This is a genomic window from Azospirillum humicireducens (genome assembly GCF_001639105.2).
GTDB lineage: Bacteria > Pseudomonadota > Alphaproteobacteria > Azospirillales > Azospirillaceae > Azospirillum > Azospirillum humicireducens.
The window spans coordinates 2,774,731-2,832,401 of the sequence record NZ_CP015285.1 but is presented as its reverse complement, the minus strand read 5'-3'; the positions used below and the strand labels follow the sequence as shown (position 1 = coordinate 2,832,401).

The window sequence follows — 57,671 nt, the reverse complement described above, 5'->3', positions numbered from 1 at the left end:
GGCCTCGCCGGCCCGCGCCGCCTCGATGGTGGCGTTGAGCGCCAACAGGTTGGTCTGACCGGCGATGTCGGAAATCAGATCCAGCACGGCGCCGATCCGGCTGGCCGCGTCGTTCAGTTCGCGCATCGTGCCGTCGGTGCGCTCCGCCTCGTTGGCGGCCTTGGCGGCGATGGTTGCCGATTCGGTCACCTGCCGGGCGATCTCGCTGATCGACTGCGACAGTTCATGAGCGGCGGATGCCGCACCGTCGACGTTGACCGAGGCGGTTTCCGCCGCTTCGGCGGCGTTGCCGGCCTGGCGCGAGGTGTCGTCGGCGGTCGCCACCATGCCGGCGGCGGTCTGGTGCATCTGCGTCGCTGCGGCGGACACCGTTTCCACCACCACCTTGACGCCATTCTCGAACTGGTCGGCCAGCGACAGCATGGCGTCGCGGCGCTCGCCGGCTGCCCGTTGGCGTTCGGCCTCCGCGGCGGCGCGGGTCGTTTCCACCTCGCGCGCGGTATCGCGGAAAACGAGCAGCGCCGTCCCCATCTCCGCGATCTCATCATGGCCGTCGAGCGCGATCTCGGCATCCAGATCGCCGGCGGCGATGCGGTCCATTCCGGCCTTCAGCGACAGCATCCGGCGGATGATGATGCGGCCGACATAGAGCCAGACGACCAGAATCGACACCAGGATGCTGGCAGCCGAGACCGCGATCTGGGTCAGGCGGCTGTTGTCCAGCATGCTGGAAGTTGCAGCGTTGGCCTCGGCGATCCCCTGCTTCTGGGCGTCGACCAGGGTGGCGATCCCCTTGGACAGGGTACCGGCGAGCGCGTGGTTGCTCTCCAGCAGCTGGGCGAAATAGCCCTCGATCGCCAGTTCCTTCTGGCGCAGGGTGACCATCGACTGCTCGCCGACGGAATAGCCGGTCAGAAGCTCCGCCTGCTTGGACGCAACGGCGGCCAGACGGTCCGGCAGAGCCTGCGCTGCGCTGGAGAGCCCGGCCAGCGCCACGCCGACACGGGTCTCGATGATCGCAAGCCGCTGGTCGTCACGGGTGGTCGCCGCCTCCATCAGCATGTTGCGGACATTGGCCGCTTCGGCGGTGACAGTCGCCAACGGCTTCCTCTGCGTCAGGATCCGGTTCAGGTTGGCTGCGGCCTCACGCAGAGTGGCGGGCTCGGCGTCAGGGTCGGCAAGGACCGAGCGCGCCTGCTGCTCGTCGTTGTTGAGGACGGAAGTCCAGGGGGCCGCGAATTTCTGGATTTCGGCTTCCGCGGCCATCACTTTGGGCAGCATCGACTGCCGTGCCGCGGCAAGCGCGACCCGATCCGCCGCCGCCTGATCGAGCTGCACGAGGTTGCCGAGCAGCCCCTTCGAGGAGTCTTCGATGGCGGTCAGAACAGCACCGGCGGAACCGATGGCCCGCAGCCGGCCGAGACGCGCGTTGAATTCCTCCTTCGCCGCGGCGATGCGGGCGGACACCGCCTCGCGTTCGGCGGCCTCGTCGGCGGAGGTCAGTTCGGGGGCAAGTGCCACCAGCCGTTCGGCCTGCTGGGCCACACCCATGCCTTCGGTCATCGCCGGCACCGCCTCGCCCACGATGGCGTCGATGGTGGTGCGCACGTTGGCATAACCGATCAGCGCCACGGCTGCAGCCACCAGCGTGCCGGACAGCACGACGCCGATGGCGATCATCAACTTCGCGCGCAGACCGGAATACCATGCGGTGCCCATCGCGGTCGGTTTCCGATGACTAACGTTCGACATCCCGTCCTCCCCCCTGGCGCCAGTGCGCCAGCACAATCAGGTCTCTCTGCGGTCGGCCGTTCCGGCTCTCGCCGCATTGGTCGTTGCGTCCGTCCCCTTCGCCGGACAGGTGATGGCGATGTCAGGAGAAGGGAACAATTGTATATAATTCGGTGTCCGGACGACTAGGGAAGCGCCAAAATCACTAAGAAATATATAAGGAGAATCCCCGATCTTTCCGTTGGGTGGGATGGAGGTGGCCGCAGCGCGATGACCCTTTGCCATTGTCCTAGAGCCATTTCAGCGAATAGACGCGCGGCACCCTCATTTCACCCGCGGCATGGCTCTGGGCAGCTCGATAGTCGCATTTTCGTACTGATATAATAGTTTTCTTTTCAATCTTCGAGAGAGTTTTTCGGGATCGACCGGGCAGAAACACGAACGGGCCGGCCCAGGATCGAAGGGCCGGCCCGCCGACAAGGAGGCAGCGATAGGAGATCGCCGGTCAGGCAAGCGCCTCCCGCGGACCGAAGAACTCATGGACGATGGCCGACTCCGGAAGGCCAAGCGCAGTGAGCGCTTTCACCACCGCGGCCATGAAGGGCTTCGGACCGACGACATAGGCGGCGACGCCCGCCTCCTTCGGCAGCAGGTCAGCCAAACGGTCCTGGTCGAGCAGGCCCACCATGTGCGGGCGGTCGCCCGGCTGCGGGTCGGCATAGCAATAGACCGGCTTCAGCCCGTCGTGCAGTTGGGCAAGCCGGTCGATCTGCTGGCGGAAGGCGTGGACGGAGCCGTTCAGCGCCGCATGCACGTAGATCACCTTGCGGCCGGCGGCCAGCGCCTGCTCGGCCAGCGGGAGCGCGGGGGTCTGGCCGACGCCGCCGGTGATCAGCATCAGCGGACCGTGCCCCTCGCGCAGCACGAATTCGCCGGCCGGGGGGTAGACGTCGATCTCGTCGCCGACCTGCGCGCGGTCATGCAGGAAGCCGGAGACCACACCTTGCGGCTCACGCTTCACCGAGATGCGGTAGTCACTGCCGTTGGGCGAGGCCGACAGGCTGTAATTGCGGTGGACCGTCTCGCCCTCGACGGTCAGCCGCAGGCCGAGATACTGGCCGGGCAGGAAACCCATCACCCGCCCGCCATCCACCGGCGCCAGCCGGAAGGAGGTGATGACCGCGCTTTCCTGCGTCTTCTCCGCGATCCGGAAACGCCGCGCCCCGCGCCAGCCGCCGGTCAGCTCCGCCTTGCGTGCATACTCCTTCTCCTCCGCCGCGATCAGCAGGTCGGCGAGTTGCCAGTAGGCCGCGCCCCAGGCATCGGCGACCTCCGCCGTCACCGCATCGCCCAGGACCTTGCCGATGGCCTCCATCAGGCAGGTGCCGACGATCTTGTACTGGTCGGGGGTTATGTTCAGCGAGACGTGCTTCTGCACGATGCCTTCGACCGCCGGCCCCAGAACCTCCAGACGGTCGATGTTGGAGGCATAGGCGATGATGGCGTTCGCCAGCGCTTCCGGCTGGGCGCTGCTGCGCTGGTGGCTCTGGTTGAAGACGGCACGCACCTCGGGGAAGCGCTCGAACATCAGGGGATAGAAGGTGCCGGTGATCCGGTTGGCATTGGCGGCGACGACGGGGGCGGTGGCCTTGATGACGGCGATCTGGGCAGGCGTCAGCATGGAGGGGGCAATCCTTTTGCGCGTCACGATGTCGCAATCTGGTGGCAATCCCTGTGCCAAAGCGACGCAGCGCGGGAACCGGCGTCGTGCGTGGGGGCCGTTGTCAAAGCGACCACGCGGGTTATGATGTCGTATGGACAACACTGCGGTCACCATGACAACAACTCTTCCACTGGATGAGACGGGCGCGCTGCTGCGCCTGCTGGACGACCCTGCTCGGTTGTGGCCGCGGCTGCTGGATTCGATGACGCGGCACCTGCCATGCGATGCCTGTGCGCTGTTGCGCCATGACGGTCGCTCAAGCGATGCGTTGCTGGTCCCGCTCGCCACGCGCGGGCTCAGCCCGGACACGCTCGGGCGGCGCTTTGCGCTGAACGACCACCCCCGTTTGCGGGCGATCGCCGGGGCGGAGGGCGGGCTGTTGCGGTTTCCCCCCAAATGCGAGCTTCCCGATCCCTATGACGGGCTGATCCCCGACCTGAACCAGCGGCTGCATGTCCATGACTGTATCGGTGCGCCGCTGAACGTGGATGGCCGTCCCTGGGGCATGCTGACCCTGGATGCGCTGAACGAAGGACGCTTCGACGGCTGGGAGGAGGCGATTGCCGCCTGGGCGCGGTTGACCGCCGACCTCGCCACTGCGGTGGAACGGCGCGCCGCCCTTGCGGCCGATGTCGAGCGGGGCGGCAGGGTGGTCAGGGAACTGGACGAGACGACGACGGGTCGCGAGACCGGCATGGTCGGGTCCAGCCCGGCGATGGCCGCCATGCTGACGGAGATCGATACGGTCGCGGCGAGCGACCTCGTCGTTCTGGTGCTGGGCGAGACCGGCGTCGGGAAGGAACTGGTGGCCCGCCGGCTGCACGCCCGCTCCTCCCGCGCGGCCGGTCCGCTGGTGCATGTGAATTGCGCGGCGTTGCCGGACGCGCTGGTGGAGAGCGAACTGTTCGGCCATGTGCGCGGCGCCTTCTCCGGTGCGGTGAGCGACCGGCGCGGCAAGTTCGAACTGGCCGACGGCGGCACCCTGTTCCTCGACGAGGTCGGCGAACTGCCGCTTGCGGCCCAGGCGAAGATGCTGCGGGCGCTGCAGAACGGCGAGGTCCAGCGTGTCGGTTCGGATCGCCACATCACCGTCGACGTGCGCGTGGTCGCCGCGACCAACCGCGACCTCGCGACGGAGGTGCGGGAGGGCCGCTTCCGTGCCGACGTCTATCACCGGCTCAGCGTCTACCCGCTGCGGGTGCCGCCGTTGCGCGACCGCGGCACCGACATCCTGAGGCTGGCCGGGCTTTTCCTGGAGCGCAACCGGGCGCGGCTGGGCCTGCGCAATCTTCGCCTGTCGTCGTCGTCGGAACGGCACATGCTGTCCTATCCATGGCCGGGGAATGTACGCGAGTTGGAACACGCCATCGGCCGCGGCGCCATCCGCGCCCGCGTCGCCCGTCCGCCGGACGGCGGCGTGCTGACCCTGACCCCCATCGATCTCGGGCTTGAGGAGGCGGGGGAGGGGAGCCCGGCACCGGTCATAGACGCGCTACCGACCCGGCTACCGAACCCGTCGGAGGACCTTCCCCTGAGGGATGCGGTGGAGGAGCTTCAGCGCCGCCTGATCCAGGACCGGCTGGGCCGTCACGGCGGAAACTGGGCGAAGGCAGCCCGATCGCTCGGGCTCGACCGCAGCAACCTGTTCCGGCTCGCCAAGCGGCTGGGACTGCGCGAATGACCGCGGACGGACTGTCCTGGCGGGACGACATCGACGCGCTGGTCTTCCGTCCGGCGGGACATGGCGGCTGGTGCGCCGTCCACCGGCTGGCCTTCCGCGCCCTGCTCGGCCTGCGGGAACCGACGCCGGAGGACTGCCTCGCCCATGCCGCCGCCCATCGCCCGGCGTTCGAGGCCGCGGCGGCCGGAAAGATCGCAAGGCGCGGCTACGGTGCCGCGGCCAGCCTGCATCTGACCAGCCGCGACATCGAACGCGCCCTTTAGAACCCCATCTGCCGCGGCATCCACAGCGCCAGATCGGGCCAGACGATCACCGCGACCACCACCAGCAGCAGGGTGACGAGCGGCCACAGCACCCAGCGCACCGTGCTTTCCATGGAACAGCCGGTCATCCGGCAGGCGACCATCAGATTGACCGCCATCGGCGGGGTGAACTGGCCGACCGCGATCATCAGGGTCAGGATCACGCCGAACCAGGTCAGATCCCAGTTGTAGGCCTGGGCGATGGGAATCAGCAGCGGCAGCAGGATGATGAAGATCGAGATGCCGTCCAGGAAGGTGCCGACGACGGTCAGCATCACCACCAGCAGGGCCAGCACGCCATATTCGCCGAGGCCGGAATGGATGATGGCGTCGGCGATGGGGTCGATCACCGACAGGGTGCTGAGCGCCCAGCCGAACACGCTGGCCAGCGCGATCACCGTCAGGATGATGGCGGAGATCTCCGCCGCCTCCACCAGCATGGAATAGAGGTCGCGGAAGCGGATCGTGCGGTAGACCACCATGCCCAGCAGCAGGCCGTAAGCCACCGCGATCACCGCCGCCTCGGTCGGGGTGAAGATGCCGAAGCGCAGGCCGCCCAGGATGATGACCTTGGCGAACAGGCCGAGCGCCGCGTCCCACAGGCTGCGCCAGAAGGGCGGGCGCGGCTCGTGCGACAGCTTGGCGCCCAGATTGTGCTTCCGCGCCAGCCAATAGACCGGAACGATCAGCGCGAGGCCGGCCAGCGTTCCGGGGATGATGCCGGCGGCGAACATCGAGGTGGTCGGGGCGGCGGGCACCAGCACGCTGTAGATGATCAGCGCCACCGACGGCGGGATCAGGATGTCGGTGGCCGCCGCCGCCGCGATGACGCTGGCGATGTAGGGGCGCGGGTAGCCGGCGCGGATCATGCTGGGCGCCATCACGCCGCAGACCGCCGCGGCGATGGCGGGACCCGAACCGGAGATGCCGCCCATCATCATCGCCACCACCACGGCGATGACCGCCAGTGCGCCCTTGCCCTGTCCGACGATGGCGGTGGCGAAGCGCACCAGCTTCTGCGCCACGCCCGACCGGTCGAAGATGGTGCCGGCCAGCACGAACATCGGGATGGTCAGCAACGGATACTTGGCGATGCCGGTATAGACGCTGGTCGGCACCGAGATGACGCCGAGATGGGCGAAGGCAATGGCGGCGGTGCCGGCCAGCCCCAGGGCGGCGGCGATCGGCACGCCCAGCACCATCATGACCAGGAAGGAGCCGAAGAGCAGGGTGGTGATCACGGTTCCCCCTCCGGGATATGGCCGGTCTCCAGCGGTTCCGTGCCCTTGTGGATGCGGATCATGCGGCCGACCGTGCGGGCCAGCACCACCAGCGACAGCAGCGGCAGCCAGATCGTGTAGATCCACTGCGGCAGCCCCAGCGCCGGCGACGTCACCTCGAACCGGTAATCGTCCCAGGTCGTCCAGGCGCCGTAGACCAGCAGCAGCCCGTACATCAGCGCCACGCAGGCCATGGCGAATTGCTCCGCCCGGCGGCGGTTGGCGGGAGACATCTTGTCGACGATGAAGGTGATGCGGATGTGGCGGTCCTTCACCACCGCGGCCGAGGCGCCGAGGAAGGTCAGGATCACCATCAGGGCAATCGAATATTCCTCGGTGAAGGCGAAGGACACGTCGGTCAGGTAGCGCACCACGACATTGGCGAAGGTGATCAGCGCCACCACCGCCATGGTGACGGCGACCAGCACCTCTTCGATGCCCAGGGGGACGCGGGGTTTCGGCACCGGCCGGACGACGGTGGGGTCGTGATCGCTCATATTGCCAGGGTCCAGATGGAGGGAGCGGGATTATTCCCTTCACTGGGCAATCAATGCAAGAAACGATCACCCCGGCGGATTACTCCGCCGACATGCCCGCCATCCCCTCTTCGCAAAGCGCCTCCTGGCGGAGCGGGAGACTGAGCGTGAAGACGCTGCCCACGCCCAGTCGGCTGTCCACCGTCACCGTTCCGCCATGCAGGGCGGCGATGCGGCGGACCATGTTCAGCCCGACGCCGCTTCCCGCCGCCGTCCCGGTGTTGGTGGCACGGAAGAAGCGGTCGAACACACGCTCCACCTCCGCCGCCGGAATGCCGATGCCCTGGTCGGCCACCGACAGCGCCAGATGCGACTGTCCGCCCAGCCCTTCCTCGATCCACGCGCGGAGCCGCACCGGCGAGCCGGCGGAGGAGTATTTCAGCGCATTGTTCAGCAGATTGTGGACGCACAGCTCCAGCATCGGACCGTCCCCGGTCATGCCGGCCGGGCAAGCCGTCAGGTCGAGTTCGATCCGCCGGCCGGGAGCGGCGTCGGCCTGCGCAGCGGCGGCGGCGCGCAGCAGGGCCGGCAACTCCAGCGGATCGCGGCGCAGGGCGAAGGCCGGGTCGCTCAGCCGGTCGTCGGCCAGACAGGTGTCCAGGATGTTGACCTGCCGGCGCACCGCACGGCGGATCTTGTCCAGCCGCGGCACCATGCCGGGGGCCTTTGCCTCGGCATCCAGCAGCAGGATCTGGGCCGCCCCGTCGATGATGGCGAGCGGGGTCTTGAACTCGTGCGCGGTCATCGACAGGAATCCCTTGAGCGCCCGCTTGGCCTCCTGCTCCGCGGTCAGCCGCTCTTCCGCCTCCAGCCGGGCGAGGTCGAGGCGGCGGATGGTGTCCTCCAGCCGCGCCTCCGCCCGGCGGCGGTGGGTGACGTCGCGCAGCATCAGCAGGCAGCCGACCTCGCGCTGTCCCGACCGGCCGCCGCGGTTGCCGATGCGGTTGCCGGAGGTCAGCGGCACCCGCGTCGCCTCGAAGCTGCGCAGGTCTCCGTCGCAATCCCTGGTCAACGGAACCGGCGCAGCGGTACAGCCACCGGACGAGAGGACGGACAAGCCGGGCAGTTCGGCCAGCCGGCGGCCGAGCGGCTGGAGGCCGGGCACCAGTGCGCGCGCGGCAGGATTCGCCTCCACCACCGTGCCGTCGGCATCCAGGACCAGCACAGGGTCGGGCACCGCGTCCAGCAGCACATCGCGGGCGACCGGCAGCAGGTCGAACAGGCGCCGCCGGGTGATCAGCCAATAGAAGACCGCGCCCATGAGAAGGAAACTGAAGGGGGTGGGGTCGAAGTCGAACAGGGTCAGGTTGCCGGTGACATAGCCGACATTCGCCACCCAGGGCACCGCCATCGCCACCAGGAAGCCCAGATAGTGGGTGCGGTAGGCCGGCGTCGCCCGGTGGACACCGTTGGCGGTGACGACGATGCTCATCACCATGAAGACATAGAGATAGATGGTGACAGCAAAGAAGAGCAGCCCGTGGTCGTAGAACAGCGGCGCTCCCGGTGCGTCACTGATCGGGTGGACCGCGGTGTAGATCAGCCGGTGGCCGTCGTTGGTCAGGGCCGCCGCCCAGGTCGCCGTCCCCACCGCGGCCGGCACCAGCCGCCAGCGCACCGCCACCTCCTCCCGTGTGTAGGACCAGAGGAAGAGCGCCCAGAAGCTGGGCGTGCAGACGATGCCGAGCCAGGCCATCTCCGCCCAGAACAGCTTGTCCGCCGGTGCCGGGACGATGATCTCGATGGCGGCAGCCGTCGCCCACCAGGAGGCGGACAACTGCATCGCGATGAAATCGAACCGGCCGGGAAAGGGTGGCAGGAGCCAGCTGCGCGACGCCGTCCACAGGGTCGCCAGCACCGCAGCGAGAAGAAGAATGGCAGGCAGGCTCAGCATGGCGGGACGGGCGGCAGGGACAAGACGGCTCCGGTGGACAGCGGCTGCATGCCCGTGACGGGGCCGGGCCATGGCGCGGGCGCAGCATGGACCGGCCCGCCGCGACTCCGCAAGGGGGTGCGGCACCATGGTCAGGGAAGGCCGGCGGCCCGTTCCGCCATTGCGGATTCGGCGCGCGATCCCGATAACACGGGGGTTGGCACGGACGGGCACAGGGGGGCGGGGTGACGAACGGAACGGACAGCGGCCGCTTTCCAGGCGATGGGCTGGACGCCCGTCCCTTCGACGCGGACGCCTTCGAAGGCGGCGCCGCCCTGCTGCACCGTCGCGCCATCCCGTCGCTGTTCGAAGCGCTGGAAACCCAGTCCGAAGGCACGGTGGCGGTCGACCGCGATGCCCGTGTGGTGTGGATCAACGCCAAATACGCCCGCATGCTCGGCATCGCCGACCCTGCCGAGGCCATCGGCCGCGAGGTGGAGGAGATCATCCCCCATTCGCAGATGCGCCAGGTCCTGGCGACCGGCCAGCCGATCCTGCTCGACCTGATGCTGTTCGGCACCCAGCGGCTGGTGGTGACCCGCTTCCCGCTGACCGACGACGACGGCGCGGTGATCGGTGCCGTGGGCTTCGTCCTGTATGACAGCCTGCACCGGCTGAAACCCCTGCTGGCCGAGCTGTCGCGGCTGGAGGCGGAGCTGGCGGCGACCAAGCGGCGGCTCGACGAGGGGCGGCAGCCGCGCTACACGCTGCAGAGCTATGTCGGCGACAGTCCGGTGTGCCTGGAGGTCAAGCGCAAGGCGCGTGTCGCCGCCCGCACCGATGCGCCGATCCTGCTGCTGGGCGAGACAGGCACCGGCAAGGAACTGATCGCCCAGGCCATCCACGGCCTGTCGGCGCGCAGCGGCCGGTCCTTCGTCGGCGTCAATGTGGCGGCGATCCCGGAAACCCTGTTGGAGGCTGAATTCTTCGGTGCGGTGCCTGGCGCCTACACCGGGATGGACCGACGGGGGCGGGAGGGCCGCTTCAAGACCGCCAATGGCGGCACCCTGTTCCTCGACGAGATCGGCGACATGCCGCTCGGCCTCCAGGCCAAGCTCCTGCGCGCCCTGCAGGAGCAGGAGATCGAGCCGCTCGGCTCCGACCGGCCGGTGAAGGTCGATGTGCGGGTTATCGCGGCGACGAACGTCGATCTGGAGCAGCGGATCCGCGACGGCCGTTTCCGCTCCGATCTCTATTACCGGCTGAACGTGCTGCCGATCCGCCTGCCGGCCCTGGCGGAAATGGCCGGCGGGCTGGAGGCCATCGCCGAGTCCATCCTGCAGGAAATCGCTGCCCGCACCGGGCTGCCCCTGCGCGGCCTGACGCCGGAAGCGGTCGAGGTGCTGGGCCGCCACCGCTGGCCCGGCAATGTGCGGGAGCTGCGCAACGTGCTGGAGCGCGCCTGTCTGCTGACCGACAACCGCCGCCTGACCGCCGCCGACCTCGCGGAGGCGCTGCCGGATCTGGCTTCGTCCGATTTGGCTGCAGCGGCGCCGGCGCAGACCGCACGTCCGGCGCCGGTCCGGCAGCAGGCCCAGGGGGAACCGCAGCCCCTGCCGGGCTATGACGCGGCGTTCGACGAGTTCGAGCGCGGGCTGCTCGGCCGCGCACTCGCCGCCCATGGCGGCAAGGCGGAGGCGGCGGCACGGGCGCTCGGCATTTCCCGCGCCGCCTTCTATAAGAAGCTCGCCCGGCTTGGGATGCGCGCCGGCGGGTGAAGCAGGCGCTCCCCACTCACACCGGCAACTGCTTCATCGCCGCGACCGCGGTCATCACGCCGCGAATCTCGGCCAGACCGCGCAGGCGGCCGATCATCGGATAGCCGGGGTGGGTCGGCTTGCCGATGTCGTCCAGCAGCTCGTGCCCATGGTCGGGACGGAAGGGCAGGCGCCAGTTGTCGTTGCCGGCGTCCTGGCGGCGCTTCTGCTCCTCCAGCAGGGTGGTGACGACCGACACCATGTCGACGTCGCCGCCGAGATGGTCGGCTTCCTCGAAGGAGCCGTCCGGCTCCTTGGCGACGTTGCGCAGATGGACGAAGTGGATGTCCTCGACGAAGCGCTTGGCCATCGCCGGCACGTCGTTGGTCTGCCCCGCCCCCAGCGAGCCGGTGCAGAAGGTCAGGCCGTTGTTGGGCGACTGCACCGCGTTGATGAGGTGGGCGAGGTCGTCCTCGGTGCTGACCACGCGGGGCAGGCCGAACAGCGGACGCGGCGGGTCGTCGGGGTGGATCGCCATGCGGATGCCGACCTCCTCCGCCGTCGGGATGACCTCTCGCAGGAAGCGGGCCAGCGTCTCGCGCAGGCCGTCTGCGGTCATGCCGTTGAAGCGCGCGATCATCTTGCGCAGGCCGGGAATGTCGTAGCGGTCATAGGCGCCGGGAAGGCCTGCCATGATGTTCGACAGCAGCTTGTCCCGGTCGCTTTCCGACGAGCGGTCGAACCACTCCTTGGCCTTGGCAAGAACCTCCGGCGCATGGTCCTCCTCGGCGCCCGGACGCTCCAGCATGTAGACATCGAAGGCCGCATGCTCATGGGCGTTGAAGCGCAGCGAGGTGCCGCCGCCCGGCAGCGCCGCCGCCAGCTCCGTCCGCGTCCAGTCCAGCACCGGCATGAAGTTGTAGCAGATGGTGGTCACGCCGCAGGCGGCGAGATTGCGCATCGACTGGCGGTAGTTGTCGAACAGCTCCGTCAGGTCGCCTTCACCGATCTTGATCGCCTCGTGCACCGGCAGGCTTTCGGTGACGGTCCAGCTGAGGCCGAGTTCCTCGTCGGACTCGATCATCGCCTTGCGCTTCTGGATTTCCTCGACCGACCAGACGACGCCGTAGGGGATGTGGTGCAGGGCGGTGACCACGCCGGTGGCGCCGGCTTGGCGGATGTGGTTCAGCTTGATGGCGTCTTCGGGGCCGAACCAGCGCCAGGACTGTTCCATGGCTGCGAACTCCTTGGAAAGAGAGGGGGGCTTTGGAATCTGGGAAATCAGCGGAAGAGCAGGTTGGGCAGCCACAGCGACAGGGCCGGGATGTAGGAGACCAGGAACAGGATCAGGATGTTGCAGAGCAGGAAGGGCCAGATCGCCTTGGTGATCGCGCCAAGCGAGATCTTCGCGATGTTGGCGGCGACGAACAGGCAGACGCCGACCGGCGGGGTGGTCAGACCGATCATCAGGTTCAGCACGGCGAAGGTGGCGAAATGGATCGGGTCGATCCCGACCTGGGTCGCCACCGCCAGCAGCGGCGGAAACAGGATGATCAGCGCCGCGATCGTCTCCATGAAGGTGCCGACGATCAGCAGCAGGATGTTGATCAGCAGGATGATCAGATACTTGTTGGTGGTCAGCGCCAGCATCGAGGCGGCGATGGCCTGCGGAATCTGCTCGCTGGTCAGGATCCAGCCGAAGACGTTGGCGAGGCCAACCAGCAGGATCAGCCCGCCCGATCCGATGGCGCTTTCCAGCAGGATGGCCGGCAGCTGGCGCAGCGTGAAGCCTTTGTAGACGAACAGTCCGATGACGAAGGCGTAGATCGCCGAGACGATGGAGGCCTCGGTCGGGGTGAAATAGCCGCCGACGATGCCGAACAGGATGATCGCCGTCATCAGCAGCGCCCAGAAGGCGCCGCGGCTGGCGCGGACCAGCGCGCCGAAGCCCTGCCAGGGCTCGCGCGGATAGTTGCGGACCCGCGCCAGAATCCAGACCGTCAGCATCATGCCGAGGCCGAGCAGCAGGCCGGGCACGGCGCCGGCCATGAACATCTTGCCGACCGACAGGCCGGTCAGGGTGCCGACGATGATCATCGGCACGCTGGGCGGGATGATCGGCCCGACGGTGGAGGCGGCGGCGGTGACGGCGGCGGCGAAGGGGGCGTCGTAGCCCGACTTGCGCATCGCCGGGATCATGACGGCGCCGATGGAGGCGGTCTCGGCCACCGCAGTGCCGGAGATGCCGGCGAACACCATCGATCCGGTGACGTTGGCGAGGCCGAGGCCGCCGCGGATGTGGCCGACCAGCCGGTTGCTGAACAGCACGATCTGGTCGGTGATGCCGCCGCCGTTCATCAGGTTGCCGGCCAGCACGAAGCCGGGGATGCAGAGCAGCACGAAGCTGTCCATGCCGGCATACATGAACTGCGGAACCACGGCGAGGTCGATGTCGCTGCCGACCAGATAGACCGCCGAGGCGCCGCCCAGCGCGATGCCGACCGGCGCGCCCAGGATCAGCAGGACGGCGAAGGTTAGGAACAGTGCGGTGACCATCAGACGGTTTCCCCGTGGCTGGGCGGCGCGGCGTCGCGCCCGAGCCCGGCAAGGCGGGCGATGGAGAAGAAGGCGAGCGAGACCGGGATGATCAGCGTCACGACATAGACCCAGATCATCGGGACATTGATGGAGCGCGCCCGCTCTCCGATGCTGCCGACGACATAGTCCCAGGCGCCGGGAATGATGGCGACGGCGAACACCAGGATCGCCACGTCGACCAGCCGGGCGACCGCCCGTTGCGCCGGCTTGGGCAGCAGCAGGATGAACATGTCCACATTCACCAGTTCGCCGCGCAGCAGCGCCAGACCACAGGAAAAGGCGACGAGATGGACCAGCGCGAAACGGGCCACCTCCTCCGTCCAGGCCGGGGAAGGAAAGCCGGGAATGCGGCCCAACACCTGGATGGTCACGACGACTATGAGGACGCCGATGGCCGCCAGGGTACCCCAACGGCAAAGGGCTGATACGGCCGACAATATGGCGGCAAAGGCTGCGCGCATCGGAAGGCACTCATGCGGTTGGAGGAGCGCACCCGAGTAGATCCCCTCTCCCCTGGGGAGAGGGGATCCTGTACTCGGTTAGGGAGAGAGCTAGGGTCCTCCCCCTCACTTCACCGCGATGATTTCGTCGTAGATCGGCTTGATCTCCGGCGACAGCGCCGCGACCACGGCGGCGCGGCCCTTCTCGGCGAAGGCGGCCTTGTCGACCGTGACGAACTCCATGCCCTTGGCCTTCAGGTCGGCCGCCAGCTTGGCCTCGTCCTCGATGAACAGCTTGCGCTCGGCGGCCTGGGCGGCCTTGGCGGCGTCCATGATGGCGGCGCGCTGTTCGGCCGGCAGCTTGCCCATCTTCTTCGATCCGCCGACCAGATAGATCCAGCTGATGACGTGTTCCGTCTGGTTCACGTATTTCTGGACCTCGTAGAAGCTCGCCGACTTGATCAGCGCCAGCGGGTTCTCCTGCGCCTCGATGGTGTCGTTCTGCAGGCCGGTGAACACCTCGGAGAAGGCCATCGGCGTCGGCTTGGCGCCCAGCCCCTGCCAGAAGGATACGAACAGCGGCACGTTCGGCACGCGCATCTTCAGGCCGTTCAGCTCGTCCGGCGACTTGATCGGGCGCTTGCTGGTCAGGTTGCGCGGGCCGCGGGCGAAGTAGGTCAGCGGAACCAGCTGGGTCTTCTGCTCGATGGACTCCGCGATCTTGCGGCCCGGCTCGCCGGTGACGACCTTGTCGAGATGGTCGAGGTCGCGGATGCCATAGGGGACCGCCAGCAAGGCTGCGGCCGGCGCCCAGTTCTGCAGGGACTCGCCGGTGATGGTGAAGTCGATGGTGCCGAGCTGGATGCCCTTGATCAGGTCGGTTTCCTTGCCGAGCTGCTCGTTGGGGAACACCTTGACCTCGACCGCACCGTTCGTACGCTTGGCCACCTCCTCGGCGAAGACCAGCGAGGCCTTGTGCCAGACATTCTCCTCGTTGGCGAGGTGGCCGAGCTTCAGCGTCGTCTTGGCCTGGGCGCGGACGATGGCCGGCGCGGCGATCCCGCCGAGCAGCGTCGCACCGGCGGCGATGCCGGCGCCAAGGCCGATGCTCTTGGCCAGCGTGCGGCGGGAGATCGGGGTCTTGCTGTTCATCCTGGTGTTCCTCCGTTATGGGCGGATCCGGTCCGCCTTGCTTTGCGCGATGGATTGACTGAAGCCGGCGGTCAGCCTTCGAAGTCGAGCTGCACCTTGATCGTGCTGGACGGGTCGGTTTCGATCATGGAGAAGGCGCTCGCCGCGTCGGCGATCGGGAAGACCTGGGTGATCATGGCGGCCGGCTGCAGCTTGCCGCTCTCAAGCCACTCGATCACCTGCGGCAGCAGGCGGCGGTTCAGGCGGGAACCGACCAGCGTCAGCTCCTTCTTCACGATCTCCTGCTGGCTGATGTTGCAGGGGCCGGGCGAGAAGCCGAGCAGGCCGATGCGCGCGGCCGGGCTGGCGAGACGGCAGGCCTCCTCCAGCAGGGCCGGAACCCCGGCGCCGTCGATCACCACCGTGGGACCGAGCCCGTCATTCTCGTCGCGCACCGCATCGGGCACCGACACGCGCGAGGAGTTGAGCACGACGTCGGCACCGAACTCCTTCGCCCGTTCCAGCCGCTTGTCGTCCAGGTCGGCGACGATGCAGCGGGCGCCGTGCAGCTTGGCGACCTGCACCACCGTCAGCCCGACCGTCCCGGCGCCATAGACCAGAACCGTGTCGTCGGCGGCGATGCCGGTGCGCGACAGCACGTTGGCGGCGATCGACAGCGGCTCCGCCAGGGCGGCAATCGAAATCGGCAGGTCGGACCGCACCTTCACCGCATTGGCCGCCGGCACGACGACATGGTTGCGGAAGCCGCCGTCGCGGTGGACGCCGAACACCTCCAGATTGGCGCAGACGTTGCTGCGACCGGCGCGGCAGGCATAGCAGCGGCCGCAGGAGACCACCGGATCGACCACGACATGATCGCCGGCCGCGACTGTGGTCACGCCGTCGCCGACCGCCTCGACCGTGCCGGCGAACTCGTGTCCGATCACACGGGGATAGACCGCGAAGGGGTTGGAGCCGTGGTAGATGTGCAGGTCCGACCCGCAGATGCCGGCGCGCTGGACGCGGACCAGCACCTCGCCGGCCTTGACCGGCCCGGCGGACGGGGGGGCTTCGGGACGAAGGGCCAGCACATGCGGCTTTTCGACGGTCAGGGCAACCACGGGAACACTCCCTAGAATCTGGGATAAGGGGATGCTGTGAAACGGGGTCAGGCGGTGGCGGCAACCACGGCGCGGGCGCCCTCGGCGAACAGGCGCCTCAGCGCGGCGGTGACGGGATCGGTGAAGCGCGGGTCACGCGGCAGATCCTCGCCGAACACCGCCGTCAGGCCGAACAAAGCCTCGGCCAGCCGATCCGGATTGCCGGCGGCGGATGCGGCGATCTCCGCCAGACGCGGGGCCAACGGATCGCGCAGGTCGATGGGCTGGCCCTTCTCGTCGATGCCGGCGGCATAGCGCATCCAGGCGGCAACGGCCAGGGCCAGCCGGTCGATGGACAGGTCGGCGGCCAGCCGGTCGCGGATCGGGTTCAGCAGGCGCTGCGGCAGCTTCTGCGTGCCGTCCATGGCAATCTGCCAGGTGCGGTGACGCAGCGCCGGATTGCGGAAACGGGCGACCAGCGCGTCCTTGTATTGCTCCAGATCCGCGCCGGGAGGCATATGCAGCGTCGGCCCGGTCTCCAAATCCATCAGATTGCGGACAAGCGTGGCGAAGGCGGGATCGGCCATGGTGTCCGACACCGTTTCATAGCCCGCCAGATATCCCAGATAGGCGATGGTGGAGTGGCTGCCGTTCAGCAACCGCAGCTTCATCGTCTCGTAGGGATGGACGTCGGCGACCAGTTCGACCCCCACCTCCTCCCAGGCCGGGCGGCCGGCGGGAAAGCGGTCCTCCACCACCCATTGGGTGAAGGGCTCCGTCACCACCGGCCAGGAATCCTGCAGGCCGAGCGATTGGGACACGCGGGCGCGGTCGGCCTCCGTGGTGGCGGGGACGATGCGGTCGACCATGCTGTTCGGGCAGGCGACGGTCTCGCCCACCCAGGCGCCGAAGCCCGGATCGCGCAGTTCGGCGAAGCGGCGCAGGATGCGGGCCACCGTGTCGCCGTTGCTCGGCAGGTTGTCGCAGCTCAGCACGGTGAAGGGCGGCAGCCCGGCGGTGCGGCGGCGGGCGAGCGCCTCCGCGATGAAGCCGATGGCGGTGCGCGGCTTGCCCGGATTGTCCAGGTCGTGGCGGATGTCGGGATGATCCTCATTCAGCGCGCCGGTCGCCGGATCATGGCAATAGCCCTTCTCCGTCACCGTCAGGGTGACGATGCGCACCGACGGGCGGCACATCCGTTCCAGTACCGCCTGGGGATCCTCATGCGCCACCAGCAGCTCCAGCAGACAGCCGACCACCCGCAGCCGCTCCCCTGCCGCATCGCGCACCGCGACGGTGTAGAGTCCGTCCTGCGGTTCCAGCGCATCGCGGGTATCGGGGCTGCGCAGGCTGACGCCGGCGATGCCCCAGGGGCCGAACCGCTTCTCCAGCAGGGCGTCGGTGTAGGCGGCCTGATGGGCGCGCTGAAAGGCGCCGACGCCGAGATGGACGATCCCGAGATCCAGCGCCTTGCGGTCGTAAGCAGGCCGCTCCACCGACGCCGGCAGGTTCGACAGGCCGGCGGCGACGAGGCGGGGCAGGGACGAGGGCGCAGGGGATTGCATGAGAAACGGTTTCCTTCCCGGCGAACAGTGCGCGAGGCGTCGCTCGCATTCTTGTATGGTAGTATGTCAAAAAGCTCGGGCAATGGCAACCCGGATTGTTCCGGTATGAAATGATAAGGCGAGCGGATAAGGAGACCGGCAAATCCTGCGCCGGTCAGCGCAGTCCGGCAACCTTCGAGCGACCGGCAGGCCGGGAAGAGGATTTGGGAGCCGGAGGCGCCGCACCGTCCTCCAGCGTGAAGAGGTCGGGAAACTTGCTCTCCAGTTCGGGCAGCGATGTCAGGATCTCGCGCAGGTGCATGCCCATCGCCGCCTCGGCCTTGGCGGGATCACGGGCGGCAATCGCCTCCAGCACCGCCTGATGCTGCGAGATCAGCCGGCGGATCGGCGTGGCGTAGGGCACGCTGAGGTAGCGAACGCGGTCCATCTGGGCCTTCGTCTCCTCGACGATACGCCAGGCATATTCGCATTCCGCCCCGATGGCGATCGTGCGGTGGAAGGCCTCGTCAAGCTCCAGGAAACGCACGGGCACCGGTTCGTCGGCAATGTCCCACTGGGCCTTCAGGTTGTCGCGCAGTTCGGCGAGGCCGGCCGGCGTGATGGTCTCGCAGGCCTTGCGCACCACGGCAGTCTCCACCGCCTCGCGGACGAAACGGGCGTCGAGTACCTGCTTGACCGAGATCTTGACGACGAAGGTGCCCCGTTGCGGCCGGATGGTCAGCAGGCCGGACTCGCTCAGCTTGATGAAGGCCTCGCGCACCGGTTGACGGCTGACGCCCAGCTGGTCGGCGATCTCCTGCTCGGATAGGGCTTGACCGGGGCGGAACTGCATCGCCACGATGGCTTGGCGCAGCACCCGGTACACGCGCCGCGCGATCGGCTCCCCGGAGTCCACGTCGATCTTTGTCAACATCGCTTTGCCATCCTGTCAGGCCGCCCCTTCTTCCGGCCAGCTTCGCCATACGAAGCATGGGCAGGAGGAAACAATCAGTGAAGCATACTACCATACTAGTTGGGAAGCAAGCCTTGCGGTGCGGGGCGCCCTTATGCGACGTCGCATTTCACAGCGCTGCGACTTATGGAAATCATTTCGCACCAGCACACGGACGGTTGAAACTTCCCACGGAATCGGCATGCTGTCGCCGATGGTCTGACCACTTCGCACGCAGGAGCAAGCTCCTGCCCGAAATTTGACCATCTCTATTCATGCACCCAGCGCCCGCGCATCGATCCATATCCATCCATCCTCGACCAGGAAACCGTCGCCCATGTCCGCCATCCTGCTGCAGGAAAGTTCCGAGACGAAGGACCAGCCGCTCCGCGAAGACATCCGCCTGCTGGGGCGCATCCTGGGCGATACCGTCCGCAGCCAGGAAGGGGAGGCGGTGTTCGACATCGTCGAGCGCATCCGCCAGACCTCCATCCGGTTCCACCGCGAAGAGGACCAGGGCGCCCGCAAGGAGCTTGAGGCGATCCTGAACAGCCTGTCGCCGCCGCAGACGGCGCGGGTGGTGCGGGCCTACAGCTTCTTCTCGCATCTGGCCAACATCGCCGAGGATCAGCACCACATCCGCCGCACCCGCGCCCATGCGCTCGCCGGATCGTCGCCGCGCGACGGCACCATGGCCCATGCGCTGGACGAGGCGGCCAAGGCCGGCGTCACCACCCAGCAGCTGAAGGAGTTCTTCGACGGCGCGCTGGTCAGCCCGGTGCTGACCGCCCACCCGACCGAGGTGCAGCGCAAGAGCATCCTGACCGTGCAGATGGAGGTCGCCAAGCTGCTGGCGGAGCGCGACCACGGCCCGATGACGCCGGAGGAGGAGGAAACCAACCTTGAATCCCTCCAGCGCGCGGTGCTGACGCTGTGGCAGACCGCCATCCTGCGCGCCACCAAGCTGGCGGTGACGGACGAGGTGGCCAACGGCCTGACCTTCTACGACTACACCTTCCTGCGCGAGATGCCGCGCTTCTATGCCCAGTTGGAAGACCATCTGCGGCGGACGGATCCGTCCTGGACGACAACGGAGCTGCCGTCCTTCCTGCGCATGGGCAGCTGGATCGGCGGCGACCGCGACGGCAACCCCTTCGTCACCGCCCCCGTCCTGCGTCAGGCGATGCGGATGCAGAGCACCCGCGCCCTGCAATTCTACCTGGACGAACTGCACACGCTGGGGTCTGAGCTGTCGCTCAGCACCCGTGTCATCGACGTTTCGGAGCCGCTGCGCCAGCTGGCCGAACGCTCGCCCGACCCGTCGCCCCACCGCAAGATGGAGCCGTACCGCCGCGCCATCTCCGGCATCTATGCGCGGGTCGCCGCGACGCTGCGGACGCTGGACGGGCTGGAGGCGCCCCGCCACGCCGTGGGCGAGGCGCCGCCCTATCTGGCCCCGGCCGAGCTCCGCGCCGACCTCGACATCATCGACCGCTCGCTGACCGTCAACGGCTCGGCGGCGCTCGCCAAGGGCCGGCTGCGCCACCTGCGCCGGGCCGTCGACCTGTTCGGCTTCCATCTGGCCAGCATCGACCTGCGCCAGAACTCCGACGTGCATGAGCGGTCGGTGGCGGAGCTGCTGTCCTTCGCCGACACCGCCGTCGACTACAAGACACTGTCGGAGGACGAGCGGATCGACCTGCTGGTGCGCGAGCTGGAGACCAACCGGCCGCTGGCCTCGCGCTATGCCGACTATTCGGAGGAAACCAGCTCCGAACTGGACATCCTGCGCACCGCCGCCGATGCCCGCGCCCGCTTCGGGTCGGATGCGGTGGTGAACTGCGTCATCTCCAAGACCGACGGCGTGTCGGACATCCTGGAGGTCGCCGTCCTGCTGAAGGAGGCCGGGCTGCTGCGGCCGAAGGACAAGGCGCTGGACCTGAACATCGCCCCGCTGTTCGAGACCATCGGCGATCTGCGCAACTGCGCCGCCACCATGGACCGGCTGCTGTCGATCCCCACTTACCGGCGCTTCCTGGAAAGCCGGGGCAACCTGCAGGAGGTGATGCTCGGCTATTCTGACAGCAACAAGGACGGCGGCTTCCTCACCTCCGGCTGGGAGCTGTACAAGGCCGAGATCGCGCTGGTCGAGGTGTTCGCCAAGCATGGCGTGCGGCTGCGGCTGTTCCATGGCCGCGGCGGCTCGGTCGGCCGCGGCGGCGGCCCCAGCTATCAGGCGATCCTGGCCCAGCCGGCCGGTGCGGTGCAGGGCGCCATCCGCATCACCGAGCAGGGCGAGGTCATCGCCGGGAAATATTCCAACCCCGAGGTCGGCCGGCGCAACCTGGAAACGCTGGCGGCGGCGACGCTGGAAGCGACCCTGCTGCACCCGGAATCGGCGGAACCCTGCACCGATCTGTTCCTCCAGACCATGGAAGAGCTGTCGGAGCATGCCTTCAAGGCCTATCGCGGGCTGGTCTACGAGACCGAAGGCTTCGAGAAGTATTTCTGGGAATCGACGGTGATCGGCGAGATCGCCAACCTCAACATCGGCAGCCGCCCGGCCTCGCGCAAGAAATCGACCAGCATCGAGGATCTGCGGGCAATTCCCTGGGTGTTCAGCTGGGCGCAGTGCCGCCTGATGCTGCCGGGCTGGTACGGCTTCGGCTCGGCGGTGAAGGCCTATCTGGCCCAGCACCCCGACGGGATGGAGCGGCTGCGGGCGATGCACCGCGACTGGGGCTTCTTCCGCACGCTGCTGTCCAACATGGACATGGTGCTGTCCAAGTCGAACATCGCCATCGCATCCCGCTATGCCGGGCTGGTGTCGGACCCGGATCTTCGGGAGGCCATCTTCTCCCGCATCCGGGCGGAGTGGCAGGACTCCATCGAGGTTCTGCTGGCGATCACCGAGCAGTCGGCCCTCTTGGAGAAGAACCCGCTGCTCGCGCGGTCGATCCGCAACCGCTTCCCCTATCTGGACCCGCTCAACCATGTCCAGGTCGAGCTGCTGAAGCGCCACCGCACCAGCGACAGCGGCGAGCAGATCGCCCGCGGCATCCATCTGACCATCAACGGCATCGCCGCCGGCCTGCGCAACAGCGGCTGATCCGCCGGCATTTTTCCACTGGCCGGACCATTCGAAACGAGCCCCTCTTCCCGATGGAAGAGGGGCTCGTTTCGTTTGTGAGCAGATGCAAAATGAGTCCGCCCAGCCATCTTCCCCTGTTCTTGTGCAGCGCCGTTCAAGTCTTCGCCGCTGCAAAATGACGCAGGCGAATTCGAATGGCTGGGCCGCAAAAAGTCATGGCTTCTTTCAAAAATCCGAATTGAAGGCAGACGAATAGTTTGATAGCTGTCGCGGCTTCACAAGGAGGATTGGTATGACCACTCAATCGCAACAGCAGCAGATGGCCCAGCCCGACGAGGTTCGTGCGCAAGGGACGGCAGGCGCCGCCGGCATCCAGCAGGGCGCCGCTGCAGCCGGCGAACAGGAGGAGCGTCTTGTTTGGGGCGGTGCCTGCGGCGCCGGTGCTGGCGCGGCGATCCTGTGGCAACCGGTCACCGTCCTGGGAAGCCGTCGGCGGTGATCGGCTCAAGGTCGAACGCAAAGCCGGCCCTACCCCGTCGCTCCGCAGGTCGGACGACGGGATAGGGCCTGCCGGTTTTCTGTCCCCTATGCCAGCGGGGGCCTTCCGTCAACCTGCCCGCATGCGGTTGACCAGATTGTCGACCTGCGAACCCAGCGAGCGCACCTCGTCCGCCACGGTGGAGGATGCCGTCAGCACGCGGGTGGCGGATTCACCCGACTCCGCAGCGGCCCGCGCCACCGAATCGATGTTGCGGCGGACATGCTGGGTGCCGTCGGCGGCCTCGCCGACATTGCGGGCGATCTCGCGGGTGGCCGCACTCTGCTGCTCGACCGCCGCCGCGACGGTGGTGGCGATCTCGTTGATCTCGCGGATGGTGCCGGCGATGGAGCGGATGGCGTCCACCGCATCCTGGGTCACCGACTGCATCGCCTGAATCTGGCTGGAGATCTCCTCGGTCGCCTTGCCCGTCTGGTTGGCGAGGCTCTTCACCTCCGACGCCACGACGGCGAAGCCCTTGCCGGCCTCCCCGGCGCGTGCCGCCTCGATGGTGGCGTTCAGGGCCAACAGATTGGTCTGGGACGCGATGTCGTTGATCAGCTGTACCACCTCGCCGATCTTGTTGGCCGACTGCGACAGCCCCTCCACCGTGCGATCGGTGCGTTCGGCCTCGCTGGCCGCCTTGCGGGCGATCTGGCTGGAGGCGTGGACCTGGCTGCCGATCTCCTGGATCGAGGCCGACAGCTCCTCCGTCGCGGCGGCGACCGCCTTGACGCTGCCTTCGGCCTGCTGCGAGGTGCTGGCGGCGGTCGCAGCCTCTCCGGTGGTGGCCTCGGCGTTGCGGCTCATGCGCTGGGCCATGTCCTGCATCTCGCCGGCGGCACGGGCGACGCGGTCCAGCACGCCGCGGACGCTGCTTTCGAAATTCTCCGCCATCTCGACCATGGCCCGGCGGCGCTCCCCGGCGGCCCGGCTGCGTTCGGTCTCGGCACGCGCGTTGGCGGCATTGGCCTCGTTGGCGGTGTCGCGGAAGACCATCAGCGCGCGGGTCATGTCGCCGATCTCGTCAGTGCCGGCGGCGGGGATGGGGGCGTTGAGATTGCCGGCGGCGATGGCCCGCATCGCATCGGACAGGGCGCTCAGCCGGGCGACGATGTTGCGGCCGACCACGAACCAGGCCAGCGCCGCGGCGCCGGCGAGGCTGGCGGCGGCGAACAGGATCAGCATCATCCTGCCGGCGGACAGCGCGTCGGTGGCGCCGGCGGCAGCGGAATCAGCCTCCTGCTTCATCGCCGCGATCTGCTCGTCGACCATGCCGGCAAACTGGCGGGCAATCTGCCGGTTCTCCGCCAGGACCTTCTCGTTCTCTGCGGCGGCGTCCAGTTCGGAGCGGCGCAGCTTGAACAGGCTGTTCTCCCCGGTGCCGAAGCCGGCCAGGATCTCGGCGTTCCTGATCAGCTTGGGGAGGCCGTCGTCACCTGTCTTCTGCAGAGCCTTCAGCCGCTCGTCCATCGCCTTGGCGGCGGCGGCATAGCGGGTCTCCAGCATAGCCAGCCGGTCGATGCTGGGCGCCTGCGCCGCCTCGTTCAGTGCGCCGACGGCGGCGGCGGCGTAGGTCGACAGCTCCAGATATGTGCGGAATCGGGCCAGCCCGTCACCCAGCAGGGCCTGCATGGAATCGCGGGTCTGCGAACGGACGTTGACGCTGGACAGCTTGATCTCGGCCTTCAGCCGCATCAGCGGCGATTCCATCTGCTCCAGCAGGGCGGACTGCCGACGCGCCGCGTCGGTCAGCAATTCAGCCACCTTCTGGCGCAGCGCGTCGCGCTCCGCGCTGCCGGCCGGCAGTTCCAGGATCTTGCGGCGCATGTCGAAGACGCCATTGGCGCCGTCGCCGAGCAGGAAGAAGGCGTCCAGCCCCTCGGAGGTGTCCTTGCTCAGCCGGCTGCCGATCTGCGCGGTTGCGCTGACCATGCGGGCGGCGGCCTCCAGATAGGCCTGCTGGTGCTGGACGACGGCGAAGGCGGTCTCGGCACTGCCGGCGCGGGTCAGCGCTTCCGACGAAACGCTCAGGTCGCCGCGCACCTCGTACATGGTGATCAGCGAGCGGACGGCGTCGCCCAGCGCGTTCATGTCGCTCTCGGTGCTGCTGTCCAGCGCCTCGCCCTTGTCGCGCAAGGCGGTGCCCGCCCGGTCGGTCAGCGGGGCGAGGCTGCCGAGGAAGGCGTCATAGGATTTGGCCAGCTCGACCGACGTCGTCTCGCGCGTGCCGCGGACGGACAGGCGCAGAGTGGCGGCAGCGTTGCCGCGCTCCAGCGTGGCGATCAGCCCCTGCGTCTTGCCGCGCAGCTCGGCGATCCGCGGGTCGCCGGCGCGGCGGGTCGCCAGTTCCTCCACCAGGTCGCCCAGCGCCTTGCCGTTGCCCATGATCTCGCCATAGATGCGTTCGCGCTCGCCCTGGCTCTCGGCAGCGGCGAGCACCGGTGCGGCGGCGGCGATGCCGCTGCTTTCACCGGACAGGCGCTTCGCCAACTCCATCTCCGGCAGTCCGGTGCCGACGATCCGCGTCAGCGGCGCCTCCACCGCGGAGAAGGAGGTCAGCCCAACGATGCTGGCGGCGACCGTCATGCCGGCCATGCCGGCGAAGGCGAGCAGAAGCTTGCCGCGGACACCCAGGCGGCGGGCGCGTGGCTCGCGGTCTCTGCGGTCGGGCGTCATGGTATCGTCGCGGACATCCGTCGTCATGTTTCGTCCCTGCTCCCCCGGAATGAAGTGACTGTCCGGGCTTGGCGCCCGTTTTTTTGCTACCGCCCCTGCCGCCGCCGGCCACCACTTGCGCAAATTGATCCGGCCCTGCACTGCGTGGCAAACCAACCATACTGCAGTGTGGTTGACAGATCCTTACGGAAGAACACTCATTTTCGACCATCTATTTGGTATGGACGCGTTCCGGCGGCACAATGATGGGCCGGCATCCCGGCATGCGTCATTATGACCATCCGCCTGCGACGAACGTTATAGAGGCTCTCATCCCCCATGACCGCCATGTTAGTCTGGCGCGAGACGTCGGCGATGGGGGGAAACATGCGGGTCTGGCAGACGGTGTTCGCGCCCTTGCCGACGGAACGCTGACCGTATGCACCGCCTGCTGCAAAGCCAGTTCAAGCGCGTGCTGGGCCTGCAAAGCGCGGATGCGGCCGAGTCCGTCCTGGCCGAGCTGCAGGCGCTTGCCGGCCATGCCGGCCTGTCGCCGGAGGCGGCGCGGATGCTGGAAGGGCTGCCGGCGCTGTTCGGCCGGATCGGCCAGAGCTATGAGCAGGCCGACCGCGACCTGAGCCGGCGATCCCGCAGCCTTCAATTGAGTTCCGAGGAGCTGGCCGATGCCAACGAGCGGCTGCGGCGCGAAGCGGGGATCCAAGCCCATGCGATCAGCCGCCTGCGCGGGGCCGCCAACAGCCTGCTGCGCGCCGACGGCCGCCCCGAGCTGCCTGATTCCGCCGACAGCAGTCCGACCGACAGCCTGGAGCGGCTGAGCCAGTTGATGGCAGGGATGGTGGAGGAACGCTCCGCCGCCCAGCGGGCTCTGGAACAGCAGAAATTCGCGCTGGACCAGCATGCCATCGTCAGCATCACCGACCACCGCGGCGTCATCACCTACGCCAACGACAAGTTCTGTCAGATCAGCGGCTTCTCGCGCGATGAACTTTTGGGCCGCTCCCACCGCATCGTGAATTCGGGCCGCCACCCCTCCGGCTTCTTCGCGGAGATGTGGCGCAGCATCATGGACGGGCAGGTCTGGCACGGCGAGATCTGCAACCGGACCAAGGCGGGCGAGGAGTATTGGGTGGCCGCCACCATCGTGCCGCAGCTGACCGCCGACGGGCGGCCGCACCAGTACATCGCGATCCGCACCGACATCACCGAACGCAAGCGGATGGAGGCGGAGCTGGAGGACAGCCGCCGCTTCCTGCAAAGCATCACCGACAGCATGGGCGAAGGCGTCTTCTCGCTGGACCGCAACGGCTTCTGCACCTTCCTGAACCCGGAAGCGGAACGGCTGCTGGGCTGGTCGCAAGAGGATCTGCGCGGCATCCCCTTGCACGACGCCGTCCATTACAAGGACCGGCAGGGGAACCCGGTGGCCAGGGAGGATTGCGCCGTCCTGAACAGCGTCCGCCGCGGCGAAGCCTATCGCTCGGAAACCGATCATTTCATCCGGCGCGACGGCACCGTCTTCCCCATCGCCATCACCACGGTGCCGCTCCGCGAGGAAGGGCGCATCGTCGGCTCCGTCACCGTCTTCCAGGACATCACCGAAAGCCAGCGCATGCTGACCGCCCTGCAGGAGAGCGAGGAGCGGCTGACCGTGGCGCTGGACGCCTCCAACACCGGGCTGTGGGACTGGAACCCGGTGAGCGACCACGCCTATTACTCCGACCGCTGGCTCGGCATGCTGGGCTACGCACACGGCGAACTGCCGCCCAGCGGCGCCACCTGGCTGGGTCTGCTGCACGAGGAGGACCGGGACCGGGTTCTCTCGATGCTGGAGGAGCATATCGCCGGCCGCCTCGCGGTCTACGAGGTCGAGTTCCGCATGCGCCACAGGTCCGGCGACTGGGTCTGGATCCTGTCGGCCGGCAAGGTGACGGAACGCGACGCCGCGGGCCGGCCCACCCGGATCACCGGCATCCACAAGGATGTGACCGACCGCAAGCGCACCGAGGACGAGCTGGCGCGCGCCAAGGAGGATGCCGACCGCGCCAACCGGCAAAAGAGCGATTTCCTGGCCAACATGAGCCACGAGATCCGTACGCCGATGAATGCGGTGATCGGCCTCAGCCACCTGATGATGAAGACCGATCTGACGCCGCGGCAGCGCGATTACCTGGACAAGATCCACGCATCCTCGCGCAGCCTGCTCGGCATCATCAACGACATCCTCGACTTCTCCAAGGTCGAGGCCGGCAAGCTGACCATCGAGGCGATCCCCTTCCATGTCGGCGGCGTCCTGCAGGAGGTGGCGAGCGTCGTCCTGCCCAAGCTGCGGGAAAAGGGTCTGGAGCTGATCCTCGACCTGAACGGCGAGGTGCCGGGCACTCTGGTCGGCGACCCGTTGCGGCTGGGACAGGTGATCCTGAACCTCGTTTCCAACGCGGTGAAATTCACCGAACGGGGCGAGGTGGTGGTGACGGTCGGCGGGCGGATCGGCACCGCCGACGATTACCGGCTGGAGGTGGAGGTCTGCGACACCGGTATCGGCATGTCGCCGGAACAGGCCGCCGCCCTGTTCCGTCCCTTCACCCAGGCCGACAGCTCCACCACGCGGCGTTTCGGCGGCACCGGGCTGGGGCTGGCGATCTGCCGGCAGCTGGTGGAATTGATGGGCGGCACGGTGTCGGTGGAGAGCCGGCCGGGCGAGGGCAGCATCTTCCGCTTCTCCATCCGCTGCCGGGTCGCCGCCGGGGACACCGCCGACGACCGTCTGCCACGCGACCTGATGGATCGCCGGGTGCTGGTGGTGGACGACAGCGACGCCGTGCGCTCCATCCTGACCGACATGCTGGAGCGCTTCGGCCTGACCGTGGAGGCGGTGGCCGACGGCCTGTCGGCGCTGCGGCGGCTGGAAGACGGGCAGGCCGGCACCAGGCCACCGGTGGAGCTGGTCGTCCTGGACTGGCGCATGCCGGATCTCGACGGGGTGGAGACCTTGCGCCGCCTGCGCGCGCTGCCGGGCGCCCAGCCGCCGGTGGTGATGACCACCGCCTATGGCGCCGATGGGGTGCAGGGAGCATTGAATGGGGCGCTCGACGGTATGGCCGGCCCCGCCGGGCCGGTCACCGCCGTGCTGGAAAAGCCGGTGACGCCGTCGGCCATGTTCGATTCGGTGATGATGGCGCTCGGCGGCGCCGGCCCCAGGATGGCGGAAGGCATCCGCCGGGCCCACGACCCCGCCCAATCGACGGAGCTGTCGGCGCTGGTCGGGCGCACCGTCCTGCTGGTCGAGGACAATCTGGTCAACCAGCAGGTCGCCTGCGGCCTTCTGGAGCTGGTCGGCATCGAGGCGATGGTGGTCGGCAGCGGCGAAGAGGCCTTGCAATGTCTGCGCGAGGTCAAATTCGACCTGGTGCTGATGGACGTGCAGATGCCGGGGCTGGACGGCTACGAGACGACCCGGCTGATCCGGCGCGAACTGGAGCTGTCGAGCCTGCCGATCATCGCCATGACCGCCCACGCCATGGCCGGCGACCGCGAACGCTGCCTGGATGCCGGCATGAACGACCATGTCTCCAAGCCGATCGACCCGGAGGCGCTCTATGCGGCGCTCGCCCGCTGGCTGAAGCCGGTGCGCGGACTGGGCAATGGATTGGCGGGCGGCACGGTGCCCGGAACTCCGTTGGCGCCGGCGGTCGCCGCCGTCTCGGCCGCCCCGGCACTGCCGGATAAACTGCCCGCACTCGACCTCGCCGTCGCCCGGCGCAATGTGAACGGCAACCTCGCCCTGCTGCGCCGCATCCTGATCGACTTCGCCTCCACCCATGCCGGGGAGGCGGCGCGCCTGACCGCCGCAGCGCGGGAAGAACGATGGAAGGATTTGCTCCGCCTGTCCCATACGCTGAAGGGCACCGCCGCCACCATCGGCGCCATGGAGCTGTCGGCCCTGGCCGGCACGGTGGAACGGGGGGCGATGACCTCTCCGCCCATGCTGGAGGAGGGGGTGCTCGACCGGCTGGCCGGCGCGCTTGCGCTGGTTGTGGAGGGTATCGGCACCCTCGGCCGTCCGGCGGCGGAGGCCGCGGCGACGCCGGACACGCCAGCCATGCAGCCGACCGCCACCTTGCCGCGCGACAGGCTGAAGGCATCGCTGTCGCTCGCCGACCGGCTGGACGGCCTGCTGAGCGCCGGTGATCCGGAGGCCGCCGACATGGCCGACGGACTGGCCCGCCTGCTGGCCGGCAGCCCGGTCGCCAGCGCGGCCGACCGGGTGAACCGCCATGCCGGCGCCTTCGACTTCGAGGATGCCGCCGGCGCCCTTGCCGAGCTGCGCGACCGGCTTCGTGACCTGGGAGAGACCGCGACATGACCATGCCGCTTCCCAACGGCGACAAGCCGCGGATTCTGATCGTCGACGACGAACCGATCAACCTCAAGGTGATGGCCGACCTTCTGCGCGACAGCTATGGGCTGATCGTGGCGAAGGATGGGCCGCAGGCGCTCGCCCGGCTGGCCGGCGCCCCGCTGCCGGACCTGATCCTGCTCGACGTGATGATGCCGGGCATGGACGGGGTGGAGGTGTGCAGACGGCTGAAGGAGGACGCGCGCACCCGCGACGTGCCGGTGATCTTCATCACCGCGATGGGGCAGGTCCATGACGAGACCCGCGGGTTCGCCGTGGGCGCCGTCGATTACATCACCAAGCCGATCTCCCCGCCGGTGGTGCTGGCGCGGGTCCGCACCCACATTGCCCTGCGCGAGGCACGCCGCGCGCTTGCCGACCAGAACCGGCAGCTGGAAGACCGGGTGGCGGAGCGGACACGCGACCTGCTGCGCGCCCAGGACGCCACCATCCGCGCCATGGCCTCGCTGGCCGAGACCCGCGACAACGAGACCGGCAACCACATCCGCCGCACCCAGAACTATGTGCTGGCGCTCGCCCTCCATCTCAGCCGCGACCCGCGCCATGCCGGCCGGCTGGACGAGGAAACCATCGAACTTCTGTACAAGTCGGCGCCTCTGCACGATGTCGGCAAGGTCGGCATCCCGGATTCGATCCTGCTGAAGCCGGGAAAGCTGACCGACGAAGAATTCCACATCATGAAGACCCACGCCGCGCTGGGCCACGACGCCATCTTCGCCGCCGAAGGGCAGGCGGATGTCGCTGCCGGCGAAGGGGCTGGCGGCGAAAGTTCCTTCCTGCGCATCGCGCGTGAGATCGCCTATGGCCACCATGAACGCTGGGACGGCGGCGGCTATCCCCAGGGGCTGGCGGGGGAGGCGATTCCGCTGTCGGCCCGGCTGATGGCGGTGGCCGACGTGTACGACGCCCTGATCAGTCGGCGTTGCTACAAGCCGCCCTTCCCGCACGAGAAGGCGGCGGAGATCATCCGCGAGGGCAGCGGCAGCCATTTCGACCCCGCCGTCGTCGCCGCCTTCACCGCGCTGGAGGAAGAGTTCAAGGACATCGCCGAACGCTACAGCGACGAGGCCTGAGCCGTCCGGCCACGGTCAGATCCAGGAATCGCCCCCGTCGCCGCTGCCGCTGCCGCCGTCATCGAAGGGCGCATCGTCGAACGACGCATCGTCCGCCGGCGGCGGGCCGGGGTCATAGGAGGCATCCTGCACCGCATCGGGCTGCGGTCCCTGATCGCTGCCGTAGTTGTTGTTGATCACCGTCTCGTTGATCGTCTCACTGACCGGGGTCTGTGCCACAGCCCCGGCAAAGGGACCAGGTGAATGGTGCAGAAGGGAGGAGATGGCGCTCGCCGCCAGCATGCCGCCGGCCACACCCGCAGCCGTCTGCGCCGCCCCGGCGAAGAATCCGCCGCCGCGGGGTGCCATTCCGGGCGCCATTCCGGCTTGCGGGAAAGGCGGCGGCGCATAGGGTTGCTGCGGATAAGCGGCGCCGGGTCCGCCGCCCCATGGGCTGCGGCCGGCAGGCGGCAAGGGCTGCTGCGGAGCAGGGGACGGGGCCGAAGGCGGCTCGGCACTCCGGCTCCACGGGCTGCGGCCGATGCCGAGCGCATTCGACAGGAAGCTGCCGCCCGACGGCGCCGGCTGGGCCGGACGGTCGCGCAACTGCCGTTCAAGCTCCTCGATCCGGGTCTGGGCCGCCGTCAGCGCCTGCTGCTGAACCAGGACGGTCTGCGCCATGTAATAGGCGGACAGCGGCTGGTCCTGGACCGCGCGGCGGATGAAGTCCTCCGCTTCGCCGTCGCGCGGCTGTGCTTCCACCTCGCGCAGGCGGCGGAACAGGTCGGACAGAAGTGTGCGTTCCTCTGGGGTCATCGTCATCTCCTCGCGCCATCTCCTCGCGCGGTGTCCATCGCGCAGGCGCACTGCATGATGTGGAGTCTCCATCCCCCTGCGGACAAGTCCCCCGGGACAGGAGCCGCCTGACGACTCTGTCATCGCCCCGAACTGCAGCCAAACCACTTGATTACGTCTCTAAAGCAATATTGCGTTGGAGTGCCGCTTTGTTGCCGAACGGTCCGAATCTGATGCATGAGTTGGTTGATCGTCGGGCTGACCATTGTGGGAATAGGGGCGGCTATATCGGCTATGGCGTCGCCGGCTTAACATATGACATTGACGGGGGTGCCTTTTTCCCGGTCGATAGGCCACATTTGTGATGCGACCGCCCGGCGGCGCCGGTTGTGAAGCCGAGACCAAGAATGAACAGGCGCCGAGAGATGGTGGAACTGACCGACCTGGAGCGCGACGCGCTGACCGAGTTGGTGAACATGGGGGTTGGCCGTGCCGCCACCCATCTCAGCCGCATGGTCAACGACCAGGTTCTGCTGTCCGTCCCGACCGTGGACATCGTCAGCCGGCAGGAAGCGTCCGATTTCCTGAGCGCACGGGAGCGCAGCGGGCTGGTGGCGGTTGAGCAGCAGTTCCACGGCTCCTTCGACGGGCGCGCCATGCTGATCTTTCCGGAGGCCAACAGCCTGGAGTTGGCCCGCGCGGTGCTGGGCGGGGACCTGACCCTGGCCGAGATCGTCGATCTGGAGCAGGATGCTCTGGCGGAGATCGGCAACATCATCCTGAACGGCTGCCTCGTCGTGGTCGCCAACGCCCTGAAGGACCGGCTGACCATCTCGCTGCCCGCGGTGCTGCGCGGCGACGGCGCCAACATCCTCAAGGACAAGGTGGGAAGCGCGGACGAGCTGGTGCTGTTCCTCTATATCGACTTCACGATCCGCAGCCGCAGCATCCGCGGCTACATCGCCTTGCTGATGGGCGTCTCCTCGCTGGAGTCGCTGAAGCTGCTGATCCATGCCTTCATCGAAGACATCGCCTCCCAAGACCCCACATCCGCCGGAACGCCGCATGGTCCCCAGATTGCCTGAACAACCGATGTGGGCCCTGGATGTCCTGGGTGCGCTCGATGCCGGTATCCTGCTTCTCGACCGCCATTGCCGGGTGCTGTACTGGAACGGCTGGATGGAGCAGGCCTCCACCCTGACCGCCCGGGAAATCCTCGGGCATGACCTGTTCGATGCGCTGCCGAACCTGCGCGAATCGCGCCTGCACATCGCCGTGCGCGACACGCTGGCGACCGGGGCGCCCGGCGTGCTGTCCCACACGCTGAACCCGATGCTGTTCCCGCTGCGCCTGCCGGACGGGCGGCGGATGGTCCACAATGTGGTGATCCGTCCGCTGCCGGCCCATGCGCATGCGACCGGCGGGGAGGCGCGCTGCCTGATCCAGGTGACCGACGTCACCGCGTCGGTGAACCGGGAGCGCGTCCTGCGCGAGCAGCGCGACGCCCGCTACCGCGCCATCGTCGACACCGCTCCCGACGCCATCGTCACCACCGACACCCGCGGCATGGTGCAGTGGATGAACGGCGCCGCCACCCGCCAGTTCGACTATCGCCCGGAGGAACTGATCGGGCAGAGCGTGACCGTGCTGCTGGGCGACGACGCGCCGGACTGGATCGCCATGGCCGATCACAGCGGCCCGGACGGTTCCGGCCGCCTGGATGCGGTCACCCAGCCGGTCGAACTGACCGGCCGGCGCCGCGACCGCAGCCACATCGACCTGGAGCTGTCGATGGCGCGCTGGGAATCGGAAGGCCGCAGCTTCATCACCGGCATCCTGCGCGACATCACCGAACGCCGCCGCACCCGTGAGGAGCTGCGGGCCAGCGCGCTCGCCATGCGGCAGCTGGCCGAGCAGACCAAGGCGACGCTGGATGCGCTTCCCGCCTTCATCGCCGTGCTCGACCGGTCCGGCCACATCGTCTCGGTCAACCGCGCCTGGGCCGAAGCAGGACCGGAGACGATCTTTCTCGGCCAGGGCTGCATCGTCGGCGACGATTACCTCGACCATTGCGGCAAGGGCCAGACCGCCGACCCGCGGGCGGACGACGTGATGGAGGGCTTGCGCAGGCTGCTGAGCGGCGGCGGGCCGCCGGTGTCGGCGGAATATGTCACCGGCAACCAACACTGGTTCCGCTGTCTTGCCGCCCCCATGCCGGCCGGCCCCTTCGGCGGCACGGTGCTGATGCACATCGACGTGACGGAGATCAAGTCGATGGAGGCGGCCCTGCGCAAGCTGGTAAGCCAGAAATCGACCCTGCTGCGCGAGGTCAATCACCGCGTCAAGAACAGCCTGCAGCTGGTGTCCAGCCTTCTGACCCTGCAGACCCTCAGCCTGCCGGACGAGGCGGTGAGGGTGCATTTCCAGGACGCCCGCAGCCGCATCGAGGCGATCGCCCGCGTCCACAACCGGCTCTATCAGGCCGACCAGTTCCAGACCATCGAGTTCGGCACCTATCTCAACGAGCTGTGCGAGGATCTGGCCCGCGCGTCCGGCGGCGAGAGCATGTGCGACATCGCCGTGCGCTCTGAGGTCATCGATCTGCCGATCGACCATGCCGCACCGCTGGGCCTGATCGCGAACGAGCTGATCACCAACGCGGTCAAACATCGCGGAGACGGACCGGCACGGGTGACGGTGACCTTCCGGCGCGAGGCCGACGACCTGTTCCTGACCGTGTCTGACCGCGGTCCGGGACTGCCGTCCAACTTCGACATCCGCAAGAGCCGCAGTCTGGGCATGCGCCTGATCTCCAGCCTCGCCGGCCAGATCCGGGCCAGCGTGGACATCGACACCACGCCGCAGGGAACCACCTTCCGGATCGAACTTCCGATGCCCGACGCGGGACCGATGCTGGAAGCCTCCTCCGCCGAGGAGATCGACGGATGAAGATCCTGTTGGTGGAGGACGAGGTGCTGATCGCGCTGGAACAGCAGCTCTACCTGGAATCCGTCGGCCACAGCGTCGTCGGCCCGGCCATCACGGCGACCGAGGCCATGGAACTGGCAGAGGCCGACAAGCCGGACCTGGCGCTGGTCGACGTGCATCTGGGCATGGGCACCAACGGCATAGACGCCGCGCGCGGCTTGAACGCACTGGGCGTACCCTGCCTGTTCATCACGTCCTTCCGCGACGAGTTGAAGAAGGACGGCCCGCTGACCGGCATCGGCTGTCTGCCCAAGCCCTTCACCGAAAGCGGTCTGCTCGCCGCCGTCGACGTCGCCCGCGCCATCCTGGCTGGGGAGACGCCGCGCAACGTGCCGCAGACGATGGAACTGTTCGTGTGAAGCGAAGGGGAGGGGGCACTCAGGCCTTGATTGCGGCGATGTCCTGCCGGGTGAGGCCCGGATTGATGTCGACGATGCGTATGGACCCGTCCGGAAGAATACCGAAATCCATGATCCAGGACCCCGCCCCGAGGGCTTCGGCTGTCTTCCGCGCTGCGGCGGACAGCCGTCCGGACATCGATGCCACACCCCGCCCCGTGCTGCCGCGCAGGCAGGCGCTGATGCGTCCGACCCCGTCGCGGCCGGCACGGAATCGAACCTCGCTGATGTCCGAGAAATCCACATAGCGCGACAGGCGGACGAAGATCGGCGTCCGCGTGCGTGTCCAGGCTCTCGCGGCCAGGGATTGGGCGTCGGTCGGATGCTGAAGCAGCAAGGTCAGCATGTCCCGCATCGACACACCCTCATAGATAATGCCCAGCGTTCCACCGTCGCGCCAGCTCTTGACGCCGAGTTTGGGCATGAGGGCCTCCGGGGCCGGTCGGTCGGCTTCTCCGGGATTTGCCAGCGCGAAACCGTTGCCGGTCTGCCGGACGGCGAAACTCAGGATCGGCGGCGCGAGATAATGCCGACGGACAGGGTCGGGCAGGTTCTCGAAATCCGTGCTCAGGATCTTCGCGTACGGATCGCCCATCACAGGCTCCTCAACCGTCGAATTTCTTCAAACCGTTTATGAAATCCGTGAAGCTGTCGGCAACGAAGCCCAGTTCCGTTTCGCCGCTTTCCCAATCGTGATTGTCGAAGTTCCAATAATATACCCGTTCTGTCGGCTGTCCGAACTCGATCAGCAACTCGCCCTGCCCATAGTCCATGGCGAACGGCAGGAGATATTCTGGAATGCTGATTTTGGGATCATTTTTCATTCCGTCATAATATTTCAACGCCTGCTCTGGAGACTTGATGACGGAAACAGCCTCGCTGCGCTGTTCGGTTCTGTCGCCCATCCGATATACATAGTCGAAGCCGTTCTTGATGCGAAAGGCGAACTCGACGCTGCCATAGGTCTTCATGAAGTCCGCGTAGCTCGCCGGTGCCTTCCCGCCAAGCCGCTGTTCGAGCAGGGCAATGTCGGCGTCACTCGCCGGTTCCATTCCCGTGCGCTGCCAGTATGCCAACGTCTCCGGCGGAATCTGGAAAGACATTGCGCCTCCTTCAGAACAGGTCGTTGTTGATCATGGAATTGCCGCCGGTATGCGCAACGCCGCCCGCGGTACGGTCATGGATTTCCTTGGGCACATAACCGACCGTACCATCCTCGAAATGATGGAGCGTGTATTTTTTGCTCGGAGCGGTCCAATTCGGATCGACCTTCAGCATCATTTCTTCAAGACGCCTTGCGTCGGTACTGGCGTTGCCTGACACCTCCCAAAGATTGTATTTCTTTCCGCCATAGACATATTTGTCGAAGTCCGGAAATCCGCCTTTGAAATCGATGGAGTTCACCACGCGGCCGTCAGGAAGAGTGGCCGGCGACCCGAATGTGAAGGTTCCTGTTCCGTTGGCCGGCGACAGGCCGTCCGGCGTTTTCCATGAGCCGCCCGTCGCAGGCATCTGCAATGTCCGCGTCGTCCCCTTGTCCACCAGCTTTTTGCAGTCCTTGCAGCCGGGCACCTTGTTTCGCGCATCGAGCATGGCCTGCTGGACCCGCTTCAACGCCTTTTGCCGCGCCACCGCCACCTGGGAAAGGGTGAAGGCTTCCTTCAGGGCCTTCTCGCCCGCCTTTGCGAGGTTGTCGCCCCTGCTGAGCAACGCCTCGACCAGCTTCGCCGTTTTGGGAGCGCGCCTGGCGATCTTGGCCGGCTTCGCCAAGGCGTCGCCCGCATAGGGAATGAAGCTGGCGACCGACAGGGCGGCACCCAGGAGATCGCCTCGCGCCAGCGCTATCGTTCCGCCCACCGCGTCGCTGAGCGGCGTCGGATCGAAGATGCCCGTTATGTCCGCAGTCAATTCCAGGTAATCGGCGGGAGACATTCCTTTCGCTTCTTCTTTGACGGTGTCCCAGATCTTTTTCTTGGCCTGCTCCTGCAAGGCGTCGTTGTAAGCCTCCGTCATGGCGAATCCTGCCAATAGCGCTCCCGCCACTCCGCTGGCGAATCAAAACGGCAGGCGTCGTTCCATGCATCGGCATAGCGGTCGCCTCCCAGAACGGCAAATCGTTCCGACGCGGGCAGGGCGGTGTTGGACAGGACGGCGGCGATATCGGGTTGCTTGTAAAATCCCGGCGCAATGTCCCAGCGCAGCCGCACGAAGACGCGAAGCATCCGGACATCGTCGATGCCGAAGCGGCTGGCGATGTCCAGGCTGTCACCGATGACCCAGCGCAGATAACCGGCAGGATAAGCCGCAACGATCGACGGCCGATATCGGGTCAAGTGATCCTGGACATCCCGAACCAGCAGCGCCCGGTCGGCAAGGACCATGCGGTTAAGCTGCGCCTCGCCGATTACAAGCATCCCGCCACGGCTCTCTCACCTGTCGATAGGGCGAGCCCACCGTAGCACAACCCAAACACCGGACCATAGCGGGAACAGCGGAGCCGCGCCGAACGTTAACGTCCTTTCAAATTCGTCTGGCGCGGCTTCATGCCGGACGGTTTGGGCGCCGAGGGATTGCCTCCCGACGGCTTCGCCCCCGATGGCTTGCCCACCGGCGGCACCACGCGGCGTCCCTGGCCGGCCTGCTGGGTCAGGAAGGTCTTGCCTTTCGGCCCCTTCTCCCGCGGCTTGGCCGTCGCCCCCACCGGCTGCCAGGCCGGGATAAGCTGCTCCTCGCCCGGCCCGATCAGGTCCTCGCGGCCCAGGCGCTTCAGCGCCTCGCGCAGGATCGGCCAGTTCTCCGGATCATGGTAGCGCAGGAAGGCCTTATGCAGCCGGCGCTGCTTCAGCCCCTTCGCCGACGACACCAGTTCCGACCCGACGCGGCGGACCGGACGCAGGGGATTGCGCTCGCTGTGGTACATCGCCGTCGCCAGCGACATCGGCGAGGGCAGGAAGGTCTGCACCTGATCCGCCTTGAAGCCGTTCCGCTTCAGCCACAAGGCGAGGTTCATCATGTCCTCGTCCGTGGTGCCGGGATGGGCGGCGATGAAGTAGGGGATCAGGTAGAGCTTCTTCCCCGCCTCCTTCGCCGCCTTGTCGAACATCCGCTTGAACTCGTCGTAGGCGCCCATGCCGGGCTTCATCATCTTGGCCAGCGGACCGGGTTCGGTGTGTTCCGGCGCGATCTTCAGGTAACCGCCGACATGGTGGGTCACCAGTTCCTTCACATATTCAGGATTCCGCACCGCAAGGTCGTAGCGCAGGCCGGACGCGATGTGGATCTTCTTCACCCCCGGCACCGCGCGGGCCTTGCGGTAGAGCTGCACCAGCGAGGAATGGTCGGTGTTCAGGTTCTTGCAGATGTCCGGGAAGACGCAGGACGGACGCCGGCAGACGGATTCCGTCTCCTTGTCCTTGCAGGCGAGGCGATACATGTTGGCGGTCGGCCCGCCCATGTCGGAGATGACGCCGGTGAAGCCCTTGGTCTTGTCGCGGATAAGCTCGATCTCGCGCAGGATCGAGCCTTCGGACCGGCTCTGGATGATGCGCCCCTCATGCTCGGTGATCGAGCAGAAGGAACAGCCGCCAAAACAGCCGCGCATGATGTTGACGGAGAAGCGGATCATCTCCCAGGCCGGGATGCGCGCGTCGCCATAGGACGGGTGGGGCGCCCGCGCATAGGGCAGGTCGTAGACGCCATCCATCTCGTTGGTTTCCAGCGGGATCGGCGGCGGGTTCAGCCAGACGTCGCGGTCGCCGTGGCGCTGGACCAGGGCGCGGGCGTTGCCGGGGTTGCTCTCCTGGTGCAGGACGCGGCTGGCATGGGCATAGAGCACCTTGTCGGCCGTCACCTGCTCGTAGCTGGGCAGCCGCACCACCATGCGGTCGGCGCCGGCGGCCCGCGGCGACACCGGCGCCGACGGATCGTCGATGGAGCTGCTGTCGACCACCGTCCAGCCTTCCGGCAGGGAGGAGCGCATGATGGCGGTGCCGCGGATGTCGGTCATCGCCTTCGGCGATTCCCCGTTCAGCGCGCGCTGCGCGATCTCGATGATGGCGCGTTCGGCATTGCCGTAGACCAGCATGTCCGCCTTGGAATCGACCAGGACGGAGCGGCGGATCTTCTCGCTCCAGTGATCGTACTGGGCGATGCGGCGCAAGGACGCTTCGATGCCGCCCAGCACGATGGGCACGTCCTTGAAGGCTTCGCGGCAGCGCTGGGAATAGACGATGACGGCGCGGTCCGGCCGCTTTCCGCCCTCGTCGTTCGGGGTGTAGCTGTCGTTGTGGCGCAGGCGGCGGTCGGCCGTGTAGTGGTTGACCATCGAATCCATGTTGCCGCCGGTCACGCCCCAGAACAGCCGCGGCTTGCCCAGGATCTTGAACGGCTCCGCACTGCTCCAGTCCGGCTGGGCGATGATGCCGACGCGCAGGCCCTGCGATTCCAGCAGCCGGCCGATGATCGCCATGCCGAAGCTGGGATGATCGACATAGGCGTCGCCGGTGACGACGATGACGTCGCACTGGTCCCAGCCCAGCCGCTCCATTTCCGCACGCGACATCGGCAGGAAGGGTGCCGCCTTGGGGCGCACGCTCCGGTCCGGGCGGTGGGCGAACAGGTTGGGGGCCGCGAGCATCGCGTTCTCCGGGTCTCAGCTGTCGATGCGGATGGAAGCCGACAGTCTTACCCTGTCGGCCCGCAAATTCCCACCGCTGATAACGCAGCGGAGCAATGGGACATTGTGCGGGAGTGTGGGCAGCTATGTGGGACGCCCCACAGCCGGCGCAAGGGTTGCCCCATAGGAAAGCCGGCCGGGAACAGGGCCGGTCAGGCCGCTGCGCCGTCCGCCTCCTCCGCCCGGCCGTTGCGGCGCGCCACCGTCCAGCCGATCACCGCTCCCAGCAACAGCACCAGCGCGGCGATGACGAAGGCTGCTCCCGCGTGGCGGAACAGCGGATCCGCCCCGACGGAGGCGGAATAGACCGCTCCGAAGACCAGCGGCGCCAGGATGCCGGCGACGCTCGCCACGCTCATGTTGGCGCCCTGCAATTGCCCTTGTTCCGAGGGGGAGACCCGCTGCGTCATCAGCGATTGGAGGGTCGGCATGGCCAGCCCCCACAGCGAGGCCGGCAGGATCGACAGCGCGAACCATCCACCGTCCGGCGCCAGCCCCATGCAGGCCAGCCCGACGGCCCCGCCGAACAGGCCAACCACCATCGTGCCGCGGTCGCCCATTCTCGTCACCACATGGGACACGACCAGCCCCTGCATCACCATGTCCAGCGCGCCGACCACCGCCAGCAGAAGCCCGACATCCAAGGCGCTCCAGCCGTAGCGATGCCCGGCATAGAGGACGAAAACGGCGGGAAAGACATTGTGGGAGAAGTGCAGCATGAAATTGACCAGAGCCAGCCCCGACAGCTCGGCATGGGACCGCAGCAGGCGCAGCGCGCCGAACGGATTGGCCCGGCGCCACGAAAAGGCCATCCGGTTTTCCGGCGCCAGCGATTCCGGCAGAACGGCAAGGCCGTAGAGGAAGGCCAGGCCGCTGAGTGCCCCGGCCGCCCAGAAGGGGGCCCGCGGCGACAATTCTCCCAACAATCCGCCCAGGAGGGGGCCGGCGATGAAACCGGCGCTGAAGGCGGCGCCGATCAGGCCATAGGCCCGCGCCCGCTGCTCCGGCGGCGTCACGTCGGCCATATAGGCGAACACGGTGGTGAAGCTGGAAGAGGTGATGCCGGCAATCGCCCGGCCGATCACCAGCCACCACAGATTCGGCGCCACCGCGATCAGCACATAATCCACCGCCAGCCCCAGGGCGGACAGCAGGATCACCGGCCGCCGCCCGTAGCGGTCCGAGAGCGAGCCGATGATGGGGGAGCAGAAGAACTGCATCAGCGCCCACAGCGCCACCAGGGCACCGTTGATGGTGCCGGCCTGTGCGTCGGGTCCGGCGAACTCCTCGATCAGCGCCGGCAGCACCGGAATGACGATGCCCATGGCGACGATGTCGAGCGCTGCGGTGACGAGGATGAAAGCGATGGCGGCCTTGCGCGGCCGAAGAACGGGAGACATGGAGAAGCCTTGCGAAACACGACGGGTGACTATGCCCCAACCGGGCGGAAAACGCGATGCCGGGCGAAATGGCAGCCGGAACGCGATTGGAGGGTAAAGCGTTATCATAGGCGGAGGAACTTCGGTTGTGAAGCGAAATAATTCCGACCGCGGATGCATTTCGGGGAACGCGCAGACAGCCGACTCTGCCAATGCACTGTGCGGATTTGCCACCTGCGCCGGGCGCGAATGGCTGCATTTCGGGGATTTGGCTTGCCCGCGGCTATCATTAGCAAAATCATTTATGCGCGCCGCCTCGTCGACGACGCAGCGGGAGGAGGGTCGCCATGCGGAAGATCGAGCTTTCCTTTTGGGGCCTGCTGGCGCTGTTGACGGTGCCATGGCTCGCCGCGGACGCCTCGGTGTTCCAGTGGACCGGCTATTTCGCGCTCCGCTCCGCCATGGTCCAGCACAGCGGCCTGATCGCCATCGGCTGCATGAGCGTCGCCATGGTCCTGGCGTTACGCCCCCGCTGGCCGGAGAGATGGTTCGGCGGTCTCGACAAGATGTACCGCCTGCACAAATGGCTGGGCATCGGCGCTCTCGTGTTCGCGGTCATCCATTGGCTTTGGGCGCAGGGAGCGAAATGGGCGGTGGGCTGGGGATGGCTGGACCGGCCGCACCGCGGCCCGCGTGCAGAGCCAGCCAATCCCGTGGCGCAGTCGCTGATGGAGCTTCGCGGCACCGCGGAGGAAATCGGCGAGTGGGCCTTCTACGCCGTCCTGCTGCTGATCGCGCTTGCCCTGATCAGGAGCATTCCATACCGGCTGTTCTACAAGACCCACCGGTTGCTGGCGATCGCCTATCTGGTGCTGGTGTTCCACACGGTCGTGCTCACCAAATTCTCCTATTGGCCGGCGCCGGTCGGTTGGGTGATGGGGCTGCTGCTTGCCGCCGGCACATGGGCTGCCGTCATGGTCCTGACGGGCCGCATCGCCGCCGGCCGGAGGGTCGCGGGTACGGTCTGCGCTCTCCATCATTATCCCGGCCTGCGGGTGATCGAAGCCGAGATCGACGTGCCGCGGGGATGGCCGGGCCACAAGGCGGGCCAGTTCGCCTTCGCCATGTCCGATATGGCCGAGGGCGCCCATCCCTATACCATCGCTTCCGCCTGGAACGGGGCCGGGCACCGCATCACCTTCGTCATCAAGGCGTTGGGAGACCACACGCGGGGCCTGCGGGAAACGCTGCGGGTCGGTCAAGCGGTGACGGTCGAGGGACCGTATGGCTGCTTCACCTTCGATGACGACCGTCCTCGGCAGATCTGGGTCGGTGGCGGCATCGGCGTGACGCCCTTCATCGCCCGCATGAAGTATCTGGCCATGCACCCCGAACGGCCGCCGCAGGCCATCCACTTCTTCCACACCACCCACGACTATGACGGGGATGCGATCGCCAAGCTCAGCGCCGACGCAGCGGCTGCGGACGTGTGCCTCCATGTCCTCGTCGATGGTCGCGACGGCCGATTGAATGGAGAGCGCATCCGCGCGGCAGTGCCGGACTGGCGCGACGCCAGCATCTGGTTCTGCGGCCCGGCAGGCTTCGGTCAGGCGCTGCGGAAGGATTTTGCAGCCCAGGGACTGCCGGTGAACCGGCGTTTCCACCAGGAGCTTTTCGAAATGCGGTGATCGCCCGTCATTCCTCCAGGGCACGCTCGATCCGCCGGTCCGGCACCAGCCACAGCAGGATCACGAGGACGTAGAGCAGGACGGAGAGCGATTGCAGAACGAACGCCACGGGAATGGCCAAGGCATAGAGCGCCATGCTGATCCTTCCCTTCAGGTCGGAGCCGATGGCCCGCGCCACCGCCGACTCCCGGCCGTCGCAGGCGACGATCGCCCGTTCGGTCAGGTTGTAGCCGACCGCTGCCATGCCGAGGACGACGCCATAGGCCGCCGTCGCCACCGGCGAGAAGGCGCTTTCATCGAGCCAGCGGATGACGAAGGGCACCAGCGACAGCCAGAACAGCAGGAACAGGTTCGCCCATAGAACCCGCCCGTCGATGCGCGCGGTCGCCTGCAGCAGGTGGTGATGGTTGTTCCAATAGAGCCCGACATTGATGAAGGACAGCACATAGGCCAGCAGGACTGGAATGCGCTCCGCCAGCGCGGCGAAGCTGCCGTCCGCCGGCACCTTCAGTTCCAGCACCATGATGGTGATGACGATCGCCACCACCCCGTCGGTGAACGCCTCCAGCCGGCCAGCCTTCATGGCTCCGATCTCCGGCGTCAGGCCGCGGCCGGCGTGGCCGCCACCGGATGGAGCGCGCAGACCGCGGTGCCCGCCAGCACCAGCGCGCCGACGACGACCAGCGGAAGCACCAGACCGCTCTGCGTCACCATGACGGCGCCGATGGCGGCACCGAGGAGGATCGCGGCAACGCTGGCGATGCGCCGCCGCGCGTTGGTGTTGGCACCGCCGGCAAGGCTGGAATCCGCTGCCAGCCCGGTCAGGGTCAGGGTGAGGACCGTGGTGGTGAGGTCGGGAACCTTCAATTGCCGGACCGTGGCGTTGCGAAAACCCATGGCGAACCCGGTCAGGGCGATGATCGCATACAGGCCGGAAGCGGGAGCCTGCGCGCCGACATCGAACCCGGCGGCGATGATCGCGGCAATCCAGAACAGCGAGGTTTCGAACAGGGCCGCCGCCAGCAGCCAGTGCCGCATCGGCCGTCCGGCCAGCATCCGGCCGACCCGTCCAGCGATCAGGGCTCCGGCAAGGAAGGATGCCAGCGCCGTCATCGCCGGCATGACCAGGAAGCCCGGCGTGCCGGCTGCGGCGAAGCCGAGGAAGACGACGTTTCCGGTCATGTTGGCGGTGAAGACCTTGCCCAGGCCGAGGACGCTGACGGCGTCGACCAGCCCCGTCGTCACCGACAGCAGAATCAGAAGCCAGGGCAGGGGCGAGTTGCCGGTTGCGGCCGGTGCGGACATGGCTGTCGCTTTCCCAGTGTTTTCCGATGCGTGAAGCGACAGCATCGGCCATAGCCGCGACGACGGTCTTGTCGGTTCACGGCCGGCTTGGAAAATTCTGCACATCCTGCCGGAGTGGAAGCGCTGCCGACGCGAGCGCTGACAGTTCCATCTTGCGAGGGACTGACATTTTGACATTGCGCCTACAAACTTGCGGCACATAAGTTCGCTTATGGAAATAAAAGGCCGAATTCCGGCGCCGAATGGAATCGTGGATCGCAAGCGGTTCCCGCGCAGCCGGCAGACCTCATACTCGAAGAAAAGCGGCGGCCGGTTGAGCCGCCGCCGCATTCAAGATCCACTCCGTGACACAACCCCAACAGCCGCCGGCCCTACCCTTGGAGGGAAGGACCGGCGAAGCATGGGCGTCAGCCGAACCGGCCGGTGATGTATTCGGAGGTCTTTTCCTTGGTCGGGTTGGTGAAGATCTCTTCCGTGTTCCCGAACTCGATCAGCTCGCCCAGATACATGAAGGCGGTGAAGTTGGAAATGCGGGCCGCCTGCTGCATGTTGTGGGTGACGATGGCGATGCAGTAGTCGGAACGCAACTCGTCGACCAGCTCCTCGCACTTGGCGGTGGAGATGGGGTCGAGCGCCGAGGTCGGCTCGTCCAGCAGCAGGACCGACGGCTTCACCGCGATGGCGCGGGCGATGCACAGGCGCTGCTGCTGGCCGCCGGACAGGCTCATGCCGTTCTGGCGCAGCTTGTCCTTCACCTCGTCCCACAGAGCGGCACGGCGCAGCGAGAACTCCACCCGCTCGTCCATGTCGGCGCGGGACAGCTTCTCGTACAGCTTCACGCCGAAAGCGATGTTGTCGTAGATCGACATCGGAAACGGCGTCGGCTTCTGGAACACCATGCCGACACGGGCGCGCAGCAGGTTCAGGTCCTGCTTGGGCGACAGGATGTTGACGCCGTCCAGCATGACCTCGCCGGTCGCGACCTGCTTGGGATAGAGGTCGTACATCCGGTTCAGGATGCGCAGCAGGGTCGACTTGCCGCAACCCGACGGGCCGATGAAGGCGGTGACCTGACGGTCGTACAGCGGCAGCGAAACATCCTTCAGCGCCCGGTAGCCGTCATAGAAGAAGTCAAGGTTGCGGATGCTGATCTTCTCGGGAAGGCCGGCACCGGCAATCGGCCGGTCGGCACCGGCGCCGGGGATCATGCCGGGGGGCATCGCGTGGCTGCCGTGGGAGGGGCTGTTGGCGTCCATGTGAGTCATCGTCATGGTTACTTTCTCGTCGAGCCGAGACCGGCCAGCAGCCGGGCGCCGATGTTGAGGAGCAGGATGGCGACCGTGATCAGCAGCGCGCCGCCCCAGGCCAGCTGGCGCCAGTCCTCATAGGGAGACATCGCGTACTGGAAGATGACCACCGGCAGGTTGGCCATCGGCGCGTTCATGTCCGCGCTCCAGAACTGGTTGTTCAGGGCGGTGAAGAGCAGGGGTGCCGTCTCGCCGCTGATGCGGGCGATGGCCAGCAGGACGCCGGTGATCATGCCGTTGCGGGCGGCACGGTAGGCGACCATGGTGATCACCTTCCATTGCGGCGCGCCAAGGGCGGCCGCAGCCTCGCGCAGGCTGTTCGGCACCAGCTTCAGCATGTCCTCGGTCGTGCGGACCACGACGGGAATGACGATGACCGCCAGGGCCATGGCTCCCGCCCAGGCCGAGAAATGGCCCATGCGGATGACCATCACCTCGTACACGAACAGACCGACCATGATCGACGGCGCGCTCAGCAGCACGTCGTTGATGAAGCGCACCACTTCGGCCAGCTTGCGGTCGCGGCCGAACTCGGCAAGGTAGGTGCCGGCCATGATGCCGATGGGCGTGCCGACCAGGGTGGCGACCGTGGTCATGATGACGCTGCCGAAGATGGCGTTCAGCAGGCCGCCCTCGCCGCCCGGCGGTGGCGTGTTCTCGGTGAACAGGGCGATGTTGATCGCCGACAGCCCGTTGTAGAGCAGCGTCCACAGGATGGCGACCAGCCAGAACAGGCCGAAGCCGGCAGCACCCAGCGCAAGCGTCAGCGCCACCTTGTTGACGATGCGCCGGCGGTTGTACAGGCCGCCGGCCGGAGCGGCCAGCGCCGCGGAACTTGTCATGCTCATGGCCTCAGACTCCGGCCTTGCGCTGCAGGCGCAGCAGCATCAGCTTGGCGATCGACAGCACGGTGAAGGTGATCAGGAACAGGATCAGGCCCAGCGCCACCAGCGAGGCGGTGTAGACGTCGCCGACCGCTTCGGTGAATTCGTTGGCGATGGAGGCCGAGATCGTCGTGCCCGGCGCCATGATGGAGGAGCTGATGCGGTGCGCGTTGCCGATGACGAAGGTGACGGCCATCGTCTCACCCAGCGCGCGGCCCAGCCCCAGCATGACGCCGCCGACCACGCCGGTACGGGTGTAGGGCAGCACCACGTTCCACACCACCTCCCAGGTGGTGGCGCCCAGCCCGTAGGCGGATTCGCGCACCATCGGCGGCACCGTCTCGAAGACGTCGCGGGTGATGGAGGTGATGAAGGGCAGCACCATGATGCCCAGGATCAGGCCGGCGGTCAGCACGCCGATGCCGTAGGGCGGGCCCATGAACAGATTGCCGATGCCGGGGATCTGACCCAGCGTGGCGATCAGGAAGGGCTGGATGGTCGACTGCATGAAGGGGGCGAAGACGAACAGGCCCCAGATGCCGTAGATGATGCTGGGAATACCCGCCAGCAGTTCGATGGCGACGCCCAGCGGCCGCTTCAGCCAGGCCGGGCACATCTCGGTGATGAACAGCGCGATGCCGAAGCTGACCGGAATGCCGACAGCCATGGCGATGACCGACGTGATCAGCGTGCCGTAAATCGGGGCGAGCGCGCCGAATTCCTCCGACACCGGGTTCCAGACCTCGGTCGTGACGAAGCCGAAGCCGAACGCGCGCAGTGCCGGAAGCGCGCCGTCGATGAGAGAAACCGTGACGCCGCCCAGAATGAACAGGACGAGCAGCGCAAAGAAGAGCGTGGCGTTGCGGAAAGCCGCATCCTGCAGGCGCTGGCGGCGGGCCCGTCGGGCGGTGGAAGCGTGTGCGTCGGTCAAGGTCAGCGCGATCTCGGTCATGGCCGCTCCGTGAGGCGTGCGGTGGGGACGGCGAAATTTCCGTCCCCGCCGGCGGATCATGCCCCCGGATTGCACCGTCCGCCGGCGCAACCCAGGGTCGGGTTGGCCGTGGTTACTTGGCCGACGCGGTCCAGATCGGCTTGCCGTCGGCCTGGATCGACTGCGACCAGGTCTTCTGGACCAAGGAGACGACGGCCTCAGGCATCGGGACATAGTCCAGATCGGTGGCCATCTTGGCGCCGTTCTTGTAGGCCCAGTCGAAGAACTTCAGCGCTTCGGCCGAGACCGCGACGTCCTGCGGGTTCTTGTACATCAGGATGAAGCTGGCGCCGGTGATCGGCCAGCTGTCCGCACCCGGCTCGTCGGTCAGGATGACGTAATAGCCCTTGGAGTTGGCCCAGTCGGCGTTCGCCGCGGCGGCCTGGAAGGCCTCGATCTTCGGAACGACGGTCTTGCCGTCCTTGTTCTGCAGGCCGACATACGTGATGTTGTTCTGCTTGGCGTAGGCGTATTCGACGTAGCCGATCGAGCCGTCCGTCTGCTTGACCATGTTGGCCACGCCTTCGTTGCCCTTGGCGCCGATGCCGGCCGGCCACTGCACGGAGGAGTTGGCGCCGATCTGGGTCTTGAACTTCGGGCTGGTCTTCGACAGATAGTCGGTGAACAGGAAGTTGGTGCCCGACCCATCGGAACGGTACACCGGCGCGATGGCGGTGTTCGGCAGATTGACGTCAGGGTTCAGCGCCTTGATCTGCGGATCGTTCCACTTGGTGATCTCGCCCATGTAGATGTTGGCGAGAACCGTGCCCGACAGCTTGACCTCGCCGGACTTCAGACCCTTCAGGTTCACGACCGGAACGACGCCGCCCATGATCATCGGGAACTGGATCAGGCCGGCCTGCTCCAGCTCTTCCGGCTTCAGCGGCATGTCCGACGCGCCGAAGGTGACCGTCTTGGCCTTGATCTGCTTGATGCCGCCGCCCGAACCGATCGACTGGTAGTTCAGGCCGGTGCCCGTCTCCTTCTTGTAGGCGTCGGCCCACTTGGCATAGATCGGGTACGGGAAGGTGGCGCCGGCGCCGGAGATGTCGGCGGCCGAGGCGACCGACAGCGGGGCGACCGACACGGACAGAACGGCCAGGGCACCGAAGGCGGCGCAGCGAACGAACGCCGAGGTCATGGTTTTCACGGCTAAACTCCCGATAGGTTTGGACGGTGTCGTTGGGTTTGGGAAAATCCCGGCCTTCGCCGGAGGTCGTAACCCGCCTTCTTCGTCGCGGTGACCATAGCCACCGCTGGTGACGGGTTTGTTTTGTTTACGTGTCAGTTTTATGAAACCGACCCGCTTCAGGCCCCAGGCGCCCCGGATCGCCCGCTCATCGCGCGGCCCGGATTTCCTGGAGGAACAGATGCACGGCGGAGCCGAGGCTGGTCGCCTCGTGCGACAGGCTTTCCGCCACCTGCAGCACGTCGCCGGCCTGGGCGCGCACCTTGGCCGCGGCCTCCGACAGGCCGGCGACATGGTCCGACGCCGCCTGGGTGCCGACGGCCACGCGGTGGGAGCTGTCGACGATGCTCGACGTGATGGTCGCCTGCTCCTCCACCGCCGCGGCGATGGCCGAGGCATTCGATTCGATGCGCTGGACGCTGCCGGTCATGGTCGCCACCACCTCCGCCGTCTGGCGGCTGGCCGCCTGGGTCGCGGCGATCTGCCGGGCGATCTCGGCGGTGGCCTGGGCGGTCTGGCCGGCAAGGGCCTTCACCTCCCCGGCGACCACAGCGAAGCCGCGGCCCATCTCCCCTGCCCTCGCCGCTTCGATGGTGGCGTTCAGCGCCAGCAGGTTGGTCTGTCCGGCGATCTCGTCGATCAGCCCCACCACGGCGCCGATCTCCCCCGCCGTGCTCGACAGGTCGGCGACGGTGGCCTTCACCTGCTCCGCCCCGGCGGCGGTGTCGCCGATGATGCGGGCGGATTCGCCGGTGCGCTTGCTGATCTCGGCAATCGACTGCGAGATCTCCGAAGCGGCGGTCGCCACCTGCTGGATCCCCGCCGCCATCTCGCCGGACAGCTGCATCGCAGCGTCGGCCCGGTCGTTGGCATTGGCGGCGATGTCGGTCAGCGAGCGGGCGCGGGCGGCCATCACGCGGGCGGCCTCCGCCAGGGTCTCCACGCTGCTCAGCACGTTGCGCTCGAACTGGTCGGCGATCTCCAGCATGCTGGTCCGGCGGGCCGAAGCGGCGTTGCGGCGCTCGATCTCCACCTTCTCGTGCGCCTCTTCCATGGCGCGGGCGTTGGCGATGAAGACGAACAGGGCGCGGGCCATGTCGGTGATCTCGTCGTTGCCGTCGGCCTTCTGGTCCACCGTCAGGTCGCCGCCGGCCACCCTGCGCATGGCGTCGGCAAGGGCCTCCATCCGGCCGACCACCCGGCGCCCGACATAGAGCGTAACGATCAGCCCGGCCAGCAGCACGCCGGCCGTCGCCAGCAGGAACTGGATCTCGTTGGTGCGCTCCAGCGCGTCATGGGCGGCGGCGGCCCCCTCGGCGGTCGCGGTTTCGGCCGACTGCACCAGCCCGTCGACCATCCCGGTCAGGGCGGCGCCGGTGCTGCGGTTGTTCTCGATCAGCGCGGCATTCTCGGCATAGGCGGCCAGTTCGCCGCCGCGCAGCGCCAGAATGCCGGCATCGCCGAAGCCCAGGGCCAGCAACCGTTCGGCCAGCCGGCTGACCTCAGTGCCCAGATCGCCCTTCGACTCCTGCAAGGTCTTTTGGATCGTCGCGGCCAGCGGATCGAGCGTGCGGCGCGCGATGGCCAGCCGGGCCGGCGTTTCCGCGTTGCCGGCCTCGGCCAGCTTGCCGGCCAGCAGGTTGGCGTCGGCCATCAGACCGCTCAGCACGGTGTAGCGGTGTTGCGCCTCCGGCACCACGTTGGTGGAAAGATCCTGCATCCGCTCCGCGATGGCGTTTCCGGCCTCGGCGATGCGCCCGCGGGAATTCAGCATCAGCGGCAGCATGCGGCTGTTGGCGTCGCGGTCCAGCCGGACGATCTCGTCGACCGCGGCGGCCTGGGCTTCGGCCAGCTTGCCCGCTTCGGCCTCCCCGATGCCGGGGGTCAGCTGGCGGACGCGGCGGGTGTAGACGCTCTTGTCGCCGTCGCCATAGGCCGCCAGCCCGTTGATCGCCGCGATGACGGGGGCGGCCGCCTCGCTCTTCGCCAGCGGGCGCAGGGCGCCCTGGAGATCGGACAGCGCCGAATCGAAGTCGGTGGACAGCGACATCACCTTGGAGCGGTCGGTCTCGAAGGCGCCGATCAGCAGCGCCTTGGCCAGCGCCGCCTCCGCGCCGCGCAGCTGGAACAGCGGAATCACCGTCTGCCCCAGCTCGCCGCCGATGGCCTCGGAGGATTGCGAGGTCACCTCCACCATTGCAGCGATCGCCTGGGCAAGCTGTTCGCGCGAGGCCTGCATGTCCGGCTTCAGCGCCGCCAGCAGCCGGGCATGGGCGTCGCTCAACTCCGCCAGCCGGGCGCTGCGCTGTTCCTGCAGGCTCAACCGGCGGCCGGTCGCCGCGCCCAACGCGTCGACGGTGCCCAGCAGCGAGCGGGCGGTGGCCGACAGCTCGCCCATGCGGCCGATGTCGCCATGCCCGTCGGCCAGCCGGGCGAGCTGGCCGTCCAGCTCCGCGCGCTGGCCCGCCGCTGCACTGCGCAGCCGGGTCAGGTCCTCCTCCGACGATGCGGCGTCGATCAGCGGTCCCAGCGCCAGCACCCGCGCCGTGATGGTGGCGAGGCCGTGCGCGGCGCTGAGCACCGGCACCTGCGTTCCCGTGATGTCGGCGACATGGCCCCGGACCGCGCCATAGGACATCCAGCCGACCACCGCCGCGATGCAGGGCAGTGCCGCCACGGTTCCGAAGGCGATCAGCATCTTCGACTTGATGCCGGATCGCCGGCGCTGGTCGGCGCGATCTGCCATGTGGGCCACCCGCGGTCTGGAGGTTGTCAGCACCGGACCCGCGGTTCTCCGCAGGCCGGCCGACGCCATGGGTAGACCCTCTCTTTGGATGTTTGGGTGACGGTTCGGTGAAGTTTTCGCTACGCACAATCGAAATATCGTTGCGCCTGCGAAATCGACCGGTTCGACGACGGTCGACAGCCGACCTTTTGCCGGGCTTGGTGAATCGAACGTAAACAGCACGGTGAAGCGCAAGCGGCGCCCGCCGGCATCGAGCACCGCTTTACTGCGCGTTATTGGAGAAGAGCAGCAGGCTTATTGCAAGCGTTGTACGGGCGGAGCGGTGCGCCGCAGGCTGTCGCGGTCGGATGCCTTGTCGAACCACGCCGCAAGCGCCGGGCGGCCTTCACGCCAGTCCTCGTCCCCGAAGCGGAAATCGAGATAGGCGAGCGCCGCCAGGACGGCGAGCGTGCCGATGGTGTCCTCGCCGCCCAGCGCCGCCGCGTCGGCCTCCAGCAGGTCGAGCGCGCGGGCGACCGCCTTGCGCTGGCGCTCCATCCAGTTCACCGACCTCTCGCCATCGGGGCGCATGGACTCGAGCCGGCGGAGGATGGCGGCGTCGCAGATGCCGTCGGCGACCGCCTGGAACCGCAGCGCGCTCCAGCGTGCCGGGCCGGCCGGCGGGAACAGCGGCGCCCGGTCGCCGAGCGTATCGAGATACTCGGCGACGACCGGGCTGTCGAACAGGGTGGTGCCATCCGCAAGCGTCAGGGCGGGAACCTTGCCCAGCGGATTTTCCCTGGGCAGGTCGGTATCGGCCGACCAGGGATCGGTCGCCACCCGCTCCACCCGATCCTCAAGCCCGCGTTCGATGACGACCATCATCACCTTGCGCACATAGGGCGAGGTGGGGCTCCAGCGCAGCTTCAACATGGACGTTCCTTCATCATTGTCGGTTTACGGAGGCTCCGCCCCGCATCCTGCCACCGAACCGCGCGCCGGGGGAGACCGGCATGGACAGGCCCGCGGGAAGGTTTTTGCACCTCCTCCCCGGTCGCCACGGTCCTTCCAATCCGCTTTGGCTTGCAACGCTTCGCCATTGCCGTCATTTGCTCACATTGGCCGGACAGGCCGGGGTGCAGCGGAAACGGGCCGGGGGCAGGCGCATGAAGGTGATCATCTGTGGAGCGGGACAGGTCGGGGCAAGCATCGCGCGGCACCTCGCGCTGGAGGACAACGACATCACGGTGATCGACACCTCGACCGAGCTGGCGCAGCGGATGGACGAGAGCCACGACGTGCGCGGAATGGTCGGCTTCGCCTCCCACCCCGATGTGCTGGCCCAGGCGGGCGCGCGGGACGCCGACATGCTGATCGCCGTCACCCATTCCGACGAGGTCAACATGGTGGCCTGCGAGGTCGCCCATTCGGTGTTCAACATCCCGCTGCGCATCGCCCGCATCCGCAAGCAGGCCTATCTGCAGCCGGAATGGTCGTCGATGTTCTCCGCCCAGCATCTGGCGATCAGCGTCGTCATCTCGCCGGAGGTGGAGATCGCCCACAGCATCGCGCGGCGCCTGCGCTCCCCCGGCGCGTTCGAGATGGTGCCGCTCGCCGACGGCAAGGTGCATCTGATCGGCGTCCACTGCACGAACAGCTCGCCCCTGCTCAACACGCCGCTGCGCCGCCTGACCGAGATGTTCCCGGATCTGCGCGCGGCGGTGCTGGCGGTCTTCCGCGACGGCACCGGCTTCGTGCCCAGGGGAAACGACATTCTGCGGCTGGGCGACGACGTGCATCTGGTCTGCCGCACCGCCGACATCGTCCGCGTCGTCGCCCTGTTCGGCCACAGCGAGGCGCCGGCACGCCGTCTGGTCATCGCCGGCGGCGGCAATGTCGGCTTCAATCTGGCGCAGATCGTCGAACGGCACATGCGCGGCATCTCCATCAAGATGATCGAGGGCAATGCGGCACGCGCCGAGCTGATCTCGCGCTCGCTGCGCTCCAGCACCGTGGTGCTGAACGGCGATGCGCTGGACCACGAGATCCTGGAAGAGGCGCAGGTCGGCCGGGCCGAGACCATCGTCGCCGTCACCAACGACGACGAGACCAACGTCTTCACCTCGCTGCTCGCCAAGCGCGCCGGCTGCGGGAGGGCGATCACGCTGCTGAACAAGACCTCCTACGCCCCGATCGTCGCCGGGCTGGGGATGGATGTGGTGGTCAACCCGGCGGCGGTCACCGTGTCCTCGATCCTGCGCCATGTCCGGCGCGGACGCGTCGCGGCGGTGCAGACCATCGGCGACAATTTCGGCGAGGTGGTGGAGGCCGAGGCGCTGGAGACCTCCCGCGCGGTCAGCGGCCCCATCGGGTCCATCGATCTGCCGGGCGGCATGATCATCGGCGCGCTGGTCCGCGGCAACGAGGTTATCATCCCCACCAGCCAGACGGTGATCGAACCGCATGACCGCGTCATCGTGATGGCCACGGCCGATCTGGTGCGCAAGGTCGAAAAGCTGTTCGCGGTGGGGCTGGAGTTCTTCTGACCGGCCCGACGCTTCGCCCCCTTCCCGCCGCCCATTTCCTCTGACCAGAGACATCATGCCGAATTTCAGGCCGATCCTGTTCATCGTCTCCATCGTGCTGCTGGCGCTCGCCGCGACGATGCTGATCCCGGCCGCGGTCGATTTCGCCTATGGCAATCCGGACGCCAGGGTCTTCCTCTATTCGGCCGCCTTCACCGGCGCCTGCGGCGGGGCTCTGGCGCTCGGCACCCGATGCCACTTGCAGGGCGGATTGTCGCTGAGGCAGGCCTTCCTGCTGACGCCGCTGACCTGGACCAGCACCGCGGCCTTCGCCGCCCTGCCCTTCCAGTTCAGCAATTTTCCCGAGCTGTCGCTGAACTACGCCAACGCCTTCTTCGAAACGATGTCGGGCCTGACCACCACCGGATCGACGGTCCTGGTCGGGCTGGACCGGATGGCGGAGGGCATCCTGCTGTGGCGGGCGTTGCTGCAATGGATGGGCGGCATCGGCATCATCGGCGTGGCCATCGCGGTCCTGCCGGCGCTGCGGGTGGGCGGCATGCAGCTGTTCCGCACCGAATCCTCCGACCGGTCGCAGAAGGTGCTGCCGCGCGCCCAGCAGATCGCCAAGGCGATCGTCGCGGTCTATGCCGGGCTGACGGTGATCTGTGCCGCCTGCTACTGGCTGGCCGGGATGACACCGTTCGAGGCGGTGGTGCACGCGCTGACCAGCCTGTCGAGCGGCGGTTTCTCCACCTCCGACAAATCCATCGGGAACTTCGAAAGCCCGGTTCTGCATTGGCTGGTGACGCTGTTCATGCTGCTCGGCAGCCTGCCCTTCGTTCTGTATGTCCGCACCCTGACCGGCCAGCGCGACGCGCTGTGGAAGGACAGCCAGGTGCGGAGCTATCTGGGATTCCTGGTTGCGGTGATCCTGCCGCTCAGCATCTGGCTGGCGGCGACCCACGGCCACGACTTCCACGACGCCTTGCGGCTGGTCGCCTTCAACGTCGTGTCGGTCGTCACCACCACCGGCTATGCCTATACCGACTACAGCCAATGGGGAAACCTGGCGGTCGGCGTGTTCTTCGGGCTGACCTTCATCGGCGGCTGCACCGGCTCCACCGCCGGCGGCATCAAGATCTTCCGGTTCGAGGTGATGGTGACGGTGCTGCGCACCCATTTCCTTCACCTGATCTATCCCCGCGGCGTCTTTCCGCGCCAGTATGGCAATCGGCAGCTGAACGACGACGTGCTCGGATCGGTGATCGTCTTCTTCGCTCTGTTCTTCACCGCCTACAGCGTGATCACCATCGCATTGATGGCCCTGGGGCTGGACTTCATCACCAGCGCCAGCGCCGCGGTGACCGCGCTGGCGAATGTGGGGCCGGGGCTGGGCGACATCATCGGCCCTGCCGGCACCTTCGCTTCCCTGCCGGATTCGGCAAAATGGCTGCTGTCGCTGGCGATGCTGCTGGGCCGGCTGGAGCTGTTCACCGTGCTTGTGCTGTTCATGCCCCAGTTCTGGCGGGGCTGAGGGGCCGGACGGGACCGGCCCCCTCCGGCGTTCATTCGTCTGGATTGCGGCTGGCCGGATTGCGGTTGGCGACGTGTTCCTGCAGCTGCTCGGTCTGCACCGCCTTGCTGTCCAGCCCGCGGGCATCGGAATGGCGCGACTTGTCGCGGTTCGACAGCACCGCGTTGTCGCCGATCGCGCCGGCGGGAAGGTCGGTGGTGGCGCCGGTGCCGGAGCCCTTGCCCTGACCGCTGGGGCTCATGTGCTTCTTGCTGGCGTTCGCCATCTTTGCTTTCTCCATCGGTTGGCCGGGGCCGCCGGCAAATGGCTTCCCGGTGCCCCCGGCTTGTGTCCGTTCAGATCCGCCGCAAGCCCCTTGCGGGCCTTACTGCGGATTGCGCGGCTGGGTGCTGTCCAGGCTGTCGGCGGTGCCGCCGCCATTGCGCTGGCCGAGCGAGACGGTGTTGTCGTCATACTTGAACTCCGCCATCTGCCTGACCTGATCCTCGGTCACCTGCCGGGCGACGATGCGGTCGCCATCGGCATTCAGCAGGGTATAGTCCAGCGCCACCTGCTTGGCGCCGATGCCAAGAATGCCGCCGCGGTCGAGCACCACCTGGGTGGCCTGACCCGACTGGGCGTCGAGGATGATGTCGGCGATGTCGCCCAGCTTGCCGCCGTCCTCGCCATAGACGGCCTTGCCCATCATCTGCTCGAAGCTGGTGCTCTGCTGAGCCGCCCCGCTGGCGGAGGCGACGTTCGGGCGCAGGTCGCGGACCTGGCGCAGATGCTGTTCAAGCGTCGGCAGCGTCTGTTCGGCGAAGCGCTTCAGGTCGGCATCCTGGCCCTTTTCGGCCTGGGTGCGGAACAGGGTGACGGCGGTCTGGTGGGCGTCGATCTGGCCCTGCAGATAGGCGGAATCGAACTGGTCGCCCTGCAGGCCGCGCAGCTGATCCAGCTTCTGCCGGTGTTCGGAATCGAGGCTGGAGGGCAGCGTCATCGACTTCCGCTGGGCCATCGCCTTCATGGCGTCCGACGTCTTGGTGTGGTCGGTCATCATGTGGCTGCCGAACTGCTTGACGCCAGTGTCCTTGGCATGGTCCTGCGCCAGCTTGCCGGCCTGGATTTCGAACATGTCGCTGACCGCAGCCTTTTCGGCGAAGGTCATGTCCTGCTGCGACAGTTGCCCCGTCCCGGTCACTGTCTTCTGCGGCGTCGGCGTCTGCGCCAGCGACGGAGCGGAAAGCAGGAACAGGGCGGCGGTGGCGAGAAGATGGTGGCGTTTCATGGCGGCGGTTCCTGCGATTGCTTGATTGCCGGTGAGCGTTCGTCCACGACCTTCGGGCCGGACCGAGGCACCGTTCTCCGTCATTTCAACCGCTGACTGCGGCCGTCGTTCCCACCATACGGTCCCGCCATCCCTGCCGGTGTCCGGGACGAAGCGGACGGGCTGTCCGGATCGTCCGGGGTGCCGCGCTTGTGTTGAGTACCGGAGTGGTGCAGCGCGCCGGGGGTATAGCCGAATGCGCGCTCGGCCTAGGCCACGCGTCCGGGGCAAGAAAGGACGGCTTATGTCCCTGGTACGGAGGCCCGCTTGCTTCGTGACGCCCGCCATGTCTTGAACGGCACCCATATCGATTGCGACCTGTGCGTGATCGGTGGCGGCGCCGCTGGCCTGACCATCGCGCGCGAGCTGGCCGGCAGTTCCTGCAGCGTCGTCCTGCTCGAAGGCGGCGGATTGGAGGTCGACGGCATCTCCCAGGCACTGTATGCCGGCCGCAATGTCGGCCTGCCCTATGAGCGGCTGACCACCGCGCGCAGCCGCTATCTGGGCGGCAGCACCAACTGCTGGGGCGGCTTCTCCCGCCCGCTGGAGCCCGGCGACTTTGCCGAACGTCCCTGGATTCCCGACAGCGGCTGGCCGATCCCGCGCGACACGATGATGCCCTATTACGAGCGCTCGCAGAGCGTGCTGGGCCTGGGGCCGTTCGACTACGACACTGATTTCTGGATGGAGCGGGTCGGCGGGCCCAAGGCGGCGCTGTTGCCGGTAGAAGATGAGGACGGGGACGGCTTCGAAAACCGCCTCGCCCAACTCAGCCCGCCGATCCGCATGGGCGAGGCTTACCGCGCCGAGATCGGGCGCGCCGCCAACATCACCGCCTTCCTCAACGCCAACGTCACCGGCCTGGACACCAACCCGACCGCCACCGCGGTGGAGCGGGTGCAGGTCCGCACCCTGGACGGACCGGGCTTCACCGTCGGCGCCCGGCTGTTCGTGCTGGGCTGCGGCGGCATCGAGAATGCCCGCATCCTGCTGCTGTCCAACACGGTGCAGGCGGCGGGGCTCGGCAACGGCAACGATCTGGTTGGCCGCTACTTCGCCGATCATCCGCGCTTCAAGACACCGCCGGTCCGCCTGAGCCAGCAAGGGCGGCACCGCACGCTCTATGATGTCAGCCTGTGTCTGGCGCGGCGGCGGCTGCGCCGTCCGCACCCGTCGGTGGCGCTGGCGCTGTCGCCGACCGCGGAGCTGCAGGAACGCCATGCGCTGCCCAACTCCCGCACATATCTGGTCGCCTCCTACCATTCGGGGGCGTTGGACGCCTTCAAGGCGATGCGCGACCTGCGGCTCCTGCCCTCGCGCCACAGCTGCCGGCGCTTCGGCGTGTCGGAGGACGAGTCGGTCAGCCTGCTGCGCAACGCCGGCCCGCGCATCCTGCGCAGCATGCCGCAGCTCGCCCACGCCCTGTTCGACAGCATCGTCGATCCGGGCTGGCTGCCCCGGCGCTTCACCCTGGAAACGGTGCTGGAGCCGGTTCCCAACCCCGACAGCCGGGTGACGCTCGACCATGCCACCGACCCGTTCGGCTGCAACCTG

Annotated in this window: 44 protein-coding genes (2 of these 44 only partly in view); 14 read left to right on the top strand and 30 right to left on the bottom strand. The window is 67.4% G+C overall.

The features are described 5' to 3' along the window. Positions 1–1,719, bottom strand: the 5' portion of a protein-coding gene (locus tag A6A40_RS13310; protein ID WP_236783669.1) for a methyl-accepting chemotaxis protein. It extends 414 nt beyond the left edge of the window; 1,719 of the gene's 2,133 nt are visible here — the first part of the coding sequence; its start codon is at positions 1,717–1,719; its stop codon lies off the left edge, out of view. 517 nt (positions 1,720–2,236) lie between these two features. Further along, the gene (gene hmpA / locus A6A40_RS13300) at positions 2,237–3,412 is read right to left on the bottom strand and encodes an NO-inducible flavohemoprotein (RefSeq protein ID WP_063635800.1); all 1,176 of its coding nucleotides are present in this window, start codon (positions 3,410–3,412) and stop codon (positions 2,237–2,239) included. A 133-nt stretch (positions 3,413–3,545) separates the two neighbouring features. On the opposite strand from hmpA, the gene norR reads away from it, so the two are divergent. Then, the gene (norR, locus tag A6A40_RS13295; protein WP_108546671.1) at positions 3,546–5,135 is read left to right on the top strand and encodes a nitric oxide reductase transcriptional regulator NorR; all 1,590 of its coding nucleotides are present in this window, start codon (positions 3,546–3,548) and stop codon (positions 5,133–5,135) included. Then, positions 5,132–5,398: a DUF1488 family protein gene (locus tag A6A40_RS13290; RefSeq protein WP_063635799.1), complete on the top strand. Its 267-nt coding sequence runs from the start codon at positions 5,132–5,134 to the stop codon at positions 5,396–5,398. Before norR ends, A6A40_RS13290 begins: the two co-directional genes overlap by 4 nt. Here the strand turns inward: A6A40_RS13290 and A6A40_RS13285 are convergent. The 3 genes from A6A40_RS13285 to A6A40_RS13275 form a co-directional block, all read right to left on the bottom strand. Then, complete coding sequence (locus A6A40_RS13285) at positions 5,395–6,678, bottom strand: TRAP transporter large permease (protein ID WP_063635798.1); 1,284 nt, start codon at positions 6,676–6,678, stop codon at positions 5,395–5,397. The genes A6A40_RS13290 and A6A40_RS13285 overlap by 4 nt on opposite strands. Beyond that, positions 6,675–7,214, bottom strand: a complete 540-nt coding sequence (locus tag A6A40_RS13280) for a TRAP transporter small permease (protein WP_063635797.1) — start codon at positions 7,212–7,214, stop codon at positions 6,675–6,677. Before A6A40_RS13280 ends, A6A40_RS13285 begins: the two co-directional genes overlap by 4 nt. Before the next feature lie 79 nt (positions 7,215–7,293). Further along, positions 7,294–9,147 (bottom strand): sensor histidine kinase, encoded by a 1,854-nt coding sequence (locus A6A40_RS13275; protein ID WP_063635796.1) that lies wholly within the window; start codon positions 9,145–9,147, stop codon positions 7,294–7,296. Between the two features lie 224 nt (positions 9,148–9,371). On the opposite strand from A6A40_RS13275, the gene A6A40_RS13270 reads away from it, so the two are divergent. Next, positions 9,372–10,904: a sigma-54 interaction domain-containing protein gene (locus A6A40_RS13270; RefSeq protein WP_082860821.1), complete on the top strand. Its 1,533-nt coding sequence runs from the start codon at positions 9,372–9,374 to the stop codon at positions 10,902–10,904. A gap of 16 nt (positions 10,905–10,920) precedes the next feature. Here the strand turns inward: A6A40_RS13270 and uxuA are convergent, their stop codons facing one another. The 7 genes from uxuA to A6A40_RS13235 form a co-directional block, all read right to left on the bottom strand. After that, positions 10,921–12,117, bottom strand: a complete 1,197-nt coding sequence (gene uxuA, locus A6A40_RS13265; RefSeq protein WP_063635795.1) for a mannonate dehydratase — start codon at positions 12,115–12,117, stop codon at positions 10,921–10,923. Between the two features lie 47 nt (positions 12,118–12,164). Beyond that, positions 12,165–13,439 (bottom strand): TRAP transporter large permease, encoded by a 1,275-nt coding sequence (locus A6A40_RS13260; protein ID WP_082860820.1) that lies wholly within the window; start codon positions 13,437–13,439, stop codon positions 12,165–12,167. Continuing rightward, positions 13,439–13,942 carry a TRAP transporter small permease gene (locus A6A40_RS13255; RefSeq protein WP_063636290.1) on the bottom strand — a complete coding sequence of 168 codons (504 nt, stop codon included), beginning with the start codon at positions 13,940–13,942 and terminating at the stop codon, positions 13,439–13,441. The genes A6A40_RS13260 and A6A40_RS13255 overlap by 1 nt, the downstream gene beginning before the upstream one ends. Positions 13,943–14,047: 105 nt before the next feature. Beyond that, the gene (locus A6A40_RS13250; RefSeq protein ID WP_108546670.1) at positions 14,048–15,073 is read right to left on the bottom strand and encodes a TRAP transporter substrate-binding protein; all 1,026 of its coding nucleotides are present in this window, start codon (positions 15,071–15,073) and stop codon (positions 14,048–14,050) included. A gap of 71 nt (positions 15,074–15,144) precedes the next feature. Next, positions 15,145–16,173, bottom strand: a complete 1,029-nt coding sequence (locus tag A6A40_RS13245; protein ID WP_063635794.1) for a Zn-dependent oxidoreductase — start codon at positions 16,171–16,173, stop codon at positions 15,145–15,147. Between the two features lie 47 nt (positions 16,174–16,220). Further along, the gene (locus A6A40_RS13240; protein ID WP_063635793.1) at positions 16,221–17,717 is read right to left on the bottom strand and encodes a mannitol dehydrogenase family protein; all 1,497 of its coding nucleotides are present in this window, start codon (positions 17,715–17,717) and stop codon (positions 16,221–16,223) included. Positions 17,718–17,871: 154 nt separating this feature from the next. Then, complete coding sequence (locus A6A40_RS13235; RefSeq protein WP_063635792.1) at positions 17,872–18,630, bottom strand: GntR family transcriptional regulator; 759 nt, start codon at positions 18,628–18,630, stop codon at positions 17,872–17,874. Between the two features lie 355 nt (positions 18,631–18,985). On the opposite strand from A6A40_RS13235, the gene ppc reads away from it, so the two are divergent. Continuing rightward, entirely contained in the window at positions 18,986–21,757 is a 2,772-nt protein-coding gene (gene ppc, locus A6A40_RS13225) for a phosphoenolpyruvate carboxylase (protein WP_063635791.1), read from the top strand. A gap of 274 nt (positions 21,758–22,031) precedes the next feature. Next, on the top strand, positions 22,032–22,238 hold the full coding sequence (locus A6A40_RS13220) for a hypothetical protein (RefSeq protein WP_063635790.1): 207 nt from the start codon (positions 22,032–22,034) through the stop codon (positions 22,236–22,238). 108 nt (positions 22,239–22,346) lie between these two features. Here A6A40_RS13220 and A6A40_RS13215 read toward each other — a convergent pair whose 3' ends face one another. Then, the gene (locus A6A40_RS13215; RefSeq protein WP_063635789.1) at positions 22,347–24,983 is read right to left on the bottom strand and encodes a methyl-accepting chemotaxis protein; all 2,637 of its coding nucleotides are present in this window, start codon (positions 24,981–24,983) and stop codon (positions 22,347–22,349) included. Between the two features lie 391 nt (positions 24,984–25,374). On the opposite strand from A6A40_RS13215, the gene A6A40_RS13210 reads away from it, so the two are divergent. Beyond that, positions 25,375–29,319 carry a PAS domain S-box protein gene (locus A6A40_RS13210; RefSeq protein ID WP_063635788.1) on the top strand — a complete coding sequence of 1,315 codons (3,945 nt, stop codon included), beginning with the start codon at positions 25,375–25,377 and terminating at the stop codon, positions 29,317–29,319. Next, on the top strand, positions 29,316–30,446 hold the full coding sequence (locus A6A40_RS13205; protein ID WP_063635787.1) for a response regulator: 1,131 nt from the start codon (positions 29,316–29,318) through the stop codon (positions 30,444–30,446). Before A6A40_RS13210 ends, A6A40_RS13205 begins: the two co-directional genes overlap by 4 nt. 15 nt (positions 30,447–30,461) lie before the next feature. Here the strand turns inward: A6A40_RS13205 and A6A40_RS13200 are convergent, their stop codons facing one another. Beyond that, positions 30,462–31,247: a DUF2076 domain-containing protein gene (locus A6A40_RS13200; protein ID WP_236783668.1), complete on the bottom strand. Its 786-nt coding sequence runs from the start codon at positions 31,245–31,247 to the stop codon at positions 30,462–30,464. A gap of 380 nt (positions 31,248–31,627) precedes the next feature. Here A6A40_RS13200 and A6A40_RS13195 point away from each other — a divergent pair, with 380 nt between their 5' ends. Genes A6A40_RS13195 through A6A40_RS13185 form a run of 3 tightly spaced genes read left to right on the top strand, consistent with a single transcriptional unit; the run spans position 31,628 to position 34,567 of the window. Continuing rightward, a complete protein-coding gene (locus tag A6A40_RS13195; protein WP_236783667.1) occupies positions 31,628–32,305 on the top strand; it encodes a chemotaxis protein CheX in 678 nt (225 codons plus the stop codon). 7 nt (positions 32,306–32,312) lie between these two features. Beyond that, positions 32,313–34,169 carry a sensor histidine kinase gene (locus tag A6A40_RS13190; protein WP_108546669.1) on the top strand — a complete coding sequence of 619 codons (1,857 nt, stop codon included), beginning with the start codon at positions 32,313–32,315 and terminating at the stop codon, positions 34,167–34,169. Next, a complete protein-coding gene (locus tag A6A40_RS13185; RefSeq protein ID WP_063635784.1) occupies positions 34,166–34,567 on the top strand; it encodes a response regulator in 402 nt (133 codons plus the stop codon). The genes A6A40_RS13190 and A6A40_RS13185 overlap by 4 nt, the downstream gene beginning before the upstream one ends. Positions 34,568–34,586: 19 nt before the next feature. Here A6A40_RS13185 and A6A40_RS13180 read toward each other — a convergent pair whose 3' ends face one another. From A6A40_RS13180 to A6A40_RS13155, 6 genes are all read right to left on the bottom strand, one after another. Then, complete coding sequence (locus A6A40_RS13180; protein ID WP_063635783.1) at positions 34,587–35,201, bottom strand: hypothetical protein; 615 nt, start codon at positions 35,199–35,201, stop codon at positions 34,587–34,589. A 10-nt stretch (positions 35,202–35,211) separates the two neighbouring features. Next, entirely contained in the window at positions 35,212–35,709 is a 498-nt protein-coding gene (locus A6A40_RS13175; protein WP_082860818.1) for an SMI1/KNR4 family protein, read from the bottom strand. A gap of 10 nt (positions 35,710–35,719) precedes the next feature. After that, positions 35,720–36,619 (bottom strand): HNH endonuclease, encoded by a 900-nt coding sequence (locus tag A6A40_RS13170; RefSeq protein WP_063635781.1) that lies wholly within the window; start codon positions 36,617–36,619, stop codon positions 35,720–35,722. Further along, positions 36,616–37,020, bottom strand: a complete 405-nt coding sequence (locus tag A6A40_RS13165; protein ID WP_108546668.1) for a hypothetical protein — start codon at positions 37,018–37,020, stop codon at positions 36,616–36,618. The genes A6A40_RS13170 and A6A40_RS13165 overlap by 4 nt, the downstream gene beginning before the upstream one ends. A gap of 95 nt (positions 37,021–37,115) precedes the next feature. Continuing rightward, positions 37,116–39,242, bottom strand: a complete 2,127-nt coding sequence (locus A6A40_RS13160) for a YgiQ family radical SAM protein (protein ID WP_063635779.1) — start codon at positions 39,240–39,242, stop codon at positions 37,116–37,118. Positions 39,243–39,433: 191 nt separating this feature from the next. Further along, positions 39,434–40,681 (bottom strand): TCR/Tet family MFS transporter, encoded by a 1,248-nt coding sequence (locus A6A40_RS13155; protein ID WP_063635778.1) that lies wholly within the window; start codon positions 40,679–40,681, stop codon positions 39,434–39,436. Between the two features lie 326 nt (positions 40,682–41,007). Between A6A40_RS13155 and A6A40_RS13150 the strand changes: the two genes are divergently transcribed. Then, positions 41,008–42,348: a ferredoxin reductase family protein gene (locus A6A40_RS13150; protein WP_063635777.1), complete on the top strand. Its 1,341-nt coding sequence runs from the start codon at positions 41,008–41,010 to the stop codon at positions 42,346–42,348. A gap of 7 nt (positions 42,349–42,355) precedes the next feature. On the opposite strand, the gene A6A40_RS13145 is transcribed toward A6A40_RS13150, so the two are convergent. The 8 genes from A6A40_RS13145 to A6A40_RS13110 all read right to left on the bottom strand — a co-directional run bounded on the left by A6A40_RS13145 (position 42,356) and on the right by A6A40_RS13110 (position 51,682). Continuing rightward, positions 42,356–42,931 (bottom strand): TMEM175 family protein, encoded by a 576-nt coding sequence (locus A6A40_RS13145; protein ID WP_063635776.1) that lies wholly within the window; start codon positions 42,929–42,931, stop codon positions 42,356–42,358. Positions 42,932–42,948: 17 nt separating this feature from the next. Further along, a complete protein-coding gene (locus tag A6A40_RS13140) occupies positions 42,949–43,653 on the bottom strand; it encodes a YoaK family protein (protein WP_063635775.1) in 705 nt (234 codons plus the stop codon). Positions 43,654–44,060: 407 nt separating this feature from the next. Then, on the bottom strand, positions 44,061–44,924 hold the full coding sequence (gene pstB / locus A6A40_RS13135; protein ID WP_418208600.1) for a phosphate ABC transporter ATP-binding protein PstB: 864 nt from the start codon (positions 44,922–44,924) through the stop codon (positions 44,061–44,063). A 2-nt stretch (positions 44,925–44,926) separates the two neighbouring features. Then, positions 44,927–45,808, bottom strand: a complete 882-nt coding sequence (gene pstA, locus A6A40_RS13130; protein ID WP_063635774.1) for a phosphate ABC transporter permease PstA — start codon at positions 45,806–45,808, stop codon at positions 44,927–44,929. A 4-nt stretch (positions 45,809–45,812) separates the two neighbouring features. After that, positions 45,813–46,796, bottom strand: coding sequence for a phosphate ABC transporter permease subunit PstC (gene pstC, locus A6A40_RS13125; RefSeq protein WP_063635773.1), 984 nt, complete (start codon positions 46,794–46,796; stop codon positions 45,813–45,815). 112 nt (positions 46,797–46,908) lie between these two features. Further along, the gene (gene pstS, locus A6A40_RS13120; RefSeq protein WP_063636285.1) at positions 46,909–47,976 is read right to left on the bottom strand and encodes a phosphate ABC transporter substrate-binding protein PstS; all 1,068 of its coding nucleotides are present in this window, start codon (positions 47,974–47,976) and stop codon (positions 46,909–46,911) included. A gap of 196 nt (positions 47,977–48,172) precedes the next feature. Next, on the bottom strand, positions 48,173–50,770 hold the full coding sequence (locus A6A40_RS13115) for a methyl-accepting chemotaxis protein (protein ID WP_236783666.1): 2,598 nt from the start codon (positions 50,768–50,770) through the stop codon (positions 48,173–48,175). A gap of 294 nt (positions 50,771–51,064) precedes the next feature. Further along, on the bottom strand, positions 51,065–51,682 hold the full coding sequence (locus tag A6A40_RS13110) for a glutathione S-transferase N-terminal domain-containing protein (RefSeq protein ID WP_082860817.1): 618 nt from the start codon (positions 51,680–51,682) through the stop codon (positions 51,065–51,067). A gap of 233 nt (positions 51,683–51,915) precedes the next feature. On the opposite strand from A6A40_RS13110, the gene trkA reads away from it, so the two are divergent. Both trkA and A6A40_RS13100 read left to right on the top strand, forming a co-directional pair. Further along, on the top strand, positions 51,916–53,295 hold the full coding sequence (gene trkA / locus A6A40_RS13105; protein ID WP_063635771.1) for a Trk system potassium transporter TrkA: 1,380 nt from the start codon (positions 51,916–51,918) through the stop codon (positions 53,293–53,295). A 55-nt stretch (positions 53,296–53,350) separates the two neighbouring features. Beyond that, a complete protein-coding gene (locus A6A40_RS13100; RefSeq protein WP_063635770.1) occupies positions 53,351–54,811 on the top strand; it encodes a TrkH family potassium uptake protein in 1,461 nt (486 codons plus the stop codon). Between the two features lie 31 nt (positions 54,812–54,842). Here the strand turns inward: A6A40_RS13100 and A6A40_RS13095 are convergent, their stop codons facing one another. Then, positions 54,843–55,076 carry a hypothetical protein gene (locus tag A6A40_RS13095; protein ID WP_063635769.1) on the bottom strand — a complete coding sequence of 78 codons (234 nt, stop codon included), beginning with the start codon at positions 55,074–55,076 and terminating at the stop codon, positions 54,843–54,845. A gap of 99 nt (positions 55,077–55,175) precedes the next feature. Beyond that, on the bottom strand, positions 55,176–56,078 hold the full coding sequence (locus A6A40_RS13090; RefSeq protein WP_063635768.1) for a DUF4142 domain-containing protein: 903 nt from the start codon (positions 56,076–56,078) through the stop codon (positions 55,176–55,178). A 306-nt stretch (positions 56,079–56,384) separates the two neighbouring features. Between A6A40_RS13090 and A6A40_RS13085 the strand changes: the two genes are divergently transcribed. Further along, positions 56,385–57,671 carry the 5' portion of a GMC oxidoreductase gene (locus A6A40_RS13085; protein ID WP_063635767.1) on the top strand. It continues 402 nt past the right edge of the window, so only the first 1,287 of its 1,689 coding nucleotides appear in the window; its start codon is at positions 56,385–56,387; its stop codon lies off the right edge, out of view.

Excerpts from the sequence above, each read along its gene's own strand:
- A6A40_RS13170 (WP_063635781.1), bottom strand. The coding sequence starts at position 36,619 with ATGACGGAGGCTTACAACGACGCCTTGCAGGAGCAGGCCAAGAAAAAG.
- A6A40_RS13205 (WP_063635787.1), top strand. The coding sequence starts at position 29,316 with ATGACCATGCCGCTTCCCAACGGCGACAAGCCGCGGATTCTGATCGTC.
- pstC (WP_063635773.1), bottom strand. The coding sequence starts at position 46,796 with ATGACCGAGATCGCGCTGACCTTGACCGACGCACACGCTTCCACCGCC.
- pstB (WP_418208600.1), bottom strand. The coding sequence starts at position 44,924 with ATGACGATGACTCACATGGACGCCAACAGCCCCTCCCACGGCAGCCAC.
- A6A40_RS13215 (WP_063635789.1), bottom strand. The coding sequence starts at position 24,983 with ATGACGACGGATGTCCGCGACGATACCATGACGCCCGACCGCAGAGAC.
- A6A40_RS13260 (WP_082860820.1), bottom strand. The coding sequence starts at position 13,439 with ATGGTCACCGCACTGTTCCTAACCTTCGCCGTCCTGCTGATCCTGGGC.
- A6A40_RS13185 (WP_063635784.1), top strand. The coding sequence starts at position 34,166 with ATGAAGATCCTGTTGGTGGAGGACGAGGTGCTGATCGCGCTGGAACAG.
- A6A40_RS13280 (WP_063635797.1), bottom strand. The coding sequence starts at position 7,214 with ATGAGCGATCACGACCCCACCGTCGTCCGGCCGGTGCCGAAACCCCGC.
- A6A40_RS13110 (WP_082860817.1), bottom strand. The coding sequence starts at position 51,682 with ATGTTGAAGCTGCGCTGGAGCCCCACCTCGCCCTATGTGCGCAAGGTG.
- A6A40_RS13240 (WP_063635793.1), bottom strand. The coding sequence starts at position 17,717 with ATGCAATCCCCTGCGCCCTCGTCCCTGCCCCGCCTCGTCGCCGCCGGC.
- A6A40_RS13290 (WP_063635799.1), top strand. The coding sequence starts at position 5,132 with ATGACCGCGGACGGACTGTCCTGGCGGGACGACATCGACGCGCTGGTC.
- A6A40_RS13210 (WP_063635788.1), top strand. The coding sequence starts at position 25,375 with ATGCACCGCCTGCTGCAAAGCCAGTTCAAGCGCGTGCTGGGCCTGCAA.
- A6A40_RS13145 (WP_063635776.1), bottom strand. The coding sequence starts at position 42,931 with ATGAAGGCTGGCCGGCTGGAGGCGTTCACCGACGGGGTGGTGGCGATC.
- uxuA (WP_063635795.1), bottom strand. The coding sequence starts at position 12,117 with ATGGAACAGTCCTGGCGCTGGTTCGGCCCCGAAGACGCCATCAAGCTG.
- A6A40_RS13140 (WP_063635775.1), bottom strand. The coding sequence starts at position 43,653 with ATGTCCGCACCGGCCGCAACCGGCAACTCGCCCCTGCCCTGGCTTCTG.
- A6A40_RS13095 (WP_063635769.1), bottom strand. The coding sequence starts at position 55,076 with ATGGCGAACGCCAGCAAGAAGCACATGAGCCCCAGCGGTCAGGGCAAG.
- A6A40_RS13195 (WP_236783667.1), top strand. The coding sequence starts at position 31,628 with ATGAACAGGCGCCGAGAGATGGTGGAACTGACCGACCTGGAGCGCGAC.
- A6A40_RS13235 (WP_063635792.1), bottom strand. The coding sequence starts at position 18,630 with ATGTTGACAAAGATCGACGTGGACTCCGGGGAGCCGATCGCGCGGCGC.
- trkA (WP_063635771.1), top strand. The coding sequence starts at position 51,916 with ATGAAGGTGATCATCTGTGGAGCGGGACAGGTCGGGGCAAGCATCGCG.
- A6A40_RS13100 (WP_063635770.1), top strand. The coding sequence starts at position 53,351 with ATGCCGAATTTCAGGCCGATCCTGTTCATCGTCTCCATCGTGCTGCTG.
- A6A40_RS13220 (WP_063635790.1), top strand. The coding sequence starts at position 22,032 with ATGACCACTCAATCGCAACAGCAGCAGATGGCCCAGCCCGACGAGGTT.
- norR (WP_108546671.1), top strand. The coding sequence starts at position 3,546 with ATGGACAACACTGCGGTCACCATGACAACAACTCTTCCACTGGATGAG.
- A6A40_RS13175 (WP_082860818.1), bottom strand. The coding sequence starts at position 35,709 with ATGTCTTTCCAGATTCCGCCGGAGACGTTGGCATACTGGCAGCGCACG.
- A6A40_RS13150 (WP_063635777.1), top strand. The coding sequence starts at position 41,008 with ATGCGGAAGATCGAGCTTTCCTTTTGGGGCCTGCTGGCGCTGTTGACG.
- A6A40_RS13275 (WP_063635796.1), bottom strand. The coding sequence starts at position 9,147 with ATGCTGAGCCTGCCTGCCATTCTTCTTCTCGCTGCGGTGCTGGCGACC.
- hmpA (WP_063635800.1), bottom strand. The coding sequence starts at position 3,412 with ATGCTGACGCCTGCCCAGATCGCCGTCATCAAGGCCACCGCCCCCGTC.
- A6A40_RS13190 (WP_108546669.1), top strand. The coding sequence starts at position 32,313 with ATGTGGGCCCTGGATGTCCTGGGTGCGCTCGATGCCGGTATCCTGCTT.
- A6A40_RS13180 (WP_063635783.1), bottom strand. The coding sequence starts at position 35,201 with ATGGGCGATCCGTACGCGAAGATCCTGAGCACGGATTTCGAGAACCTG.
- pstS (WP_063636285.1), bottom strand. The coding sequence starts at position 47,976 with ATGACCTCGGCGTTCGTTCGCTGCGCCGCCTTCGGTGCCCTGGCCGTT.
- A6A40_RS13165 (WP_108546668.1), bottom strand. The coding sequence starts at position 37,020 with ATGCTTGTAATCGGCGAGGCGCAGCTTAACCGCATGGTCCTTGCCGAC.
- A6A40_RS13255 (WP_063636290.1), bottom strand. The coding sequence starts at position 13,942 with ATGCGCGCAGCCTTTGCCGCCATATTGTCGGCCGTATCAGCCCTTTGC.
- ppc (WP_063635791.1), top strand. The coding sequence starts at position 18,986 with ATGTCCGCCATCCTGCTGCAGGAAAGTTCCGAGACGAAGGACCAGCCG.
- A6A40_RS13090 (WP_063635768.1), bottom strand. The coding sequence starts at position 56,078 with ATGAAACGCCACCATCTTCTCGCCACCGCCGCCCTGTTCCTGCTTTCC.
- A6A40_RS13250 (WP_108546670.1), bottom strand. The coding sequence starts at position 15,073 with ATGAACAGCAAGACCCCGATCTCCCGCCGCACGCTGGCCAAGAGCATC.
- A6A40_RS13200 (WP_236783668.1), bottom strand. The coding sequence starts at position 31,247 with ATGACGATGACCCCAGAGGAACGCACACTTCTGTCCGACCTGTTCCGC.
- A6A40_RS13160 (WP_063635779.1), bottom strand. The coding sequence starts at position 39,242 with ATGCTCGCGGCCCCCAACCTGTTCGCCCACCGCCCGGACCGGAGCGTG.
- A6A40_RS13115 (WP_236783666.1), bottom strand. The coding sequence starts at position 50,770 with ATGGCAGATCGCGCCGACCAGCGCCGGCGATCCGGCATCAAGTCGAAG.
- pstA (WP_063635774.1), bottom strand. The coding sequence starts at position 45,808 with ATGAGCATGACAAGTTCCGCGGCGCTGGCCGCTCCGGCCGGCGGCCTG.
- A6A40_RS13155 (WP_063635778.1), bottom strand. The coding sequence starts at position 40,681 with ATGTCTCCCGTTCTTCGGCCGCGCAAGGCCGCCATCGCTTTCATCCTC.